Origin of the sequence: Flavobacterium sp. Root901 (assembly GCF_001429765.1) — a bacterium.
Taxonomy (GTDB): Bacteria; Bacteroidota; Bacteroidia; order Flavobacteriales; family Flavobacteriaceae; genus Flavobacterium.
The window spans coordinates 346030-403700 of sequence record NZ_LMJB01000007.1; the positions used below are offsets into that span (position 1 = coordinate 346030).

Below are 57671 nucleotides of genomic sequence, written 5' to 3' on the forward strand. Positions count from 1 at the left end.
AAGGAATTGGATTGTTCTGCAAGACTAACATTGATTGTTGTTTTTCCGGCAACACTGACTTCTTGTGTTTGAAAACCTAGATAACTGATAATTAAAACCGCTTTATTATTGGTAACGTTTATTTTAAAGCTGCCTTCAAAATCTGTTGAAGTTCCGTTTTTGGTTCCTTTTTCCTGAATATTAACACCTGGCAGTGATAATCCTGACGCATCGGTAATTTTTCCCTCTACTACAGAAGACTGCGCATATATTGTATTGCTCAGCAGGAAATTCAGGAAAAATAAAAATACAAGATTGTATTTTATTTTTTTCTTTAATGATTGTTTAATTTTCATAAGTGGTTTAGTGGTTTGGTTAAATGATAGTTACTACTTTTATTTATTCTGTTTTTTTTCCATTGATATAAGTATTTATAAAATTGATATTTTTCACATTTTTTAATAAATAGACCGAGTCTACTTTTTGAATTTTGACATTTTTAAGTGTAATGTTTTCTACCGGCGATTCTTCGTAACCTTCTGCCCAGACACTGTACTTTCCACCATTTTTTACATTGACATTTTCCAGGCTGATGTTTCTGACAGTTGGTATAAAGTTTCCTGTCTGCGAACCGTAAACGTTGTAAAACATTGTTACAAGCAAAACACATTCTTTTACAGTTCCCACTTCAAGATTTCTTACATAGACATTTTCGATAACTCCCCCGCGTTTTGAATTGGTTTTTATTCGAATGGCACGATCCAGATTGGGACTGTCCATGACACAGTTTTCTACAAAAACATTATTTACCCCGGCAGAAATCTCGCTCCCAATTACAACGCCGCCGTGGCCGTCAATCATTTTACAGTTTTGAACCACAATATTTTTACTCGGAACTGCCACTCTTCTTCCATCGGCATCACGGCCGGATTTAATTGCAATACAGTCATCTCCGGTATTAAAAGTGCAGTTTTTAATTATTACATTTTGCGAATATTCAGGGTCGCAGCCGTCATTATTGGGACCGTGGCTGTTTACCGTTACACCGTCAATAATAATATTGTTTGTTTTTATGGGGTGAAGAATCCAAAAAGGAGAATTAATCACTTTTATATCTTTGACCAAAACGGTATTGCATTCAAAAAATTCAATAAAATTCGGTCTCAGGTATCTTCCATCTCCAAAAATTCTTTCTGCAATCGGAATTCTTTTTTCAGCCATATCCACCAATACCTCACGATTTGTTGGATCGTTTTGAGACGGAATTCCCTTTTTCCATCCATACCCTTTTCCACCGGACCAAATCCACCAATTAGTGTTGTCTGCCTGACCGTTTAAAGTTCCTTTTCCGGTAACGGCAACATTAGTTTTATTTTTTGCATAGATTAGAGGGGAATAATTCATGAGTTCTGTCCCTTCCCAGGAAGTATGAACTATTGGATAATCTTTTGGGTTAAGACTAAAAAGAATTTCTGCCTTATCTTCTAAATGCAGATTTATATTGCTTTCTAGGTGAATTGCTCCGGTAAGATATATTCCATTCGGAACTAAAACTTTTCCGCCCCCATTTTCTGAACAGGCTTTAATTGCTTTTGCAAACGCTGCTGTATTCAAAGTTTTACCATCAGCAACAGCTCCAAAATCATTTATATTATAGGTTTTATCCTGAAATTTGGTTTGAGGAAGACTTTTAATAGTTGATTCCATAATTTTCCAAGGATCAGATTCAGAAACAGCTGTAACTTTTTTAGAGCATGATATGGTCAAACCAACCATTATGGTAAAAAAAACAGTTCTGTATGCCCTAACCTTGTCTGCAGCCATGTGTATGGAATTTATAGTTAAACAAACGAAAAACGCTAATAATCATGTAATCGATTACACGAAATTAGAAAATATGTTCCATCCAGCCAAATTTATTTAGAAATAAATTGTATTTTTAATTTTTATTAAGAATTATAATTACATTTAATGCAAAAAATATTATAATTTATTATCATTGTAGAATATAAAACGTTGTAGTAAGCTGCTATGGTAATCGATAACATTAAGTATCAGATTATATAAAAAAAATGTATTTTTGTCAAAGAATTTAACTTGTAAAACCCTTTTTAATGAGCGAAAAAGTAACCATTTATGATATTGCTGAGAAATTGAATATCACTGCAGCTACTGTTTCCAGAGCGTTGAACAACAACCCGAAGATTAAAGAAAGTACTCGTGAGTTGGTTATCAAAACTGCTGCCTCAATGAACTACAAGCAAAACAAGCTTGCTTTAGCATTAAAAAGCGGCCGTAGTAATAATATTGGTGTAATTGTACCCCGTATAGACAGTAATTTTTTTGCCTCTGTAATCAGAGGAATTGAAGAGGAACTGCATCCGCATGGTTATCAGGTTATTATTTGCCAGACGCATGAAAGCAAAAAAAGAGAAAACGAAAATTTATATACTTTAATAGATGCCCAGGTTGACGGAATTTTAATGTCTGTAACTGATGTAACTGATGAAAATGACGGTGCATTTCAGTATGTACTGCAAAAGAACGTCCCGCTGATTTTTTTCGACAGAAGCAAACATATTGAAGGTGTAAGTTCTGTAACGATAAACGATTTCAGAGGCGGCTATTTAACTACCAAACATTTAATAAACGAAGGATGTAGAAAAATTGCACATTTCTCCGGAGATCAGTCCTTAGAGATTTTCAAAAACAGGTTTTTAGGCTACAAACAGGCTTTATTAGATCACGGAATAGATTTTAAAGAAGAATATGTTATTTATACAAAAAGTGCCGTAGAAGCCGGAAAAGAAGCAGTTGATAAACTGTTACAGTTAGAAACTCCTCCTGACGCTATCTTTTCTGCGAGTGATTTTGCTGCATTGGGTGCCATTCAGGAATTAAAAGAAAGAAATATCAGTATCCCGAAAGAATTTTGTGTAGCCGGTTTTAGTAACGAACCTTTTACTAAGTTTATGGAGCTGTCGATTACTTCTGTAGATCAGTCACCGCTTGAAATGGGTAAAATGTCAGCCCGTGTTTTCCTGGAGCAGGTTGACAAAACAGATACTATAAAAATCGAAAAAAAGGTAGTTCTTGCCCCTGAACTGCATATTCGCAAATCTTCTTCCCGAACTAACTTTTAAACATTAAAAGATTAATACCTTAATGACAAAAAAAAGACGCACTGCTGTGCGTCTCTACATTATATTTTAAATTCTTTTTATAAAGAAACTCCTCTTTTCCAAGGAATAAAATCGTTTTGATTTAAAAGTGCTGCTTTGGTTTTAATTGTTCCGCTGGCAACATCAATAATAAATTCTAACATTTCATCTGCCATTTCATCAATTGATTTTTCTCCGGTGATAATTCCACCTGTATCAATATCAATGATATCAGACATTTTGTTGGCTAATTGTGTGTTGGAGGAAATTTTTACAACCGGTGCGATCGGGTTTCCTGTCGGAGTTCCTAAACCTGTTGTAAACAATACCATATTCGCTCCTGAACCCACCATTGCCGTTGTACACTCAACATCATTTCCTGGTGTACAAAGTAAAGTTAAACCTGGTTTTGTAATGTATTCACCGTAGTCAAAAACTCCTGTAATTGGCGAAGTTCCTCCTTTTTTAGCAGCACCTGCAGATTTCATTGCATCTGTAATCAAACCATCTTTGATGTTTCCCGGAGAAGGATTCATATCAAATCCTGAACCTGCATCAACAACTGTTTTTTCATACCACTGCATTAAATCAAGGAAACGTTTTCCGCTTTCATCTTCAACGCATCTGTTTACCAATTCCTGTTCAACACCACATAATTCCGGAAATTCAGAAAGAATTGTTGTGCCGCCTAAAGCCGCTAATAAATCTGAAGTCACACCTAAAGTCGGGTTTGCAGAAATTCCTGAAAAACCGTCAGATCCACCGCACTCTAAACCAATTCTTAGTTTTGATAATGGAGCAGGTTCTCTTTTTATTTCGTTTGCTTTTTTAATGGCTTCAAAAGTATCTTTTACAACACTGCTTAACATTGTTTCAATTGTTCCGATAGATTGCTGGTCGTAAATTAAAACCGGCTTTTTACTATTTGGATTAATGGCATCTAAAGCATCTTTGAAGATCTGGATCTGAAGATTTTGACATCCTAAACTTAAAACTGTTGCCCCGGCAACATTGGGATTATTTACATATCCGGCCAATAATTTAGCCAGACTATGAGAATCCTGACGGATTCCGCCGCAGCCGCCTTGGTGCGTAATAAATTTAACTTCAATATTATTGAACAAATTAGCGTCGTTTGAAGCTTCCTGATTTCCTGCTCCTCCCGTTTCTGATTTTACTAAAGAACGAAGCAATAATTGATAATCGTTTTCTTTTGGTTTCATTAATTCCTTTTCAAAAATATCTTTTAAAATTTCAATATTTCTGTTTTCACAAAAAACCAAAGGAAAAAACAACCATACATTCTCAGTTCCAACCTGTCCGTCTTCTCTGTGATAGCCCTGCCATGTTCTGTCTTTCCATTTGTCAATATTGGGAGCAGTCCAGCCAATCGTTTCTGTTTTACCGGTGACTTTATCACTTTCGTGTTTTACATTTGCAGTAGAAAGCAATCCACCTCTTTCGATTCTGGCACTTGCCTTCCCTACCAAAACTCCGTACATAATGATTCTGTCTCCTACATTAAAAGGAACCATTGCAATCTTATGTTTCATTTTTACATCTGTCTCAACCGTAACTGATTCTCCCTCGAAATCAATTACTTCGCCAGCTGTAAGGTTCACCAGTGCAACCGCAACATTGTCGGTTGGATGAACTTTTATTAATTTTTTCTGCGTTGCCATAACCCTCGATCTTTGTTCTTTTTGTTTTCTTTTTATTTTATTCTTTCCTGGAATTTAGCAAAACCAGCTTCAATACCGTTTGCATCAATTTCTTCCAAAGCAATTGTTATTGCATTTGTTAATGACGGAATCTCCGTTAAATCTTCATCCCAGAAACTTTTGTTCTGCAAAGTAAGCCTTGCAATTTTTTCATAATCGTCTGATGTCCATAAGCCATCAAAAAATGCAACTATATCCTCACTGTCATTTACAGGTAAACTCTGACCGTTCCACGTTCCTTTATAGAAACGAATTAAAGCGGCAAATGCATAAGTTAAATGAACCGGAAGTTTTTTGTGGATTTTTACATATTCTGTTAAACTTGGTAAAACGCGAACCTTAAATTTAGAAATAGAATTTAAAGCAATGGATGACAATAAATGTTTAATAAACGGATTTCTGAAACGGTCTAAGATTTCTTCAGAGAAACTTGCCAGTTCTTGCTTATCCATGTTTAAGGTTTCGTTGATTTCCTCAAAAACAGCTTTATTTATAAATTCTCCTGTAAAAGGATTATCAACGGTTTCTTTTACGGTTTCGTTGCCATAAAGTAATGAAAACGGCACCATAGCGGTATGCGCTCCATTTAAAATCCTTACCTTACGTGTTCTGTAAGGCTGCATGTCTTCTACAATTTTTACGTCAAGATCTGTTTTTTCAAACGGAAGTTTTGCTTTCAATTCGTCATCGCCTTCGATAACCCATAAAAAGAAAGTTTCGGCACTAACAATCAAATCATCTTTGTAATCTAACTGGCTGTTATATTCTTCAATTTGATCTTTAGGATATCCCGGAACAATTCTGTCTACTAATGTATTGTGGAAAGAACAGCTGTTTAAAATCCAGGAAACAAATTCCTGGCCTAATTTCCAATCTGTACAATATTTTAAAATAACTTCTTTTAAAGTATCTGAATTATAATTGATTAACTCACAAGGAATAATTGTTAATCCTTTATTATCAGCACCATTAAAATGTTTAAATCTTTCATACAAAAGTACGGTTAACTTTGCAGGGAAAGATACTGGAGGCTGCATAGAAGGCAGGTCTGAAGCAATATACTCGATTCCGGCTTCTGTTGTATTTGATATAATAAAAGCCAGTTCTTCTTCTTTGGCTAAAGCCAGATATTCCTGAAAAGAAGCATAAGGATCTACTGCTTTTACAATATTGGTAATCAATTCTTTTTCCTGAATTTCCTCACCTTTTTTTACACCTTTCATAAACAAAGTGTACAATCCGTCCTGTTCATTGATCATATTCACCAATCCTTTATCAATAGGCTGAACCACAGCAATTCCCGCATTAAAATCAGCTTCCTGATTTAATTTCTGAATTGCATATTCTACAAAAGCCCTCAAGAAATTACCTTCTCCAAACTGAACTATTTTAATTGGCAGTCTATTTGATAATTCTGAATTTGATCTGTTTATTTTTTCCATTTTAATTTTTACTTTAAAGTGTTATAAATAACCACTTAATACCTTATTGATCAATTTTATTACATTGTAAATGAAACATTACACTCGTAATAAATAAATCCTGCTGTGAGGAGTCACAAGATTTATCTGCAAGCGTAATGCTCAATTACAATCTCTAAAATCTAAAAAAACGCATCTAAATAAGGATTGGCATGATTACTCCTTATTTATTTTCTTATATTTTTTATGATGTCCAGAACCTGTTTTACCCTGGCGGTTAAACCATCGAAATCTTTATTGTCTAATATATCTTTTGAAATCAGCTGTGAACCTAAACCAACACAAGTTGCTCCGGCTTTTAACCATGAACTAAGACTTTCTTCTGTTGGATAAACACCTCCTGTAGGCATAATGCTTGTCCACGGACAAGGTCCTTTTATTGCTTTTATAAATTCAGGTCCGTAAGTATCTGCAGGAAATAATTTTACAATTTCACATCCTAATTCTTCTGCTCTGGCAATTTCTGAAAGCGTACCGCAGCCCGGCGACCATAATACTTTTCTTCGATTGCAGGCAATTGCAATATCTTCTCTAAAAACCGGTGTTACAATAAAATTGGCTCCCAAACTCATGTACAATGAAGTCGAAGCTGCATCTGTAACAGAACCAACTCCTAAAATCATTCCCGGAAGTTCTGCTAAAGCATATTTATTTAAAGCTCCAAAAACTTCATGGGCAAAATCACCACGACTCGTAAATTCCATTAATCTGGAACCGCCATCGTAACACGCTTTTAAAACTTGTTTACTTAATTCAATATCAGAATGAAAAAACAACGGTACCATTCCATTATCTTTCATTGTCTGCGCAACCTCTATTCTTGAATATTTTGCCATATTTCTATTATTATCTTGATACTAATGCAGAACCATCACCATCAATCATATTTTCAACTTCTTTTAATGTAACCAGATTGTAATCGCCTGCAATTGTATGTTTTAAACAACAGGCCGCCACTGCAAAATCTAATGCTCTCTGGTTGTTATTTTGATACTCTAATAATCCGTAAATCAATCCGCCCATAAAAGCATCGCCGCTCCCAACTCTGTCTACAACCGGTGTTACCTCTTTTACGGCAGCCTGATACAATGCTTTTCCGTCAAACAAAATACCTCCAATTCTTTGGTGTGAAGCACTTACTGAATAACGAAGTGTTGTCGCCGCCACTTTTAAATTAGGAATTAATTCAAACAGCTTTTCATATAAAACCGGAAGCGATTTCTCATCCTGATAATTAGGGTTTACTTTTGGAATTCCCAGCATGAAATAAGCGGTGTCGATATCTCCTAAAATTACATTGCTGTATTGGAGCATTTCAGGCATTACATTACTTGGCGTTTTACCATACTGCCAAAGTTTTGATCTGTAATTTAAGTCGCATGAAATTTTAATTCCTTTTTTATGGGCTGCTTTTATAGCTTCTAAACAAGCTTCTGCAGCGGTTTGAGAAATAGCCGGAGTAATACCGCTCCAGTGAAACCATTCGGCTCCTTCCAGAACTTTGTCCCAGTCTATTTGTCCTTTTTCAATAGTTGCCATCGCGCTGTGTGCACGATCGTACACAACATTGCTCCCTCGTGTCCCGGCTCCGGTTTCCAGAAAATAGATTCCTAAACGATCTCCTCCATACACTATATTTTGGGTTCCGACATTCATTTTTCGCATTTCCTTTAATGCAGATAAACCAATCTCGTTTTGAGGCAGTCTGGTAACAAATTCAGCATTTACACCATAATTTGCCAACGAAACACACACATTAAATTCACCGCCTCCGTATGTAGCACCAAATGCCGCAGACTGCGAAAAACGCAAATGTCTTTCTGTTGATAAACGCAGCATGATTTCTCCAAATGCAACTACTCTACTCATTTTTATATTTTTTTATTTTTACCATTAAGGCATTTTTGTTTTTAACATTAAGAGATTGAGAAAATTAAGCTTTACGTATTGTTTTCTTTGCTATTAAGTTTATTAAGCTCTTTTTCTTAATCTTCTTTTCAACATTAAGATCGGATTTCAAAAAAAACTTAATTTTCTTAATACCTTAATGGTTCAAAAAATTAAAATTTGAAATACTCTTTTGCGTTATTGTATGAGATGTCTGAAACTAATTTTCCAATCCATTCCATATCGTTTGGCAGTTCTCCTCTTTTGATTTCGTCTCCCAGAAGATTACACAAAATACGTCTGAAATATTCGTGTCTTGGAAATGATAAAAAGCTTCTTGAATCGGTAAGCATCCCAACGAAACAGCTGATTAATCCCATGTTTGAGAGGGCATTTAACTGCTTTGTCATTCCGTCTTTTTGGTCTAAAAACCACCATCCGGAACCAAATTGTACTTTTCCGCGAACGCTTCCGTCATTGAAATTTCCAATCATCGTGGCCATAACTTCATTATCGGCCGGATTTAAGTTATAAATGATTGTTTTAGTTAATTTATCTTTGCTGTCCAAAGCATTTAAAAAAGCGGATAATTTTTGTGCCTGCGGATAATCCCCGATAGAATCCCAGCCGGTATCCGGACCTAAGATTCTGTGCATACGTGCATTATTATTTCGCAATGCGCCTAAATGAAACTGCTGTACCCATCCAAATTCATGATACGTTTCGGATAAGAATAATAAAATTGCACTTTGGAATTTTAAAGCTTCTTCAGGAGACAACTCACCATTTTCTCTTTTCTTTTTAAATATTGCGTTAACTTCACTTTCTGTAAAGTTTTCAAAATCAATTTGATTTAAACCGTGATCACTTAATTTACAGCCATTTGCATTAAAGAATTCAATTCTTTTTCTTAAAGCAGATTGCAAATCGGCATATGTATTAATTGCATTTCCGGACACATCCCCTAATGTGTCCAGATATGCATTATAACCATCATTATTGATTAAGATGGCTTTATCAGGTCTGAAAGCCGTACTCATTTTAATACCAGTCGAATTGTTGGCGAATTTTTGGTGAAATTCTAAAGTATCGATCGGATCTTCTGTAGTACAAACTAATTCAGCTTTTACTTTTTTAAGAAGGTTTTGTGTGCTGTACGCCTGGGAATTAATTTTTTCCGTTGTTTCTATGTAAATTTTCTCAGCAGATTTTTCATTCAGCAGGTCGTAAATATCAAAATAACGCGCTAATTCTAAATGTGTCCAGTGATACAAAGGATTACGCATTGTATACGGAACTGTTTTTGCCCAGTTTAAGAACTTATCTTTATCTGAACCATTTCCCGTTACAAACTGTTCGTTGATTCCTAATGTACGCATTGCACGCCATTTGTAATGATCTCCGTTAATCCATACATTAGTGATATTATCAAAAATCTTATCCTCTGCAATAAACTGTGGATTTAAGTGATTGTGATAATCAATAATCGGCTGGTTTTTTGAGTAATTGTGATATAACTCTTCAGCATATTTATTTTCTAATAGAAAATTATCGTGTATGAATGTCTGATTCGCGCTCATGTTATTTTAATATATTTTTAGAATTATTCTTCGTTAGAAGGTTTTCCAATTGTTGCAAGGATTCCGCCGTCAACATATAAAATGTGTCCGTTTACAAAATCGCTTGCTTTGGATGATAAAAATATGGCAGCTCCGGCTAAATCTCCCGGATCACCCCATTTTGCAGCCGGTGTCCTGCTGATAATAAAATCGTTAAACGGATGTCCGTCAACTCTAATTGGTTTAGTTTGTTCTGTAGCAAAATATCCCGGGCCGATTCCGTTAATCTGAACATTGTATTTTGCCCATTCTGTTGCCATGTTTTTAGTCAGCATTTTTAAGCCTCCTTTTGCAGCTGCATAAGCAGAAACGGTGTTTCTTCCTAATTCGCTCATCATAGAACAAATGTTGATTATTTTTCCTTGTCTTCTTTCAATCATTCCTTTGGCAACATGCTTAGAAACGATAAACGGACTTACTAAATCAATATCAACCACTTCTCTGAAATCTGAAACTTCCATTTCCAAGAGTGGAATTCTTTTGATAATTCCAGCATTATTGATTAAAATATCGATTGGTCCTACTTCCTTTTGAATTTTCTGAACTGCTTCTGCAACTTCTTTCTCTTTTGTTACATTAAATCTGTAACCCACAGCCTTAATACCTTCGCTTTTTAATTCTGCCACGGCATCATCAATCTTTTGCTGAGAGGAATTACCGTTTACTACAATTGTTGCCCCGGCCTGACCTAATCCTTTTGCCATTGCCATTCCTAAGCCGTGGGTACTTCCTGTAATAAGGGCAACTTTTCCTTGTATGTCAAATAAATTTGTCATTTTCTTATCTTAAATGAGTGATTTTACAAACATCCATATCTCCGTAATCTAAATTTTCACCCGCCATTCCCCATATAAAAGTATAATTGCTGGTTCCTGAACCGGAGTGAATTGACCATGGCGGAGAAATAACCGCCTGATGATTATTCATCCAGATATGTCTTGTTTCCTGCGGCTGTCCCATAAAGTGGCAAACTGCCTGATCTTGTGGAATATCCAAATAAAAGTAAACTTCCATTCTACGATCGTGAACGTGAGCCGGCATGGTGTTCCAAACGCTTCCCGGTTTCAATTCCGTCATTCCCATTTGCAATTGGCAGGTGGTCACCACGCTACCAATAATCATTTGGTTTACGGTACGGTGATTTGCCGTTTCCATTGTTCCCAATTGTAATTTATTTGCTTCTGCTAAACTTACTTTTTTAGTTGGATAACTCGTGTGTGCCGGAGCAGAGTTTAAATAGAATTTAGCAGGATTGTTTTTGTCGTCACTTTTAAAAACTACATCTTTATTTCCAGCTCCGATATACAAAGCATCTTTAAAACCTAATTCATAATTTGTTCCTTCTACCACAACAGAACCGCTTCCACCAACATTTATAATTCCCAGTTCTCTTCTTTCTAAAAAATAAGGCGCCTTTAAAGGATCGATTTTTTCTAAAACCAAATCACCTTTTACCGGAACTGCAGAACCTGCAATATATCTGTCGTAATGAGAATAAACCAGTACGATTTCATCTTCCTGCATTAAATCATCAATTAAGAATTCTTCTCTCAATTGCTGAGTATCATACTTTTTCACTGCTTCAGGGCTTGACGCGTATCTTGAACTATATTTTGTCATAATTTTTATTTAATGTAATCGATTGCACAAAATTAATTTTTTATATTGAAAAAGCATAATTCAAATCAAAATTTATTTCAATTCTACGTTTGAATTAGTGAAATATACTAAAGATCCGTAATAGGCTGATATTTTGGAACTAAAGTTTTCATTACCACCCATCCAATTAAATAACAAACCGCACAGATTGAAAAAATAATCATATATCCTGAGTTAATACCGTTTACTACCGTATCTCCTGATTTGGAAACTAATTTTAAAAATTCCTCCAGATTTGCCACTCCTTTTTGAGCAAGAAAAGCTTTTTCTGCATCTGGATTTAGAAATTGCGGATATTTTTCTAAAAGAGGCTGGCCATTTACTAAACTCCAGTTTCTCTGTGTAAAATCAAATAAAACTCCTGAGCCTTTGTTAATTAAAGTAGAACCTAAACCTCCGGCTAAACCGCCAATTCCTGTAATTGTTGCAATTGCTTTTTTAGGAAACATATCTCCTACAGTGGTAAAAATATTTGCAGACCAGGATTGATGTGCCGCTCCTGCAATACCTATAATAATAACCGGAACCCAGTAACTTATATACCCTAATGGCTGTGCAATTAATGCTAATAGCGGAAAAAAAGCAAAAATAAGCATAGCTCTCATCCTGCCTTCATACGGATTCATTCCTTTTCTTTCAACAAAATACGTTGGAAGCCAGCCGCCAATAATGGACAATAAGGTAATCATATATAAAACAAATAATGGCAGCGCTGCTTCTGTTGAATCCATTTCATATACAGAGCTTAAGTATGCTGGTGTCCAGAATAAGAAAAACCACCAAACGCCGTCTGTCATAAATTTACCAAATGCAAAAGCCCATGTTTGTTTGTATTTAAAACAATCTGCAAGAGATACTTTTGTTTTGGTTTCCGGAACAAAACCTGCCAATTTGCTGTCGGCAATGTCGTCTTGTTGAATATATTCCAGTTCTGCTGCGTTTACTTTAGCATGTTTTTCCGGCTTATCGTACATAAACATCCAGAATCCCATCCATACAAAACCTAGCGCACCGATAATAATAAATGACATTTCCCAGCCGAAAGATTCGGCAATAAAAGGAATAGAGATTGGTGCGGCTAAAGCGCCAACCGTTGCCCCTGCATTAAAAATACTGGTTGCAAGAGCCCTGTCTTTTTTAGGAAAATATTCGGCTGTAGTTTTAATCGCTGCCGGAAAATTTCCTGCCTCACCTATTGCCAGTACAAGACGGGCAAAAATGAACAATGCTACACTTACATTAATTACTTTTGAAGTATTGCTTACCGCACTGATAATTTGTTTAGAACCTTCAAAACCAACAAACCATTCTCCTGTAATAATTCCTGAAGTTGCTATTCCGCAAAATGCATGAAGACATGCACCTACAGACCAAATTCCGATTGCCCACAGAAATCCTTTTTTGGTATCTAACCAGTCTACAAAACGTCCTGCAAACAATAATGAAACAGCATAAAAAATAGAAAAAAGCGCCGTAATATCTCCATAATCACTGTTTGTCCAATGAAATTCAGGAGCAATAAAATCTTTCCAGGTTAAAGAAAGCACCTGTCTGTCGAGATAATTAATTGTTGTGGCAAAAAATAGTAAAGCACATATACTCCAACGATATTTCCCTGCAGATTTAATGGTTTGATTTACTGTAACAGCGTCGGTTTGATTCATAAGTGTGGTTATTATAGTTAGAAATTTTTCTTTTAAAATCTGTACATAAAAGCATAATTTAAACTCATTAGAATCAACTGATTAAAATTATAAAACTGCAATAATGTAATCGATTGCACAAATATAGTTTTTAATCTTTATATTCCAAATAAATTGTATATAAAATTATTTTGTATGTCAAATTTAATGCATTACTTAAAAAAAAGAACTCAAAATTACACATTAAACAATATATTTGTTAAAAGGGAAGATACTAAAATTATCCTTTATTGGGGGTAAAATTGTCCCGAAACCATATCCTTTTAAAAATTGTTTTCAGCTGGAAATGTTATTTAGCGGAAGTTATTTTTGAAATCGATTAATAATATGTAAATAATTACTAACCAACTAATTAAAATTAAAAAATTGAAAAATATAAAAAACAAATTTGGTAGAAAAACTGCTTTTAGTATTATACTATTTTCAAGTATTTTATTTCATTGTACTGCTCAAAATCAGGTAATTCAGCTTTGGAATAAAATTCCGGATGAAATAAAAGCCGGAGATTACAAAGAAAAGGAAGTCACAAACGACGGGAAGGTTCAAAGTACTAGTTTAGTTACAATTCCCACTTTGACTGCTTTTTTTCCCAGTATAACAAAACCTAATCAAACAGCAGTAATTATTCTTCCTGGCGGCGGATATCAGCATTTAGCCATTGATAAAGAAGGGACAAAAGTTGCGCAATGGTTTAATACTTTAGGAATTCCCGCCTTTGTATTAAAATATCGCCTTCCTAGTGATTTAATTATGAAAAATAAAAATATCGGCCCGTTACAAGATGCACAGGAAGCTATTCGCTATGTGAGACAAAATGCCGCAAAATGGAATATCGATCCTAATAAAATTGGAATTTTGGGATTTTCTGCCGGAGGACATTTAGCTTCAACTGCATCAACGCATTATGATGATAAAGTATATGAATCTGCCTATAAGGTAAGTGCGCGTCCGGATTTTTCTCTTTTAATTTATCCGGTTATTTCTATGGAAAACCAAATTACACACAAAGGTTCGCAGATCAATTTGTTAGGCAATAACCCTTCCCAAAATTTAATCGATTCGTTTTCAAACGAAAAAATGGTTACTGCCCAGACACCTCCGGCATTTTTAATTCACGCAACTGATGATACTGTAGTGATTCCGGAAAACAGTATCAATTACTATTTGGCTCTTAAAAAAAATGGCGTTGCAGCAGAATTACATTTATATGAAAAAGGCGGACACGGTTTTGGTTTAGGGGTTAACCATACCAGTAAAAACTGGACCAGAGATTGTGAAGAATGGCTTAAAGCTAATGGATATTAATTTAGAAGATTAGAGTCCTGAATTCTGATTAAGAATGAGTTGAATTGAAATGAAAATTTTAAGTAATTGAGATTAATCTCATTGATGCAGCATTCTATATTGTTTTTCATCTGCTGTAAAATAACCCGCTTCTATCCTGCCCGTTTTATGCTTACATAACCGCTTGTGTTATGAGCATAAAAAAAGGCTCTTAGATAAAGTCAAATAATTAACCAAATCTAAAAACCTATAAAAAATTAGACAATTGCTGTATTGTTTGCAAATTTATACAAGCTATCCACTTTAAAATGAATATGTCAATTTTTAAAAATTAAAAAAATTGTTTCTCCAAAAACAGTTTAACATCAAGATCTGGTTAGGTATAATTTAAAAGGCAATAAATTATTTCAGAATCTCAACAAGACAAATCTAATTGAGGTTTTTTAAATCCTGTTACGGGTTTTCCGTAATTCTTTTAAGTCTAATAAACTTCAGACATCTTTCTTAATCAAGATTAAGTTACGGCCGTGATGAAACCAATAAATTTGCATAGTAAATTAAACGTTCTGTCAAAACTGGAATCAAAAAGAAAAGAAAAACTTAGAATCTCAGATCTTAGAACCTTAGCATCTTTCTTGTTCTACATTAAGTTACAGCCATGACAAAAGCAGTAAATTTGTAAAGTAAATTAAACGTTCTGTCAAAAACTGTAATTAAAGAGAAAAGAAAAAAACTTAGAATCTCAGCATCTTAGAACCTTAGCATCTTTCTTATTCGTTCTGTCAAAAACTGGAATCAAAAAGAAAAGAAAAAACTTAGAATCTCAGCATCTTAGAACCTTAGTATCTTTCTTATTCGTTCTGTCAAAAACTGGAATCAAAAAGAAAAGAAAAACTTAGAATCTCAACATCTTAGAACCTTAGCATCTTTCTTATTCTAGATTAAGTTACAGCCATGATAAAAGCAATAAATTTGTAAAGTAAATTAGAAGTTCTGTCAAACTAATTTTCAAAGTAAAAACTTTGTATCTCAGTATTTCAGACTTCAGAAACTTAAAAAAAATGAAAACACTTGAATTCTTATTACTCGGAAAAAACGAAGCGATCCTGGCCATTTTACTTCGCCTTGTAAACGCATATGAAGATTGGAACGCAGTTTCTTTCAACAATGAAAAAGAAGCTCAGGAATATTTTCAGAATCACAAAATCGATGTTGTCCTTTTGAGTTCCGGAATCGAAGATCATCTCGAAAAAGAATTTACTTCATTTTGTTTAAAACAACAGCCGGATGTAGAAGTAATTGAACATTTTGGCGGAGGGAGCGGGTTATTAAAATCAGAAATCCTTCACCGATTACATCTAAAAGGAAAAATTTAGGTACCAGCATTTTTCTCTTTTAAATTTCATTAAAAGCTTAACGACAATTCATTAACGAATATCCAATTTTTATTGACGATATATCGCTAGGATCACTATTGCCTTTTCTGAAAAACCTTTTAAAATCAATACATTATAAACAAGGCATTTAATTTGAATGCAAAACACTGAAAATCAAATACAAAATATTTTAAAAACCTTTTATTAACAACAAAATCAAATTATCATGAAAAAATTAATCCTAACAGCAGTTTTATTATTAGTAACTTTTATCGGTTTCGCTCAAAAACCAAGTCCGTCTTTACTGGATCCAACAAATCACACTTTGGTCTTAATTGATTATGAAAGCCAGATGGCATTTGCAGTAAGCAATATTCCAATCGATCAGCTTAGAAACAATACCGCTTTGGTAGCCGGAGCATCTAAAATATTCAAAGTTCCAACTATTGTCACAACGGTAGCAGAAAAATCATTCAGCGGACCTGTTTTTAGAGAAATTGAAGAATTCTATCCACAAAAAACATCTAACTATATCGATCGTACTACAATGAATACCTGGGAAGATGCACCTGCACGCAAAGCTATTATTGCAACTGGCAAAAAGAAAATTGTTTTTGGCGGTTTATGGACAAGCGTTTGTATTGTTGGACCGGTTTTATCTGCCATCAACGAAGGTTATGACGTTTATGTAATTACGGATGCAAGCGGAGACGTATCTAAAGAAGCGCACGAAATGGCTGTAACCCGTATGGTTCAGGCTGGTGCTCATCCTGTAACTTCATTACAATATTTATTAGAATTACAACGTGACTGGGCTCGTCAGGAAACTTATGTACCTGTAACAGATTTAGTTAAAAAATACGGTGGTGCTTATGGTGTAGGTGTACAATATGCACACGAAATGCTAAAACACTAATTAATAATTGCTTACTGATTAGTCATAAAAAGACTGTGTTAAGTCACAGTCTTTTTTTTACCCAAAACCAAACAAAAACCACTTATTATGAAACTGAATATCAAACTACTGGCATTTTTATTTCTTATTTCCTTTCCTATTTTCGCCCAAGGCAAAAAAGCTTCACTTATTGTTCATCACGCAGTAATTCATACTTTGGATGATAAAAATACAATTGTCGAAGCAATGGCTGTCGCCGATGGAAAAATTATCAAAACTGGAAAAAACAGTGAAATCTTAAAACTAAAAGACAAAAAAACAACCCTAATCGATGCCAAAGGAAAAGTAATTATTCCCGGAATATTTGATTCTCATATGCACATTATTCGCGGCGGAAGGTTCTTTAATACTGAATTACGCTGGGACGGTGTCCGATCATTAAAAAGGGCTTTGGCAATGCTGAAAGAGCAGGCCCAAAGAACTCCAAAAGGACAATGGGTTCGCGTTGTCGGCGGTTGGAATGCGTATCAGTTTGAAGAAAAAAGACTCCCAACTTTAGCAGAAATCAATGAGGCAACCGGAAATGTTCCCGCTTTTGTTCTTCACCTATATGGGCACGCTTATTTGAACAAAGCAGGTTTAGAAGCTTTAAAAATTGATGCCAATACACCAAATCCGAATTCAGGATTGATTGAAAAAGATCCTGACGGAAATCCAACCGGATTGTTAGTTGCCGAGCCCAATGCTTTCATTTTATACTCTACTCTTTCTAAACTTCCGGAGTTAAACGCAGATGAAAAAATTAACTCAACCAAACAATTTATGACAGAAATGAATCGTCTTGGCGTAACTGCCATTATGGATGCAGGAGGCGGATTTCAAAACTTTCCGGACGATTACGGCGTAACAAATGGTTTGTGTAAAGACAGCGATCTAACAATCAGAATGCCTTATTATTTGTTCGCACAAAAAGCAGGAAGTGAACTAAACGATTATACTAAATGGATTAATACTGTTGAAATTGGTGAAGGCTGTGATGATGACCATCATTCAGATAAAGTAGAATACCACGTGCAGGGTGCCGGAGAAAATCTGGTAATGAGTGCCGGAGATTTTGAAAACTTCGATAAACCAAGACCAGAATTAAGTCCGGCGATGGAAGGACAATTAAAAGAGGTTTTGTCTTTATTAATCAAAAACAGATGGCCGTTTAGAATTCATGCAACTTATAATGAAAGCATTACACGTTTTTTAAATGTAATTGAAGACATCAATAAAGAAACACCTTTAAACGGACTTTTATGGTTCTTTGACCACGGAGAAACGGTTTCTTTCGAAAATTTAAAACGCATAAAAGCTTTAAACGGCGGATTGGCAATTCAGCACAGAATGGCATACCAAGGAGAGAGTTTCATTAAAAGATACGGAAAAACAGCTGCGGCAAATACAGTTCCGCTAAAGAAAATTTTAGAAATGGGAATCAAAGTAGGAATGGGAACTGACGGAACCAGAGTCGCGAGTTACAATCCGTGGGTAGGTTTGTATTGGCTGACAACAGGAAAAACTTTAGGCGGATTAAAATATATGAACGACGAAAATATTCTGGACAGAACAACCGCTTTAAAATTATTCACTTACGGAAGTGCACAGCTTATCAATATCGAAAAGGACAGAGGAATGCTAACAGAAGATAAACTTGCCGATTTTGCAATCCTTTCTGATGATTATTTTTCTGTTCCGGAAGAAAAAATATTAAACATAGAATCCAAATTGACTGTTGTAAACGGAAAAGTAGTTTACGCAGACAACGACTTTAGAACATTTGCAAACCCAACACCAAAAGCAATTCCGGACTGGAGTCCCGTAAATTACTTTGGAGGTTATCAAAAAAATTAATGATGAAAAACATATTTGCATTATTGCTGCTTTTGGGAATCTTTTCTGCAAATGCACAGCAAAAACCAGTTTTCCAAAAGCTGCGATATGACGATGATTTCACCTATCTGAAAGCAGACTCAGCGAAAAACTTATATGAGAAAATAAAATATATTCCGCTTGCGAAAAATGAAAAATTCTACGCTTCAATTGGCGGTGAAATCAGGGAACAATACTTTTATACGGTTAATGATAAATGGGGCGATGAAACAAATGGCGGAGATGGATATTTACTTTCCCGCTATTTGCTGAACGCTGATGTTCACTTCGGAAGATTCAGAACTTTTGTCGAATTGCAAAGCAGTCTTGCCAGCAGCAAAATTGATCCGAGTCCGGTTGACAAAAATGAACTGGATTTTCATCAGGCTTTTTTAGATATTGATTTCATTCAGAATAAGGATCAGCAGTTAACTTTTAGAGTGGGAAGACAGGAAATTGCATATGGTTCCCAGCGTTTGGTAAGTGTTCGTGAACGCCCGAATAACAGAATTTCTTTTGACGGTATGAAGCTTTTCTTCAAGAATAAAAACTGGCAGACCGATGCTTTTTACACCCATCCTATTGCAAATGTTCCGGGCATTTTTAATGATGATTTTAATGAAAATGCCAAACTTTGGGGAAGCTATACTGTGATTCATAAAGTGCCGTTTCTTCAGAATATTGATTTATATTATTTAGGATTATGGAAAAAACGTGCTGTTTTTGATAATGCGGTTGGCGAAGAAACCAGACATTCTGCCGGAACAAGAATCTGGAAAACAAAAGGCAGCTGGAAATACGATTTTGAAGCTTTGTATCAATTTGGAAAAATCAATTCGCAAAATATTTCAGCGTGGACACTTTCTTCGAACACTTCTTATACTTTTGAAACCGTAAAATTTAATCCTGAAATAGGTTTAAAAACCGAATTCATTTCCGGAGATAAAAACAACAACGACAACAAGCTGCAAACTTTTAATCCTTTGTATCCAAAAGGCGCCTATTTTGGTTTAGTCGGTTTGATTGGTCCATCGAATTTAATTGATATTCATCCGTCGCTTGCTTTAGATTTAACTGAAAAACTAGGTTTTGGGATCGATTATGATATTTTCTGGAGAAGCTCCATTCATGACGGATTATATGCGCCAAACATGCAGCTTTTATATTCCGGAGATAATATAATCGAACGGTTTATAGGAACACAATTAATCGCAAATTTTGATTATAATGTCAATTCCTTCTTAACTCTTTCTGCAGAAGGTGCCTGGTTTAATGCAGGCGCTTTTTTAAAAGAAGCCGGATCAGGAAAAGATTATTTTTATTCTGCTTTGACAGCACAATTTAAGTTTTAAATTTGTGTAATTCAAAGCTTCTAAAATGGAAAAAACATACTCGGTTGTATTTTATTCTAAAACATTGGTTGAGCCAGTTAAAAAAATGAAAGATTTTTTAAGAAGCAAAATCAATTGGTATAACAGCTGCAATTCTGAAGCGCATATTACAATTTGCGAATTTACAATTGAGGAATCTCAATTCAGCTCGATTAAACAAAAACTTTCTAAAATTTCAGATGGTTTTGTGCCTTTCCAGGTGTCTTTAAATCATTTTGATTCTTTTCCAAATAGTGGTGCTTTTTTTATTGGTGTAACCGAAGATTCAGAAAAAAATCTTGTCCCAATAATGAAAAAGATTCATGAAACTTTGAAGTTTTTAAAACTCAAAAAAAGTGACAATCCGCACCTGTCAATCGGGCGAAGGTTAACTCCTGAAAATCTTAAAATTGCTTCTGAACTTTTTACCACAATCGATCTAAATTTTCTATGCAATGAAATTGTTTTAAGAGAATTTGATCCCATTGTAAAACAGTTTTTTGTAATTGATTCTTTTCCTTTTGGAAATAATCCTGAACCTGAATTTGTACAGGGAAGTCTTTTTTAACCGCAAAGAACACTAAGGTTTATGCAAAGTTCGCAAAGAAATAAAATAGTGTGCTTCGTGTAAATCTTAGTGTTCTTTGTGATTAAACTTACGAAGTATATTTTTTCGTATATTTGAATTTTACAATTCGAAACAATATGAAATCCCTAGATTCATTTTACCAGGATATTACACAAGGTTCAACCGTAGAACCTACTTCATTATTACCAAACGACATTCAAAAAGAAATCGGTCATTTTAATGTTTTTGATATTAAGGAGCTTTTAGAACGCATGAAAGGAAAACCCGGAATGCCTTATGACAGAAGAGCTTACTATAAAATAAGCTTAATAAGAGGACACAATAGAGCAGAATACGCCAATAAAATAATTGAAATCGAAAAACAGGGATTGTTATTCGCAACACCAAAGATTCCGTATAATTATGTTCCGCAGGATACTAATCAGGGTGGACAGTTTTGCGTATTTACAAGTGAATTTTTATCCAAAAACAAAAGCGGGATTGATCTGGATGAACTTCCGATTTTTGCATCAGACGGTTATCCAATTTTTCAGTTATCAGATGAAGAAGTTGAAGAAGTTGCTTTGATTTTCAACAAAATACAAAAAGAAATTAATTCTGATTATATCTATAAATATGATTTAATCCGAAATTATGTTGCAGAACTAATTCATTTTGGACAAAAATTACAGCCTATAACAGCACTGTATTCTAAACATAATTCGGCAGCACGGGTTTCTTCTTTATTTGCTGAATTGCTGGAAAGACAGTTTCCAATTGAATCTCCGCGTCAGCGTTTAGAACTAAGGACTGCTAAAGATTTTGCGGCCAGATTATCCGTACATGTCAATCATTTAAATAAGGTTTTAAAGGAAAATACCGGAAAAACCACCACAGAATTAATCAGCAACAGATTAACTAACGAAGCGAAAATCCTTTTAAAACAAACGGATTGGAATATCTCAGAAATTGCTTATTCCTTAGGTTTTGAAGAATTAGCGCATTTTTCTAACTTCTTTAAAAAGCAGACTTCTTTGACGCCGATTGCTTTTAGGAGTTAGGTTTGGTTTCGGGTTTCAAGTTTCAGGGTTTTCTAAGCTTGAACATAACGTTTGTCCTCCTAAGCGAAGTCGAAGGGTCGCATTCTAAATCCATGCAGTACGTTCTACGATGCGTGTCCTTCTACTTTGCTCAGGATGACATAAAATGAGAATTAGAATTTTTAATTATCAATTTTTAATTATCAATTTTTAATTATCAATTTTTAATTTTTAATTTTTAATTCCAATATCTGATTTGAATTTTGCAAACATCGGTTTGATATTTACAATTCCCCACATCTGCTTTGCTCCTACCTTTGTCTTATCAATTTAAAAGATAGAAAAGATGAATTTATCAAACAACAAAATTTTAATAACAGGAGGTGCAACCGGAATTGGATTTGGACTTACTGAAAGATTTATTCAGGAAAACAATACCGTAATCATTTGCGGCAGAAGAGAATCTGTACTAAACGAAGTAAAAGCAAAATTTCCTTCGGTTATTACAAAAGTCTGTGACATATCTGTAGAAAAAGAAAGAATCGCACTTTACGAATGGATTTCTGAAAATCATCCGGATTTAAATGTTTTAATCAACAATGCCGGAATTCAAAATTGGATTTCAGTAACAGATCCCGGTTTTTACGAAAGTATGAAAGCGGAAATTACGACAAACATTGAGGCGCCGTTACATTTAACTTCATTATTTATTAAGTTAAAATCCTTAACAACAGTAATGAATGTAACCTCTGGACTGGCATTTTCACCATTTGCCAAAGTTCCGGTTTATTCTGCTACAAAAGCATTTTTCAGATCGTTTACGATTTCCCTTCGTCATTTATTAAAATCAAATAATATCGAAGTAATCGAGATTATTCCACCGGCGCTAAACACAGATCTTGGCGGAATTGGTTTGCACGATGCGCACCCAAGCGTAAGCAGTTTTATAGAATCAATTTTTGAACAACTGAAAGAAGGAAGATCTGAACTTACTTTTGGAACCAGCGAAACCAGATTAAATGCAAGTGCTGAGGATCTTCGAAATCACTTTAATGCAATGCATAATTAAAATAAATTAACAATTCATAATTAAAAAGATGGCAGTAAATACAAAAATAGCTCTGGTTACAGGAGGAAGCAGAGGTTTGGGAAAAAATATGGCAATTGCAATTGCTAAAAAAGGACTTGACGTTATTATTACTTACAACAGCAAAAAAGAAGAAGCTGATTTAGTGGTAAAAGAAATTGAAAATTTGGGGCAGAAAGCAGCCGCACTTCAATTAAATGTTGCCGATTCAGGAAGTTTTAATTCTTTTTTTGAAGAAGTAAAATTAGTTTTAAAAAATACTTTTAAAACGGATACATTTGATTATCTGGTAAATAATGCCGGAATTGGAATTCATAATTCTTTCATTGGAACCACCGAAGCAGAATTTGATCAATTGACTAACATTCAGTTTAAAGGTCCTTTTTTCTTAACCCAAAAAGCTTTAAACCTTATGAATGACGGCGGCGGAATTGTAAACATTTCCACTGGTCTGGCAAGATTCTCTTTCCCTGGTTATGCGGCTTATGCTTCTATGAAAGGTGCAATTGAAACCTTAACAAAATATCAGGCAAAAGAATTAGGCGAAAGAAAAATCAGAGCAAATGTTGTTGCTCCCGGTGCTATTGAAACTGATTTTGGCGGCGGCGTTGTTCGTGATAATGAACAAATGAACAAACAAATAGCTTCTGTAACTGCTCTAGGAAGAGTTGGTTTACCTGATGATATTGGCAGTGTAGTAGCATTTTTATGTACTGAAGATGCGCGCTGGGTAAATGCTCAAAGAATCGAAGTTTCCGGAGGAATGATGTTGTAATAAACATAAAATTTAAAAACCCCGACAGTTGTTAAAGCTTTGGGTTGTTATTTAACAGAATATTTTTCAAAAAACAAAACCCGGTAAGTATAGAACTCACCGGGTTTGTCGTTTTAAATATAATTGAATTAGTAAGTATTCTAATCTTTTTGGATTATGACATCAAATCCGCCGTTTTTATCAAAAATAACATCATAAAATTTTGAGTCCTTCTCTACTCCAACTTCGTAAGTGGTTTTGTTTTTATCATCTACCACTACAGCAATTTCCTTAACTGCCTTTGCTGCGTAATTTTTCTTTAAATAAGACTGAGCTTTTGCCGGCAGCTGACTTAACGGAATCTGCAATTCGTATGCTTTTAAAACTCCTGAATTATCATAAACGGCAAGAGCCTTAGTATTTTGATCTGTGTTAAATTTTGCCAGATATCTTATTTCGTCATTATCGTCGCCTGTATATTCAACAGACCAGACCGGAATTTTATTTGGGTATTCTTTTTCAAAAGTAAAACTCACTTTTTCCGGCGGTTTTACAACTTCATTTTGAGCACTCAAAAAACTAATCCAGAGTAAAACTACTGCTAATAATACGTTTTTCATGATCTGACTATTAAATTAAACATCAAAAACAACGTAATAAATTTATTACTTTTTAAATAAATTGCAACTATTTTTTAATAAAAAGAATATTACTTTTTCAATCGATCCGTCAATTCCCTTTTGTAGGTTATTCCAATAGGTATTTTTTCATTTTTAATACTGACAAAATCTTTTTCTGTGACCTCAATTTTGTCCAAAGCAACAATATAAGACTTATGAATACGGATAAAATTCTTTTCCGGAAGGCATTTCTCAAACTCCGTTGTTGTAATCGAAGCCAGATAAGTTCGTTTTGTAGTATGCAGTTTCACATAATTTCCAAAACTCTGCGCATACAAAAGCTGATCCAGTTCAATATCGATAAAATATCCGTCGACTTTTACGCTGACTTTATTTACGGTTATTTCATCTTCTTTTGTTTTTAAATTTTCCGTAGAGAAAAAGCGGTCAACAGCTTTTAAAAATCTCGGAAAATAAATAGGTTTCAGCAGATAATCAATAACACCGTAATCATAGCTTTCAAGCGCAAATTCAGAGTACGCAGTCGTTAATATTGTTTTGGGATGATTGGGAATAATCTTCAACAATTCCATTCCCGAAATCTCCGGCATATTGATATCCAGAAACATCAGATCGACTTTGTTTTCCCTGAGATAATCCATTGCTTCAATGCCGTTATATCCCTGAAAAACCAATTCTAACTGCGGATTTTGTTTTATATAATTGGCTAAAACATAATGCGCCGCCGGTTCGTCATCAACAATAATGCATTTTTTTGGATCTTTCATTACGCAAATCTTTTCAACTGCAGTTTTAAATCGACTATATAAGTGTTTTTATTTTCCTGAATATCGAGTGTATAGTTTTTTCCGAAAATTAAATTCAGTCTTTCAATTGTATTTTTCAAACCAATTTTAGTCGAAACCACATCTGTCTGCTTTGTTGGAATTGAATTTACGACATGAAGGTGCAGTTGTCCTTCTTCAACAGTAATAAAAATTTGAACAAAACATTTTTCAATCGCACAGGTTCCGTGTTTAAAAGCGTTTTCAATAAAGGCAATTAAAAGCATCGGCGAAATTTTATAGGCATTTTCGTTGTCAACTTTAGAATCAAACGTAATATCACAGCGATAGCCAACACGTTCTTTTTCAAGCTGAACATAACTGTTTATAAACTCTAATTCGTCTTCTAAAGATACGCATTGTTTACTGTTACTCTCTAATTGATAACGCATTAACTGTGAAACTTTCATAATTAAATCCGGCGTTCTGTCCGGAAATTCCAAACTTATTCCGTACAGCGTATTAAAAGTATTAAATAAAAAATGCGGATTTAATTGTCCTTTTAAGGAATTCAGCTGCATTTGATTGAACAAAAGCGCTTCTTCGGTACGTTTTCTATGAATTCTGTAGAATTTAAAAACAATAATCGGACTCAGGATACAAACCAAAGTTCCTAAAACGCTGGCCAGCTGGTACAAATAACTTCTTTGATGCGAATTTTGATAAAAATAAAGATTTCTAAACATATCCAGCATTGTAATCTCATACAAAACAATCGAGAAAACAATTACCCCAAAAAGCGTTAAAAGCAGGTACGTAAAAGGGCGTCGGGTTTTAAATAATATGGGAAAAAGAAAAAAACGATTGAACTGGGCGTGCATATAAAGAATGCAGTAAAAGAAAATCCCCATTAAAACGGATGTTAAGGAACTAAATAACATCCAGTCGTTTTTTAAGGTATATATGGTAAAGGAAAATCCGACGACGGCAATTTCCTGCCACCACTTATTATCCAGTATGTTATCAAATTTGAGATTCATTTTTTAAACTTAAATAGTTCACAAAGTACGGACAAATATTTAATTAATATTTCCAAAAAATGACAAATTGAATTGGTCATTTATTATTGCAGTACATCACTTAACATGACCTTTATCAGTATAAGAGAAATAAATTTGTCCTATAATTTCACACTTGAGTTTATGTATTTCAAAAAAATTACCTTATTATTTTTCTTGATTTTTGCCTCGATTGGTTACTCACAAACCTTGTCTTTAAAAGAAGCAATAAAAACAGGGCTTGAAAACTACGGTTCAATCAAAGCAAAAAACAATTACACCAATGCTTCAAAAGAGCTTTTAAAACAGACTCGCCGTGATTATCTGCCTAATCTTAATTTATCTGCACAACAGGATTACGGAACAATCAACGGGCAAAATGGCGCCTTGTACGGCTTTAATGGTTTAGGAACAGCTTCTTCCGGACCAGCCCTGGCAGAACAAAACTGGAATTCGGCATTTGGCGCGCTTTACCTTGTCAACATGAACTGGGATTTTTTCACTTTTGGAAAAACGAAGGAAAAAATTAATTTATCTAAAATTGATGTTCAGGCTAAAGAAAATGACTTAAAACAGGAAAAATTCCAGCAGCAAATCAAAATTTCTGCTGCATATTTAAATTTGCTGGCGAGCCAGAGGTTACTGATTTCACAGCAAAAAAATCTGGATCGTGCAGAGGTTTTCAAAAAGACAGCCGCTGCAAGAGTTAAAAACGGATTATTGGCCGGAGTAGACTCGACATTGGCAACGGCAGAAGTATCTAAGGCTAAAATTGCCCTGAATCTTGCGAAAAACTTCGTTAAGGAACAAAACAACAAACTCGTTGATTTAATGGGCGTTGCTCCGCAGGATTTTATTGCTGATACCCTTTTTGTAACTCAGATCCCGAAAGAACTTATTAAAGAAAATGCCGCATCAGACAGTCTGCATCCTTTACTGCAATTTTATAAAACAAGAATTGATTACAGCAATCAACAGGTTAGATTGTACAAACGTTTTTATTACCCAACCATGAGTGCTTTTGGAGTTTTACAAACCAGAGCCTCCGGTTTTGAAAACACGTATGGTACAGACCAGACTGCTTTTAGCAGAAATTACTGGGATGGTGTAAATCCGGACCGTACCAATTATCTGGTTGGAGTTGGTATTACATGGAATCTGGCCGCTCCCTTTCGATCAAGCAAACAGGTGAGCGCCCAGAAATTTGTATCTCAGGCTTTGCAGGAAGAATACAATCAGGCGGACAGAGAATTGAAATCGCAGTTGACTTTTGCCGAAGATAAAATCAAAATTACACTTGACAATTATGCCGAAGCACCCATTCAGGTCGATGCGGCAAAAAGAGCTTATATACAAAAATCGACTTTGTACAAAAACGGTTTAACCGATTTAACCGACTTAACACAAACAATTTACACTTTAAACCGTGCTGAAATTGATCGTGATATTGTCAACAATAATGTATGGCAGTCGTTTTTGCTGAAAGTTGCTGCAACGGGCAATTTTGACTTATTTATGAATGAATTTTAATTATAAAGTCTAATGAATTTAATACGTTTTGCACTCCGCAAACCCATTTCCATTTTAGTATTGGTTGCGGGTCTATTTTTCTTCGGAATTGGTGCCATAAAAGACATTAAGGTAGATATCCTGCCCAAAATGAATTTGCCGGTTATTTATATTGCGCATCCTTTTGGAGGTTACACACCAGACCAGATGGAAGCTTATTTTGCCAAAAACTACGTAAACGTTTTACCTTTTTCTAATGGTATAAAATCGGTAGAAACCAAAAATATTCAGGGGTTAATGATTATGAAATTAACCTATTATGAAGGAACAAATATGGCTCAGGCTGCTGCCGAGTTAAGTGCGCTTTCCAACAGAATTCAGGCGGCTTTTCCTCCGGGAACACAGCCTCCGTTTATCATTCGTTTTGATGCTTCTTCTCTGCCGATTGGTCAATTGGTTTTGAGTTCTAAAATCAGATCAAACAATGAATTACAGGATTTAGCCAACGTTTATGTTCGTGCCTCGTTTACTTCAATTCCGGGTTTATTGTCTCCGGCGCCCTTTGGCGGAAGCCCAAGAACTATTGAGGTTAACGTAGATCCTGATTTATTGCGTTCTCATAATATGACACCTGATCAAATCGTAGAAGCGATTCGTTTAAACAACCAGACGGCTCCATCAGGAAACGTGCGTATGGGAGACAAAAACTATATTACGCCAACCAATAATACGATTAAAGAAGTTAAAGATTTTGAGCAGATTCCGTTATTCAAAGGCGGCGTTCAAAACTTAAAATTAGGCGATGTTGCCACTGTAAAAGACGGTGCCGATATTACGGCAGGTTATGCTTTGGTAAACGGAAAACGTTCTGTTTATATTAGTATTGCAAAAGCCGGAGATGCTTCGACCTGGGATGTGGTTCAGAAATTAAAATCGGAACTTCCTAAAATTCAAAGTACACTTCCTGAAGACGTAAAATTATCTTATGAATTTGACCAGTCGGTTTATGTAATCAACTCGGTTAAAAGTTTAATTACAGAAGGAATTATTGGTGCGGTTTTGACCGGATTAATGGTATTGCTTTTCCTTGGCGACCGTCGTGCCGCTTTGATTGTAATTATGACGATTCCGATTTCGGTTATTTCAGGAGTTTTATTTTTGAAATTATTCGGACAGACAATTAACTTAATGTCTTTAAGCGGACTGGCGCTGGCCATTGGTATTTTGGTAGACGAAAGTACAGTAACAATCGAAAATATTCACCAGCATCTTGATATGGGAAAACCAAAAGCACTCGCCATTTGGGACGCCTGTCAGGAAATTGCTCTGCCAAAATTATTGATCCTGCTTTGTATCCTTGCGGTTTTTGCTCCGGCATTTACCATGGTTGGCATTCCGGGAGCGTTGTTTCTGCCTTTGGCTTTAGCTATTGGATTTTCAATGGTAATTTCATTTTTATTATCCCAGACATTTGTTCCTGTTATGGCAAACTGGTTAATGAAAGGACATGAAAAACACGAACATACACCGGAAATTACAGATGATGAAGCCGAATTTAACGCCTGCGGGTTAACGCCGGATTCTGAAAAAGATTTAATCACTCAGAAAAAAGGTTATGTTGAAAGATTAGATACAGATAATAATGGAAAAATAAGTCTTTTTGAAAGATTCAGGGTTCGTTTTATGAGAACTTTAGATCGTTTATTTCCATACAAAAAAGCTACAAGTTTAATTTATCTTGTTTCTGCTACAGTACTGGCAGTTGTATTTATCAGTTTTATTGGAAAAGATGTATTTCCAAAAACCAATTCAAGTCAGTTTCAATTGAGAATGCGCGCTGTTGACGGAACCCGTTTAGAAAGAACCGAAGAACAGGCCAGAGTAGTTTTAAAAGAACTCGAAAAAATGGTGGGCAAAGAACATATCGGAATCACTTCTGTTTACGTCGGCCAGCACCCGTCTTTATTCTCAATCAATCCAATTTACCTTTTTATGGCGGGTTCGCATGAAGCTGTTTTTCAGGTAAGTTTAAAAGAATATCATGTTGATATGGATGAGTTTAAAGATGACTTTAGAGCAAGACTTAAAAAACTTCTGCCAAATACAAAAGTCTCTTTTGAACCAATCGAATTAACGGATAAAGTTTTAAGCCAGGGTTCTCCTACTCCAATTGAAGTTCGAATTGCCGGAAAAGATAAAAAACGTAATGAATTATACGCGAATCAAATTGTCGATAAAATGAAAGCAATTTCGTATTTCAGAGATGTGCAGATTGGTCAGCCAATTCATTATCCTGCCATGAATATTGATATTGACAGAACGCGTGCTGCCGAATTAGGAGTTGATATGAATGATATTTCACGTTCGCTTGTAGCATCAACCTCATCATCAAGATATACCGAAAAAAATACCTGGGTCGATGAAAAAGCCGGATTATCGTACAACGTTCAGGTTCAGGTTCCTTTGAACAAAATGAAAAGCAAAACCGATATTGGGGAAATTCCGGTATTAAGAAATTCGATTCGTCCCGTTTTAAGCGACGTTGCCAAAATTACACCCACTTATGTAAGCGGTGAAAATGACAATTTAGGGGCCATGCCGTATATTACCGTTACTGCAAACATCAACCAGACAGACTTAGGGACTGCTGCAAATGACGTTAGCAGAACAATTAGTTCTTTAGGCGAATTACCACGTGGTTTGTTTATTACGCCAATTGGATTAAGTACTGTACTGAGCGAAACATTAAGCAGTTTACAAACAGGATTATTGGTTGCCGTTTTTGTAATCTTCCTAATGTTGGCCGCTAATTTTCAGTCGTTCAAAGTTTCTTTGGTTATTTTAACGACAGTTCCGGCGGTGGTTTTAGGAGCTTTATTAATGCTTACCATTACAGGTTCTACGCTAAATTTACAATCATATATGGGAATCATTATGTCGGTTGGGGTTTCGATTGCCAATGCCGTTTTACTGGTCACCAATGCCGAACAGCTCCGCAAACGAAACGGAAATGCGCTCGAATCTGCCCGTGAAGCTGCTGCGCTGCGTCTTCGTCCTATTATCATGACCTCAGTTGCGATGATTGCGGGAATGCTGCCAATGGCAATTGGTCACGGCGAAGGAGGCGATCAGGTTTCTCCTTTAGGAAGAGCGGTTATCGGCGGATTATTATTTTCTACTTTTGCCGTATTATTAATCCTTCCTCAGATCTTTGCCTGGGCACAGGAAAAAACATCGACACAATCGGTTTCATTAGATCCTGAAGACGAAGAAAGCATCCATTATATCTCATCAATAAGTAAGTCGAAAGTTGGAAAATCGTAAAGTCATAAAGTCGGAAAGTCGATCCTCGGGTAATTAAAAAATAAACACATAGAAACATAGTCCCGAAACTTCAGGATTATGTCAAAAAAGAGAGAAAAAGAAACAAGTTTCCACACATAGCTAACTATGTGCATTTAAAATAGTGAAACGCCTTTTTTAAAGCTTCAAAAACTATGTCTCTATGTGTTAATCAACGAATTAAAGCATATTCATTATATAAAACCAAAAAATGAAAAGTAACATTATAAAATCAACCGCATTATTATTTACAGCTTTAGTTGTATTAAGTGGCTGCGAAAAGAAAAAAGAAGAAACTGCACCGGAAGCAATTGAACCTAAAGTAGAAACTTTTCTTTTAGAGAAAGAAAAACTAAGCACAGAATTGCGTTTGCCTGCAGAATTAACAGGTTTCCAGCAAGTAGATTTATATGCAAAAGTGAGCAGTTTTGTAAAAACATTAAAAGTTGATATTGGTTCTAAAGTAAAAAAAGGACAGCTTTTAGTTGTTTTAGAAGCGCCGGAAATCAGCTCGCAACTGGCTGCAGCCGAATCAAGATTAAAATCGATGGAAGCGATTTATGCCACCAGCAAAAGCACGTACAACCGTTTGTACGAAACCAGTAAGGTTGAAGGAACCATTTCTAAAAACGATCTGGAAATGGCAAGCGGAAAAAAGAATTCTGATTACGCACAATATCAGGCAGCTGTGGCGGCGCACAAAGAAATCTCGATTATGAGAGGATATCTCGAAATCCGTGCTCCTTTTGACGGCGTTGTGGCTGCCAGAAATGTCAATTTAGGAACGTTTGTTGGTCCGGCAGGAAAAGGTTCAGATTTACCTTTGTTGACGATTCAGGAACAAAGTAAATTACGTTTGGCGGTTTCTGTTCCGGAATTGTACACGGGATATTTACATACTGGTGACGAAATGAGTTTTAATGTAAAATCACTGCCGGATACTTTTAAAGCAACAATTACGAGAATGTCTGGTGCATTAGATTTAAAACTGCGTTCTGAAAGAGTTGAAATGGATGTTCACAATACAAAAGGAAATTTATTACCGGGAATGGTTGCCGAAGTTTTATTACCGCTGAACTCAAAAGACAGCGCATTTGTAGTTCCGAAATCGGCAGTAGTAAATTCTGCAGAAGGTATTTTTGTGATTAAAGTAGTAAATCACAAAGCAACACGAGTTGACATTAAAAAAGGAAGAGAAATCGAAGATAAAATCGAAATATTCGGCGATTTGAATCCGAAAGATAAACTGGTAAAAATTGCCAGCGAAGAAACTAAAGAAGGCGATACAATAAACGAATAACCTGCGTTTAGCCTTCGATTTAGTGATTACCAATTACTGTACGCATTCTTAGGAATGCAAATTTGAAAATTTGCTTAAGGACAGTTCCTCTTTTTTGGAGGGACTGTTTTTTTATTATCGCATATTTTTTCTATTATAAAAAAAACATAAGAAATTACGGATTTCCATAATTATATTCATTAAACATTTTATAATTTTAGCAAACCAAAAACAATAACTAATATTAAAATTACTAAGCAATATTTCAAAAAAATTGTTTAGTAATTAAATAACCAAAAAAATTATGGCAGACATTAATTTAGAATTATCTATTTATACTTTTACATTAAATGAAAAATTCAAACGTGAAGATTATTTTGATTTCAATGAATTCTACAGAAAAAATTTTTCTAAAAACGGAGAAAATCCACATACTATAAAACCTGAGGAACTTTATAACAGATTTGTCGGAATGATATTAGACGAATTTCACAATAAATTTTGGCTTAACAAAGACGAGAACAAAGGAATTAGTACAAAAAATATTAAATATAGACATGGAAGAAATATAATTGAAGGGATTATCAATGGAGGAAATACAGGCTATGGTCATCAAATCTACGATATCTTAGATAATGAAAATACTGTTGGGGAAATTTCGGAGAAACAATTAGCTTCTTTACCTTATTATTTTAAAATGTGGACACCACCTGATAGTCAAGTTGGAGTTTTAATGATACAGAGTTACAGCATTGGAAGTATTGGCTCAATTTTAATTGAATTTTTGACTAAAATTTTTGCTAAATATGGTACCTCATTTAGAAGGATTGTTCATGTTCCAAATGAACTGAGAGAAAACTATTTAAAAAGAAGTTCTGTACAAAAAGTAACATTTACTAGTACAATTGAAAATAGAAATTCCAGAAAAAAATTTAATAGAGCTTTTGAGGATTCGGAAGGTTTAAAAGTAACAATTACTGTAGAAGGTTTGAAAAAGAAAAACATTTTCAACTTTTTCAAAGATTTTAATTCAAAAAAACCTATTGGATTAGATTTAGCTGAATTAGGTATGGAAAATGCAGAAGATTATCAAACTAAAATATATTATAAAGATGAACATGGAAGAAAAGCCCATGCAACTATAAGAGATAAATTTAAGATACAACCAACGATAGTTTTGCCTTTAGAAATTTCAAATACTAATAAAACACCAAATCTTGAAAAGATTAGTGAATTTACCGACGGATTACTTGAAAAAGTTAAACAAGAGATAAACTATTAATGAAAATTTTAAAACTTAAAGATATAAGATCTGAGGCAATTCATTCTCTTTATTATGATAACAGAGAAAAATTAATTTCATCTAAATTGAAACTTAATTTTTTTTATTACGGTATTCCTTTTATCCTTTCAACTCTATTAATTTCTTTAAATCAATTTTTGACTGAAGACTCAATAACATATTTCATAACTGGTATTTCAATTTTTGCTGGTTTATTTTTTAACCTTTTAATAGTTGTTTCAGATAAAATGGAGAAAAGAAAAAAACTACTCCTTTCAAATTATGAACCTACTCACAAATATGCAAAAGATTATAAAATCTTTTCAGAAAGATTAATTGCCTCAATAAGTTATGCAATTATGTTATCAATAGTTATAATCGGATTAATGTTCTTTACTCAATTAAATTATCAGTGTTTAGAAAAGTATTTTATAAAAGAATATGTTGAATATTTAAAGAAGGCTTCCGATTGCATTTTTAATTTTGGTTCTTATTTTATTGGATTCCAATTCATAATAATCTTATTACATATTCTAACTGATATTTACGATATGCTTATACATGATATGAACACTAATGAATATCAAAATGAGGAATGAAATTATCTAAAAAACTAATTGAATTATGAGCGGAAAAAAAATTACAATCATCCTATTTTCATTAGGATTTATTTTATGCTTTCTTACAGTTATATTCTATTTTTTAAAATTTGGCAAATTAAATTTTTCAGATAAAACATCGGATTGGGTAGATTTTGCAAATTATTTTAGTGGAATTTTAAACCCAATATTGGCTTTGTTAAATCTAATTTTTTTTGCTTATTTAAGTTTTAAGATCGTAAAAATTGAAGATTATAGAAACAGTTGGACTTTGCAAGAACTTGCTAGACCATGTGGTGATTTACTAACCGAAAGTTCAGTTGAAAGCATTGAAATATCATTACATAATGTAGGACTTGGTCCACTTATTTTAGCTGATTCCAAAATTTATAAAGATAAAGATATTGATAGTGTATATACAGATTTCTATCATTTAATAAATGATATTGCTGATCAAGAAGAAGTTGGTCAGGAAATTCAATTTAAAATTGATTCTTTAGACCTAAGTACTAATTATGGTGCCATTGCAAGGGATAAGTCAATATGTATATTTAAAATCTATTTTAAAAACAACGATACAGAAAAAAATAAAGAATTTATTAAATTGCTAAGAACTAAACTTAACAATTACTTTATATCCATAACTTATGAAGATATGTACGGAAGAGAGATTGGATGCATAAATGAAAAACTACAGTTTAATGATTGGCGTTATTCCTAAGAAATAAAATATATTCAGTCAAAATGCAGTTTATTCAAAGTTGTAGTTTAATAACTTAAAATATAAGAAAAAAATTACCCGATCTCGCAGATATATCACCAGCTGGCGCGAGCGTCCCGCTCGTGCAAATCATTTTAGGTTAGGTAAAAAAAATTGTTCACTGATGAAATTCTCGCAAAAACAGCAAAATAAAAAAGCTTAAGAGATTTATGAATGAAAGCATCAGTACTTGGAAAGAAAAACAAAAAAATTATTTAGCAGTATCTATAGCTAGCTTACTTATTGGAACTTACTTTTTTATGAACGTTATCAATGGGAGTTATATCATAAAGCAATCAGATCTTCAGGTTTATGAAAATCTAATAATTTCAACTACTCCAAAATTTAAAGAAAGAAAAGGAAAACATCGTAGAAAATGGATAGAGTTTAAGTGCATAAATAATCGAAGTACTTTTGAAATTGCAAGTTATGACTACAATTGTGTTAAGGATGATGAAGTTATAAATGAAATAAAAGAAGGAGATACAATCTCAGTTGCTATTTTAAAAAGTGAAATAGGTGATTTTGACACAGAAAGTTCTTGTGAAATTCATTCATTAGTAAAAAATAACAAAGAATATTTAAATCTTGACTGTAGAAATGAAGTAGATAACAATGGTGGAAAAAGAGGTTTTTTGTTACTTTTTACAATATCTACCTTAACCGCAATAGTATATTCTTTGTCTAAAAAGCCAAAAATTTTTGATGAAGTCAATCCAGAATTTTTAATTACTGTGATTATAATAATACTTTTTTTTATTCTTGCCTCAATTCTATAATTATTATCTAAACAGAACAATAATTTAAAAATAAAAAAAACTCGATTCCTAAAAAAATCGAGGTTTTTCCATTTTATAAACCTTACTCCTCACTCAAATAAGGATTCAAAATCTCCGCCAATTCATTGAGCCAATAATAATTGTCTTCAAAATTTGCTAGTCCGATTTGGAGGGTTTCGTGTTGTCGCATTACTGCGAGAGTTACTAGGAAAATGGTAAACTTTTTATAAATTTGATTTTACAAATAACATTCAGTCTATTAAAATCAATAATATATGCCTTCTGAAAGTCAATTAGAATATAAATATGGAAAGCTTTGGGTCAGAGATGGCTTTTTGATGGTATTTTATATTTTCCTCTTTTATGAACTTAAAAATGATAATAAAGATTTTATTGAACTAAAAAAAGAACTCGCTCAAAACATCGATAATATATCGATAGATATGTTTGGCTTTCTTAACTTTAATGAGTTTATAATTTCAGATGAAATAAAAAATATTTTAATAAATCACATCGAAAACATAATTTTGAAAATGGAAGAAGAAAGTAATTATTTTTCACTACAAAATTTAGACGAAATATTATCTCACATCAAAATTTATCATTTAGAAAATTTGGATTATGAACCTTCAGAAGAAACGATAAGAGGGCTATATTCAAAGGATATTAATGAAGTAAAGAATAATTACATAAACGAGTTCACTGATATAAAATCATTACTTGAAAAAGATTATCGTATATAACTAAACCAAAAGCCTCGATCCTTCAAAAATCGAGGTTTTTCCATTTTATAAACCTTACTCCTCACTCAAATAAGGATTCAAAATCTCCGCCAATTCATTAAGCCAATAATAATTGTCTTCAAAATTTGCTAGTCCGAGTTGGAGCTTTTTTTCTCTCAATATTGTCATTTCGACGAAGGAGAAATCTCCGCAAGAAACTCCACAAAGTGAAATAAAAATCTACACAATTTCAAGAAAATAAATAATTCAAAAAATCCAAATCGGGATTAATGGTTTTAATCATCTCAATTTTCTTTTCCCTACGCCAGTCTTTTATTTCTTTCTCCCGAACAATTGCTTCATGAATCCAAGTAAACTTTTCATAATACAGAAGAAACTCAACATTATATCTGGATGTAAAAGTTTTGCTTTGACTTGTAATATTATCTTTATGCTGGCTTAATCGGAGACGCAAATTGTTTGTTACTCCTGTGTAGAAAACCGTTTTCTTCTTATTTGTTAGAATGTAAATGTAATAAGTATGATATCCTTGTTGTAATTTCATAAAACTAAATTAATAGTTTTGCTTGGTTTTTTGGTTTAAAAAGAAAGAATAATCTTTCTTTTTTTTGTTTTTTCTAAATCATGCTTTGCGGAGCTACTTGCGGAGATTTCTCCTTCGTCGAAATGACAAGATTGAGAAGATATAGATAGCGCGGAAATTATACTTTGTGGAGTTACTTGCGGAGATTTCTCCTTCGTCGAAATGACAAGATTGAGAAGATCTGGATAGCGCAGAAATAATACTTTGTGAGCTACTTGTTGAGATCTTCTTCGTCGAAATGACAATACTGAGAAGACCTGGATAGCACGGAAACAATGCTTTGTGGAGTTACTTGCGGAGATTTCTCCTTCGTCGAAATGACAAGATTGAGAAGATCTGGATAGCGCGGAAATTATACTTTGTGGAGTTACTTGCGGAGATTTCTCCTTCGTCGAAATGACAAATTGTACCTACGGAACTAATATTTAATTCGGAAATTTTTAATCAACGGATTGAAATCCGTTGCTACAATATAGGTCATTCCTAACGGAATCCTGAAAGAGCCATTGGCTCGAAAAATATTGTAGCCCGGGATTTCAATCCCGGGTTAATGAATCCCAAATTACAAAAGATCCCCGGGATCGATCATTTTCGAATAATTATTTAATTTATAAATAATCAAGATGTCCATTACAAAAAAAATGCAAGACCAAAATTGATCCTGCATTTTTATAGTTTGATAAAATGTCAATAAAAATATCTTTTTTTACACCGTCTGACGCTCGTGTTTACCTTCTTTAATTTCTTCCACCATTTTTTTATTAAACGCTGGCAGATCATTAGGGTTTCTGCTGGTCACTAATCCATTGTCTACGACCACTTCTGAGTCTTCCCATTGTGCTCCGGCATTTTTCAAATCATTTTTAACAGAGAAGAACGAAGTTACTTTTCGACCTTCTAAAACATCTGCATCTACCAGAATCTGAGGCCCATGACAAATAGCTGCTACTGGTTTTTTACTTTCAAAAAACGAACGTACAAAATTTACTGCGGCCTCTTCTCTTCTCAATAAATCAGGGTTTATAACTCCTCCCGGAAGGACAAGAGCATCGTAATCGGCTTCATTTGCCTGATCTAATACAACATCAACATTATATTCCTGACCCCAATTTCCGTCTTTCCATGATCTGATAGTTCCAGATTGCAGACTGATGATATCTGCATTCCAGCCCTGCTCTTCCAGGTAAGCTTTAGGAGATGCTAATTCTGATTCTTCAAAACCGTTTGTTGCTAATATGGCTATATTCTTTTTCATAATTTTTAATATTTAAATGTTATTAATTTTGATTTACCTAAAATTAGTTATTTCAGAAAGCCAGCGAAAGCAGACAATGTTAAACCTTTCTTTAATAAAAGTTAATTAATTGAATTACAGTTTTTTATTAAAAATTAAATTGAAATTATATAAAATTCATATCACTATAGTTTATTATTTTATACCGAAAAGCTAAAGCAGTAAAGTAGAAATAAAAGAAATATCAGGAAAAGAAAAAAAGAATATTTTAAATACAATATTTAGATAACACAAAATAAAACAGTTGTACTTTATCTGATTTTAACTTAATATTACACCCGCTAAAAAGACTAAAATAACTCATGAAAAAAATTATTTCTTTACTATTTATTCTAACGCTTTTTTCTTGCAGTCAAAATACGCAGAATGAAAAATTAGAAAAGAAAACTGTCGATAATAAATATTCATTGTACGTTCCGGAAAGCCTTAGCGCAACAACAGAACTAAATGATGTTGCCTCACTGCAGCTGCAAAATCAGTTTGAAAATTTCTATGTTATTGTTATTGATGAATCAAAAAAAGATTTTCTGCAGGCTGTCGGAAATAATGTTTTAAATGTAACTCCAGACCTTGACGGTTATTACAATGTAATTACAAATCACTTTAAACAGGCTGTCAAAGACTATAAACTCTACGATATTAAGAAAAAGAAAATTAACGGTGCAAATGCCATTGTATTTTCAATGAGTGGTGTCAATGATAATACAACTATTTTCTACAGATATGCTATTATTAAGGGCAGCGAGCGATACTATCAGGTGATGATCTGGACCACTGGCAGTAAGGAAAAAGAATATGCGGAGAGAATGAATAAAATTATTGATTCTTTTAATATTGAAGAAGCCGGTTATCAAAAAGGAAAAAGTCATTTGGCCAAAGACAGAACGAAAAAGTAATGCTTATATACAATCGTTGGTTTTTCCCTGCGTATGATTATAACAAAAACTATCTCAGATCCTTCTTAATTACCAAATATTTCAAATCTGTATTTCCGGCATTACTAATTCCGTGTTCGGCATTTGGCGGGCAGTATAAACTGGTATTTGGGCCAGCCACAACTGTTTTTCCGTCCAGGAAAAAAGAAGCGGAACCTTCCAGAATATAGAAAAATTCTTCTTCGGGATGATGATGCGGCGCATGTGTCGATTTTCCGGGTTCTACGATACTCATTTTAAGCGTATTTTCGTGAGTAAAGTTTTTGTCGCCAAACCAATATTGATAACCAACTTTGGTTTTTGTGGCTTTCTCTAACTCAAAATGGTTGACACAGTTTTCGATTGTGTATGGTGTTGCTGTGATTTCTTTTTTAGTTTCCTGCGAAAAAGCTATTTGTTGGAAAAGCAAAAGAGCGATTGTGGTTTTTAGGGTCGTTAGTGCGTTCATTTTTTTATTGTAATGTTACGAAAAATTGACATTCCTAAATAACTGGAGAAAATAAAATAGGATCATTAACATGAAAATTAGAGTTTTGTCATAACTTTGTTTATTAACTTTAGTAAACTTTAGAAATCATGCAGGCAATTAATATCACAGCATATACAGAAGATGACTCTCAGATTGAAGCTGTAAAAGCTTTTATGAAAGCATTGAAGATAAAATTTGAAATTGCAAATATAAAACCTTATGAACTATCTTCTGAACAGCAGGAGATTTTAAATAGCCAGATTAATTTAGACAGAAGTCATTACAAAGATGCTGAATCAATTTACACTGATTTAAAAAAGAAGTATGAATTATAAGATTATCGTTTCTCCAATTGCATTAAAAAATATTGAGGAAGCTATTGAATATTATATAAAAATCAGCAAGAAAGTAGCCTTAGACTTTTTTAATGATTATAAAAAAACTTATAAAGCTCTACAGATAAATCCATTTTATCAATTTCACGATAACAACTACCGTTCCTTTTAAAAAATTTCCATATGTGGCATTTTTCATTGTGGATGAATTCTCGAAAACTGTCTTTTTAAATGCTGTTTTTCATACTTCACAGAATCCCGAAAAATATCCTGCGAGATAATAATAAAATTGTTCGGCTTAAACTTTGACATAGTTCTTATGAAGAATACAACTTCTCGCCTAGCTCTCCCTACAGCTATCGGGAAAATGTGGGGTTCGCCATAAAAGATATAGTGTAGAGCGGGACAAATGTTCTTGAAAACAAAAAATGTTCTGCTCCAGAAAAATATTTTAAAATTATTCTCCAAAAAAACTTTTATTACGGGAAAATTTGAACCCGACTTTGCAGAATATCAGAAATAAAAACTACATTTAAAAACGCTTTAAAAGCAACTTTTAATCTTTCTATTATGAACTCATTACAACTTAAAATAAAATTACACCTTTTATTTGTTATCACTTTTACTTTTACAAATTTTATATACCCTCAGAAATCAAAAGAAAAAAATCATGCCTTAATAGCAAAGGGCGCAGTTCTCACAAAACTATCAGATCAATTTAGTTTTACAGAAGGACCTGCTGCAGATAAGAAAGGAAATATTTATTTTACGGATCAGCCTAATAATAGAATCATGAAATGGTCGGTTAATGGCGAAATTTCTGTTTTTATGGAAAATGCAGGAAGAGCTAACGGTCTGTATTTTGATCACTCTGGCAGCCTACTGGCTTGCGCCGATGAAAAAAATGAAATTTGGAAAATAGACAAAAACAAAAATTATACTATATTAATAAACAACTTCGAAGGAAAAAGACTGAATGGCCCCAATGATCTTTGGGTTGATCCTAAAGGCGGTATCTATTTTACAGACCCTTTTTATAAAAGGGATTACTGGATACACACTTCAAAAGAAATAGACAAAGAATGTGTTTACTATTTATCTCCGGATAAATCCAAAATTATCAACGTTGAGAATGATCTTGTAAAACCTAATGGCATTATTGGAACTACGGATGGAAAAATAGTATACGTAGCCGATATAGGAGCAAATAAAACGTATTCTTATACAATTGAAAGTAATGGCTCTTTAGGCAAAAAAAGTCTTTTTACTGAATCAGGTTCAGATGGAATGACAATAGACGAGTCCGGAAACATTTATTTAACCGGAAAAGGAGTTACTATATTCAATCCACGAGGAGAAAAAATTGCCCATATTGATGTTCCTGAACCATGGACTGCTAATATTTGTTTTGGAGGAAAAAAATTCAAAACATTATTTATTACAGCCGGTAAAAGTGTTTATACATTAGAGATGAATGTTCGGGGAATGAAATAATCAATAAATTATCGCCTTCAATACTCTTATTATTTTTAGAAAATGCTAAAATTTTAATTGGAATTTTATTCGTCAGTGAGAAATTAGACTTTTTTCAGAATTAAAAAACTTCAAAATCATCATAATTTGATTCGAATTTGAGTTGAATTTTACTTAAAATGAAATTTTACAAAAACACAAAACCTTTCTGAATACCTAATTTTATTGATCTTTCAGTCCTCTCTATGGTGGAATAAGAAAATATTATGACAAAAATATTTCATAATTAGAAAAACCGCCATACATTTGCCTAACAGTGTTAAACAATTTAATACTCGAATATAATGGCTAGCAAAGATCGAATTTTAAGACAAAAAGAAGAGACAAGAAATAATATTCTTGGCGCTGCTTATGATATCGTAAAAGATGAAGGCTGGAATGGTTTGAGTATGCGTAAAATTGCCGACAGAATCGAATATACTGCTCCTATTATTTATGAATACTTTTCGAATAAAGAAGCAATATTAGAAGAACTGACCGGTAAAGGTTTTATGAAACTGGCAAAAGAGCTGCAAACTGCTAAAGCTAAATTTTCAAAACCCGAAGATCAGTTGGAAGCCATGTGGATGACTTATTGGGATTTCGCTTTTACAAATACTGAAATGTATCAGTTAATGTTTGGTGTACAAATGACATGCTGCGCACAGCGATGTTCGGCTCAGGAAGCACCTTACAAATTGTTCACCGGAGTGATTGCCGAAATAATGAAAGACACCAATCCGAGTGAAGATATCATCAAACAAAAATATTTTACTTTCTTTTCTGTTATTCATGGTTTAATCGCCATCAATATCATTAACAAAAGTGAGATTTTAGAAACAATAAATGCACAGATTTTAAAAGATGCCATTGGTGGTATCATCAAATCTATACAATAAAAAAATTTTCAATTTTGCTTAACAGTGTAAAATAATTTAATTGGATAATATAAAATCCTTTTTTTTATAACGATAACTTAACACTGTTAGAAAATTTAATAAAGGTAATAAACGAGTTTTTTTACTCATTTACTTAACAGTGATAAATAATTTAATACCAATTTAAAATAGATTGGAAAAGGGCTTGCTGTATAGAAATTTGTGCACTTTTACTTAACAACGTTAGATAATTTAATTTAATTAAATATGTATCCCGAGAATGCCAAAATACCCAATGAATTAATCCGAGAAAATGTTCAACCAATTAAAACCATTAAGAAAATGAAAAATTTAATCATAACCAGTTTTATTCTGGCCTTAGTATTAAGCAGCTGTGCCGATAAAAATCAGGCACCTACTGCTCCACCTCCACCGGTTTTACCTGTACTGGCCATTACAAGTGCAAACACAACCACTGACGCTGAATATCCTGCCGCTATACAAGGTACAGTTGATGTGGAAATTCGTCCTCAGGTAAGCGGAAACCTTGACAGAATTTTTGTTGACGAAGGTGCTTACGTAAGCAAAGGACAAACGTTATTTAAAATAAACGAACGTCCGTTTCGCGAGCAGTTAAACAATGCTTTGGCAAGTCTTCATGCTGCAGAAGCTGCTTTAATCAACGCTAATTTAGAAGTAGATAAATTAACTCCTTTAGTACAAAACAAAGTAGTTTCTGATTATCAGTTGAAAACAGCTAAAGCTTCACAAAAAATTGCTGCTGCAAATATCGAACAGGCAAAAGCAATGGTAGGTTCTGCTAAAATTAATTTAGGGTATACAAATGTTACTGCTCCTGTAAGCGGATATATTGGAAGATTACCTAAAAAACAAGGAAGTTTAGTTTCTGCTGCAGATGTTGAGCCTTTAACTACTTTATCAGATGTTCATGAAGTATTTGCTTACTTCTCTTTGGGCGAAACTGATTTTATCAACTTTAAAGAGCAATATAAAGGAAATTCTCTTGGAGATAAAATTAAAAAATTACCTCCGGTTACTTTGATTCTGGCAGATAATAACGCTTATCCTCAAACCGGAAAAATAGATATGGTTGACGGTCAGTTTGATAAGACTACAGGAGCAATCACGATTAGAGCAACTTTCCCAAATGCAAACGGAACTTTACGTTCCGGAAACACCGGAAAAATCCGTTTAGGGTTACAGCATGACAATGCGATTTTGGTTCCGCAGTCGGCTACAATTGAAATGCAGGATAAAGTATTTGTTTTCACTGTAGGCAAAGACAACAAAGTAACCAAAATGCCTATTACGGTTGTAGGTAAAAGCGGTACCAATTATTTAATTAAAGAAGGTGTAAAAACGGGTGACCAAATCGTGTTAAGCGGTATTGACAAACTTCAGGACGGACAAGCGATCCAGCCAGAAAAATCAACAAAAGTTGCCGAAGTAACTAATAAAAAATAATTCTAAAACACAATGTTCAAAATATTTATACAAAGACCTGTACTGGCAACCGTAATTTCCATTTTACTGGTAATTCTGGGAGTATTGGGTTTAACTAAACTGCCTTTACAACAGTTTCCTGATATTGCACCGCCATCGGTTTTGGTAACAGCAGTATATCCGGGAGCAAACGCAGAAACGGTTTTACGTTCTGTGGCACCTTCTCTGGAAGAATCTATAAATGGTGTAGAAAACATGACTTACATGAGTTCTACAGCCAGTAATGACGGTACTTTGGCCATTACTGTTTTCTTTAAACTGGGTACAGATGCTGACCAGGCTGCAGTAAACGTACAAAACAGAGTTGCTCAGGCAACCAGCCAGCTTCCTGCAGAGGTTGTACAGCAAGGTATTATTACGGCTAAACAACAAAACAGTTTTATCATGGCAATTGGTATGTATACCGATGATGAAGCAAAATACGATCAGACTTTTGTTGCCAACTACGCTCAGATTAATATTATTCCGGAGTTGAAACGTATTCCGGGTGTAGGTTCTGCCGCTATTTTTGGCGGTGTAAAAGATTACTCTATGCGTGTATGGTTAAATCCAACACAAATGTCAGCTTATAAAGTAACTCCAAATGAAGTGATGGCAGCGATTCAGGACAAAAGTCTTGAGGCCGCTCCGGGAAAATTTGGGGAACGAAGCAAAGAAGTTTTTGAATACGTTATTAAATATAAAGGGAAATTAACTAAACCTGAAGATTATGAAAATATTGCTATACGTTCTAATGCAGATGGTTCAGTACTTCGCTTAAAAGATGTTGCGAGAGTTGAACTTGGTGCTTACTCTTATAACAGTTTAACACGTTTAAATGGTAAAAAGGGAATTGTAATTGGAGTTATTCAGTTAGCGGGTTCTAACTCGAATGATATTCAGATTGCAATCAATAAAATGATGGAAAAGGCTTCTAAAGATTTTCCAAAGGGCATAAAACACAATATTTTCTATAGTACAAAAGTATCTCTTGACCAGTCTATCGAACAGGTAGAACATACTTTAATAGAAGCTTTTATACTTGTATTTATTGTGGTATTTATCTTTTTACAAGATTTTAGATCAACATTAATTCCGGCTATTGCTGTACCTGTAGCAATTTTAGGAACGTTCTTCTTCATGCAGTTATTCGGATTTTCGATCAACCTTTTAACGCTTTTCGCTTTAATTCTGGCGATTGGTATTGTGGTAGATGATGCTATTGTAGTTGTCGAAGCCGTGCATGCGAAAATGGAGCATAAACGTTTGTCTCCAAAAATCGCAACCCATGAAGCAATGCACGAAATAACGGGTGCTATTATCTCGATTACGCTGGTAATGGCTGCTGTTTTCCTGCCGGTTGGTTTTATGGAAGGTTCTACAGGAGTTTTCTATCGTCAGTTTGCTTTCACAATGGCGATTGCAATTGTAATTTCGGCTGTAAATGCTTTAACATTAAGTCCGGCGCTTGCGGCATTATTCTTAAAAGATAATCACGGATCTCACGATCACGACGCGCCTTATATGAAAAAAGGATTTAAAGAAAAATTCTTTAGTGCTTTTAACAGCAGTTTTGAATCGATGACAAACCGTTACGTAGGCGGACTTAAATTCTTAATCAGAAGAAAATGGTTAAGTTTAGGCGGACTGGCTTTAATTACTCTGGCCACTGTTGTAATGGTAAAAACAACTCCTGCAGGATTTATTCCAACAGAAGATCAGGGATTTATTGCCATTGCAGTAAATACACCATCAGGGACATCATTAGACGGAACTCAAAAAGTAATGACCGAAGCTGAGAATACTTTAAAAGCATTAGACGCTTCCCGATTTGTAACCGCGATTTCAGGTTTCAACTTATTGACAAACTCTACAAGTCCATCTTCTGCAGTAGTTTTCGTATTGCTTAAACCAAACGAAGAACGCGGCGAAGTAAAAAATATTGACGAAATCATGAATCAGGTTCGAGGCAAACTGGGCGCTATTTCCGGAGGAAGTTTCTTCGTATTCAGCTTCCCAACCGTTCCGGGATTTAGTAACGTTGAGGCTTTAGATTTAGTTCTTCAGGATAAAACAGGAGGAAAACTGGATAAATTCAGCGGAATTTCTCAGGAATTTATCGGAGCGTTGATGAAACGTCCGGAGATTGCAGTTGCTTTTACAAGTTTTAAGGCAGATTATCCTCAATTACAATTGGAAATCAATGATGAAAAAGCAAACCAGTTAGGTGTTAATGTAAAAGACATTTTACAAACCATGCAGGCTTACTTTGGTAGCGCTCAGGCCTCAGATTTCAACAGATTTGGTAAATATTACCGTGTTGTAGTTCAGGCCGATATTGAAGACAGAGCTGATCCGACAGCCATTGACAGAGTTTTTGTAAAAAACAAAACCGGAGAAATGGTTCCAATAAATACTTTAGTAAAACTAACCCGTATTTATGGTTCAGAAACGGCTTCAAGATACAATTTATTTAACTCAATTTCGATTAATGCCATTCCGAAACCTGGATTTAGTTCCGGAGATGCCATTAAAGCAATTGAAGAAGTAGCAGCACAACAATTACCTGCAGGTTACGGGTTTGAATTCTCGGGCCAGACTCGTGAGGAGATTTCGTCCGGAGGGCAATCGGCAACAATATTCTTACTGTGTTTGATATTCGTTTATTTCCTACTTGCTGCACAGTATGAAAGTTACATTTTGCCTTTGGCAGTAATCTTATCAATCCCTGCAGGTATTTTTGGAGTATTCGCCGCTATTGGTTTAACTGGAATTGAAAACAATATTTACGTACAGGTTGCCCTTGTCATGCTGATTGGACTTCTGGCCAAAAATGCCATTTTGATTGTCGAATTTGCGGCACAAAGACGAAGATCAGGACAAGGATTAATAGCCGCTTCTATTCAGGCAGCAAAATTACGTCTGCGACCAATTATCATGACGTCTCTTGCTTTCGTAGTAGGTTTAATACCAATGATGAGTGCCAAAGGTCCATCTGCACAAGGTAACCACTCGATTAGTATCGGAGCAGCCGGCGGTATGCTTTCAGGAGTAATTCTGGGTCTTTTTATAATTCCTGTTTTATTCATCATATTCCAGCATTTACAAGAAAAGGTTTCTGGAAAACCAGTTGCCGTAATCCATAACGAAGAAATATAATAAATGGAAAACTATATAACAACAATTCTCGTTGCCATCATATTTGGCATCGGCTATATATCGTACAGAATCTCAAGAGACCTGGAAACCAGAAAAGATACTTGTACAGAAGTCTAACTCTTTGAGTGAAATTCAAAAAACAAACTTTAACACATAGAAACATAGATTTCTATATTCAAAAAGACAATAAAGAGACGAGTTTCCATACATAGCAGCAATGTTAATTAGTGAAACGCTTTTCTAAATCTTTAAAAACCTATGTTTCTATGTGTTTAAATAATTACACTCGACAGATAAAGAAATTTAATAAAAAAACAATGAAAAATCATATAACCAAAATCGTGACCTTCGCCATTCTGATCACGACCTTAATATCCTGTAAAGTTTCTAAGGATATTGAAACTCCAAAAGATGCATTTCCTGAGAATTTCAGGAATGCATCAGTTTCGGGTGATACAACAAGTATTGCCGATTTGGAGTGGAAAAACTTCTTTACTGAACAAGATATTATCAAATTGATTGACAGTGCTGTTGCCAGAAACAACGATTTGCAGATTGCTCAAAAAAACATCGAAATTGCACAATACAGATTTACACAATCGAAATGGGGAAATGTACCTCAGGTAAATTTATTTGTAAATGCAAGTACAAGCAATCCTTCTGATAACAGTTTTACAGGTTTAAACTTAAATCAGGCAATTGGAGCCAAACATATTGACGATTATTCTGCCGGAGCTTCACTTTCATGGGAGGCTGATATCTGGGGGAAAATCAGAAACCAGAAGAAAGGTGCTTACGCAGGATATCTTCAGTCTGAAGAAGTTAAAAAAGCGCTGCAAACCAATATCGTTGCCAATGTTTCAAAAGGATATTACAATCTTTTAATGCTGGACGCTCAATTGGATATTGCCAGACAAAATTTAAAATTAAATGATAGTACAACTAATATTATCAAATTAAAATACGATGCAGGTCAGGTTACAACATTAGCAATCCAGCAATCTGAAGCACAGAAATTAAACTCGGCACAATTGATTCCGTTATTGGAACAAAACATTGCGATTCAGGAAAATGCATTAAGTGTTTTAACCGGTTCTTTTCCAAACTCAAAAGAAAGAACAATTCGTTTAAGCGCTATTGAAGTGAAACAAAATACAGCAATCGGAATTCCGTCTTCGTTAGTAAGCAGAAGACCAGATGTAAAAAGTGCTGAACTGGCGCTTAAAACTGCAAACGCAAACGTAGGAATCACAAAAGCAGACTTATACCCAGCTTTAAGAATTACGGCTCAGGGAGGTGTAAACTCATTTGAAACAAGCAATTGGTTCAATATTCCGGCTTCTTTATTTGGTACTGTTGCAGGAGGTTTAACGCAGCCGCTTTTAAATAATAAAAGAGTAAGAACACAATATAATATCGCTGTCGCGGAAAGAGAAAAAGCGGTTTTGGGTTTTAGACAACAGGTTTTAGTGGCTGTCAGCGAAGTTTCTGATGCTTTGGTTAAAGTAGAGAAATTACAGCAGCAGGAAACTTTCCTGAAAGAAAAAGTAAAAACATTACAGCAGGCTATTAAAAATGCCAACTTATTATTCAAAAATGGTATGGCAGAATATCTTGAAGTTTTAACTGCTCAGGCTAATTTATTACAAAGCGAATTGGAACTGGCAGATATTAAAAGACAACAATTAACAGCTAATACTGAATTGTACCGCGCCCTTGGCGGAGGCTGGAAATAATACCCAATACCCGTTAATTATTTATTTTTTGAGATGAAAACGCTGTGAGACTTTTTGGGTTTCATGGCGTTTTTGGTTTTGTTTTTCCACAGATTAATAAGATTAGAAAGGATTTTTTTGCCGCGAATTGCACTAATTTTCGCTGATTTATTTATTTTTATTTTGTCATTTCTCCTTCTTTGAAATGACAACTTTTGGTTTATTTTTTTACTTTTGAAAAAGAAAACTTTGAATCTTTCTCTTCTTATACCTTTGCACCTAAACAAAAAAAATGTCTTTCAATAAAGAAACTTACCTCAGCAATCTAAGACAAACTATTGAAAGTTATGCCCCTGTTTCTGAAAATTCATGGAAATCGATTGAAAGCATAACCCAGTTTCAGACACTCAAAAAAGGAGAAACATTATTGCAAAACGGTGAAATCGCCAAAAATCTTCATTTTATTGCAAAAGGAATTTTAAGAACTTTTATCACAGATGAACAGGGAAATTTTTATAACAAAAATCTTTTTCTTGAAAATACTTTAGCCGGCTCCAAAGTTTCATTAATGATGCAGACGCCTTCGCATTTTTCCATTGAAGCTTTAGAAGACTGCATTTTAATCAATATTGATTACAAAGAATACATGAAACTCATTAACGAAAACATTGATCTTAAAAACTTTTATATCGCCCATTTAGAAAAAAACTGGATCATCGAAAAAGAACAAAGAGAAATCGCTTTGGTAATGCAAAATGCAACTGAAAGATATCTAAGTCTCTTAAAAAAGAATCCTGATATTGCAGAGCGAATTCCGTTACTTCATATTGCATCGCATTTAGGCATTACGCCAACGCAGTTAAGCCGAATTCGAAAAAGTCTGGAAAAAGAGTTGTAAATCAACATATGTAAAGGCTTTCCGGGAAAACTCAATTTATCTTTGTGAATAAATAAACTTGTTCCTAAAATGAAAAATATAAACCTAATCGAAGATAATATTGATAACCTGACAACACTTTGGAGAACGGCTGGAACTTCTCTCCTTTCCTATCATAAAAATGATCCTTTTGAATACAGTCAGATTCCAAATGCAGGCTGGCCAAACCGACTGTGGTTTCAAAAAGATATTACACAGGAAAATCTTCCGCAGATTCTTGAAATCATACAAAACAATCCGGGATTAGTAATTCCGTATTGGGATATTTTTGAAAGTAATTCAAATGAAATTTTGGAGCAGAACAAATTCCAAATACGAAACCAGCTTGTGGCAATGGCTTTAAAGCTGGATAAAAAATTTCCGCTTCAAAACAACCTCACTTTCAAAAGGGTTTTAAACGAAGAAGACGCTAAAACCTGGTCCGATATTTATCCTTTATCTTTTAATTACGTGATCAGTAAAGAAACACTGATTCATAATTACGAAAATGCCAGCTATTTTCTGGTTCACTTGAATGAAAAAGCAATAGGAACCCTTACTCTTTTTCAGACCGGAAAAATTATGGGAATTCATGGTGTAGGCGTAATTCCTGAAATGCGAAAAAAAGGTTTTGCAGAAGAAATCATGAAATTTGCAATTAACAAAGCGATAGATTCTAATGCTGAATACGCGCAGTTACAAGCTTCTGCTTTAGGAAAAAACATATACCGCAGATTAGGTTTTGAAGATTTATTTTTGATTACGAATTACTTTTTGGATTCAAATTCCAAATAAAATTTCTAAAATCTGTATTCCAAAATCTCAAATTGTCCCAAATGCCCCTAAAATAGTCGTAAATATGTATTTCATGAGAAAATAAGAATAGTACATTTGTAACACATTAACTAATAACTATTTAAAAATATACCACATGAAAAAAGCAAAAATTATTTTTTGGATTGCAACCACTATTATCTTCCTATTCGAAGGTGTTATGCCCGCATTGACTTCACAGACAGAAATGGCTAAAGAAGGAATCAGACATTTAGGTTATCCTGAATATTTTGGAAATGCTCTGGTTATCTTCAAAATTCTGGGTGTTTTAATTTTAGTGATTCCGCAAGTTCCAAAAAATGTAAAAGAATGGGCTTACGCCGGATTTGGTTTCGATTTTATTTTTGCTTCTATCAGTCATTTTGCGGTTGACGGAATCAATTTTCAAAGTTTCTTTCCGTTGATCTTTTTAGTCATCCTGGCTATTTCCTATATCTACTATCATAAAATAGAGCGACTTAAAAATATCGCCCTGTAAACTTATAAAATCAGGAAACGATGATAGAAGTTTTCAAAACAAATGTTCAGGAAGTTGAACAATCGATACTGATTGTGGGGAAACTTCTTGAACATTTTCCAAACAGTGCTATCAATTTTGATCTCGAAGACTGCGATAAAATATTACGTATTAATGCTTCTGCAATATCAAATCATAAAGTAATAGAACTTTTAAATTTGCATGGTTTTGATTGTGAAGCGCTTCCATAAAACCATAATTTATTGATTTACAAAATATTGCAATAAAAAATTGTATTTTTGAGATACTAACTTCTTAATCACTCAAAAATGAATTTACCAGCAGAACATCAAACTATAATGCCGTACCTTATTTTAAAAGGTGCATCGCAATTTATTGATTTTACAAAAAATGTTTTTGGAGCTTCGGAAACGCATTCAAAAGCACTCCGCGAAGACGGAACCATAATGCATGCTGAAATTACCTTAAACGGAAGCACAATTATGGTTACCGATGAAACCAAAGACTGGTCTGTACAAAATGCCAACTTATTTGTATATGTTTTAAATGCCGATAAAACCTATTTAAAAGCGTTAGAAAACGGTGCCGTTTCTTTAATGGGTTTAAGCGATCAGGATTATGGCAGAACCTGCGGTGTTACAGATCCGTTTGGGAATGTCTGGTGGATTACTTCTGTAAATTAACTCTTTAAAATCAATAATATGAATTCAGATGTACAAAAAGATATTGTTGAAACATTCAAAAAATTAAATGAAGTTTTTTCGAAATTTTCTGAAAATGAAATAAATCAGATTCCTTTTCAGAGAAGCTGGACGTCCGGTCAGGTGGTGCAGCATATTATTCTTGCCTGTTCCGGATTTCCTCAGTTATTCTCTGGAAACACAGAAAAAACAACCCGAAAACCAGATGAAAAAATTAAGGACATTGAGGGTTTGTTTTTAAACTTCAGTATTAAAATGGATTCTCCTATATTTCTTATCCCGGCCAAAAAAGAATACAGCAAGAATGAACTTAGTCTCGAACTGCTGAAAATAGAATCTGAATTATTAGATTGTGCCGAAAAATATGATTTAACCTTAACCTGTTTAGATTTTGAGGTTCCGGGTTTTGAAAAGTTTACTATGTACGAGTGGATTGATTTTGCATTGGTTCACACCCAAAGGCATACCCATCAGCTGAATACTATTTTTCAATATATAACTAAACTTTAAAAATGAGATCTCAATCTAAAACGATTTTATATTCTGGTCTGCTGGCAGGGACTTTAGATATTCTGGCCGCAATTTTAGTTTACTCCGTCATATTGCATAAAACAACCGCCGAAAAAATCCTGCAGTCTATTGCAAGTGGTGTTTTTAAAGAGCATGCTTACACAGGCGGTGCACAAATGGCATTTTATGGTTTACTTTTGCATTATTGTATTGCGTTGGCTTTTGCCTACTTTTATTCTCAAATATATCCTCATGTACCGCTTTTAAAAAAGAATATTTTACTCTCCGGATTTATTTACGGCATTTTTATATGGATCGTGATGAACCTTCTGGTACTTCCTCTCGTTTTTACAAAACTTCCTGCCAGAGAATTTGACCTTCCGTTCCTGATTTCAGTTTTAATCTTAGTATTGTGTGTTGGTCTGCCCATTGCTTTTGTAACTAAAAAGTTTTATCATAAGCCTTTATAGTTGTTAAATGTAAATCTGAAACAAAAAAAAAGCGAAATCAACAATTGTGCTGATTTCGCTTTTTTTGGAATAAACTAAAAATTTAAACTCTTGTTCTTCCGCTTATTAATGAGATAATAAATAAGACTAAGAATATAAAGAATAAAACTTTTGCGATACTGGCGGCTCCGGCAGCAATTCCTCCAAAACCAAATATTCCGGCTATTATAGCCAAAATAATAAATGTGACTGTCCAACGTAACATAACTATATAATTTAAGTTAGAAAATATGACTTTTTAAAAGTCTGATTTGTTTGTATCTCAAAGTTCCTGTTATCTTACAAAAAGCATTAACTCATATGGTGCATTTTTTTAGCACAATCGACTAAAAATCATAAATTTATCGAGTTGTTTTAGAATTTCAATTTCATCGTTATACAATTCCCACCTAAATGCTTTAGAGTTAATTTTTTGATCGATTGAGTTAATCGCCGCTCTGTTCCCAAGGTAATTTTAATCAAAATTAAAAGCACGTATGGAATTAACTGCACTTCAAAACATCACGGCAACAAAGCTTGGTGTAATTTTAGAAAAAACAGACAAGTCTTTCGAAGAATTAGGTGTTTTAAATCCGGCTGTATTTCAAGATGGCAATACGATTCATATGTTTTACAGGGCAGCAAAAAGGGGAAATTTTTCAACAATTGGCTATTGCCGTTTTGATGGTCCCACAACTTTGGCAGAACGTAAAAACGAACCTTTTTTTGTACCGGAATATATTTATGAGATTCATGGTGTCGAAGATCCGAGAATTACTAAAATCGACGACACCTATTATATGACTTACGTAACATACGACGGTTTAAATGCATGCGGCGCTGTGGCAACATCAAAAGATTTAATTTCATTTAAAAAGAAAGGAATTATTACACCAAAATTCATTTTGCATGAATTTACAAATTTGATCCGCAATCATTTACAAAATCCTAGTGTTGCCAAAATACTAGCTTTTAACACCGCGAGGAATTATCCTTTAAGCGAAACGATGAAGGAAAATTTATTTGTATGGGACAAAAACGTTGTTCTTTTTCCAAAAAAAATAAATGGAAAATTTGTGGCTTTACACCGGTTTTTTCCATCGATTCAAATAGTTTCGTTTGAAAAGAAAAAAGATTTAACGGTAGACTTTTGGAAAGATTATCTTAAAAATCTACCCGATCATATTATAATGGAGCCAAAATATGATCATGAAACAAGCCATATTGGCCCGGGCGCTCCGCCTATAGAAACAAAAGATGGATGGCTGCTGATTTATCATGCTGCCGAAAAACGTGAAAAAGGACTTGTATATCATGCGTGCGCTGCTTTACTGGACCTTAATGATCCGAGCAGAGTAATTGCACGATTGACAAAACCAATTATTACGCCATCTGAACATTATGAAAAACACGGTTATGTAAATTATGTGGTGTTCCCTACAGGGACAGCCATTTTTGATGACCAGTTATATATTTATTACGGTGCCGCTGATGACAAAATTGCGGTGGCCTATTTGAACCTAAACGACTTATTAACAGAGCTAAAACAGAATCCCAATGAAGACGATATCAAATAAATCAAAAATAGTTTTTCTATCTACATTTCCTCCAACACAATGCGGAATTGCAACTTATACTCAGGATACAATTAAAGGAATTACCGATGTTTTTGGTAAATCTATTACTTGTGAAATTTGTGAATTGGTAGACAAACCAACACCAAATTCAACACAGGCCTATACTTTAAATACAAAGGAAAAGGAAGAATACGCAAAAGTTGCCGAAGAAATCAATGAAGATAAAAATGTAAAATTAGTTCATATTCAACATGAATTTGGTTTATTTGGAGGTAATTATGGTGACCATTTACTGGATTTTTTAAATGCAATAAAAAAACCGGTTACTTATACTTTTCACAGTGTTATTCCAAATCCGAATAATGAATTAAAAACTTTTGTACAATTGCTTTTAAGCTACAGCAATTCTGTTTTTGTAATGACAAACCAGTCAAAAGAAATTTTGATTAGAGATTATGATGTTGAAGAAGAAATCATTACAACTGTACAACACGGAACACATATTGTAATTTATGAAGCTCCGGAACAGGCAAAAGCTAAATTTAATATTAAAAACAAAATCGTACTATCTACTTTCGGACTTTTAGGCGAAGGGAAAAATATTGAAACCGGATTACAGGCTTTGGCAAAAATCGTTGAAAAAGAACCGGACGTTTTATATTTAATTATTGGAAAAACACATCCAAATTTAATTAAAGACGGTGTTGATACTTACCGTGATAAACTTGAAGCGCTGGTAGACGAATTGAATTTACGAAATAATGTTCGTTTCATTAATCAATATTTAGATACAGACGAACTTTTAGAATACCTTAAAGCAACTGATATTTACTTATTTACATCAAAAGATCCAAACCAGGCAGTAAGCGGTACATTTGCTTATGCAATGAGCTGTGCTTGTCCAATGGTTGCTTCAAAAATCCCTCATACAAAAGAAGTTTTAACTGCAGATTGCGGTGTTTTGGTTGACATTGGGAATGTAGATCAATTTGCAGAAGAAACATTAAAACTAATTGCTGATGAAAATTTAAGAAACGAAATGGGAATCAATGCTTTTACTAAAATGAGAGCCTCTTCCTGGGAAAATGCAGCATTAGCACACATGGATACTTATAAAAAATTAATTGAAAATCCATCTGATATTAAATACAATTACCCAGACATTCAATTACGACATATTAAAAGATTAACTACCGATTTAGGAATTATTCAATTCAGTAAAATTTCAGTTCCGGATCTTGATTCAGGTTATACTTTAGATGATAATGCCCGTGCGCTGATTGCGTTCTGTATGCATTACAAATTAACAAGAGACAAAGACGATCTTCCATATATTTTAATTTATCTGGATTTCATCGAAAGATGCCAGAAACCAAAAGGAGATTTTATCAATTATGTCGATCAGGAAAACCGTGAACACATAGAGCAAAATGCCGAAGTTAATCTTGAAGATTCAAATGCAAGAGCACTTTGGGCACTGGGAACTGTAGTTTCAAATGCTGATATCCTTCCGGAAAATATATCTAAAAAAGCGGCAAAATGTTTCCTTAACTCACTTAAATGGGCAGAAAACATTCAGTCTCCACGTTCTATTGGTTTTGCTACAAAAGGCTTGTATTTATATCACAATGCAATTCCAAATTTATATGTGGCCGCTATCATCAATAAACTAAATGCTAAGTTACTGGCCAATTACGAAGATACAGCTACAGAAGACTGGCAGTGGTTTGAAAATTATTTAACTTACGGAAACGGAATTCTGCCAGAATCAATGTTATACGCGTATTTAATTACAAACAAACCGGTTTACAAAAAAGTAGCTTTAGATTCACTGGATTTCTTATTGTCTAAAACATTTGTTGATGGTAATTTCAAAGCAATTTCAAATCAAAGCTGGTATCACAAAGGTTCAGAGCCGCAGCAATACGGAGAGCAGCCAATTGATGTTACGTATACAATTCAGACTTTAAATGCGTTTTACACCGCGTTTAAAAATCCGGAATATAAACAAAAAATGAAAACTGCATTTAATTGGTTCTTAGGAAAAAACCACTTAAATCAAATCATGTACAATCCGGTAAGCGGAGGTGGTTATGACGGACTTGAAAAAGAAAATGTAAATTTAAATCAGGGTGCAGAGTCAACGGTTTGTTACTTAACTGCCAGATTATTAATGGAAAAATTTGCCCTTTCAGATACGAAAGTTATTCCTTTGATGAAGTCTAGAACCGGAGTAGCCATAAACTCATAGTATAAATTCATTTTTAAAAGCAATAGACTGACCAAAATTCTATTAAACCCAGAAAATCCCTTTCTTAATGAAAGGGATTTTTTGTTTTAAGACATTTGGTTATTCGTTAAATGAAAAATAGTTTGCTAAAAAAATATAAAAATAATTTGCCTATCTACTAATAGGTAGTATCTTTGCTAAAAAAAAATACTGCCATGACAACACGCGAAAATATTATAGAAAAAGCAGATCAGTATATTCGAAATAAAGGCTACAATGCTTTTAGTTTTAAAGATATTTCAAATGATATTGGCATTAAAACCGCGTCAATACATTACCATTTTCCCACAAAATCAGAACTAGGAGTTGCCACAATCAAAGAACATATTGCCAGATATGAAGCCTTGAAAGAAAAAGTTGCCAACAAGTCTCCCCTAATAAAACTGGAAGCTTTTGTCGCTGTTCAGGCACAAATTAAAATGGACAATAAAGTATGCATTGTTGGATCATTGGCTACAGATTTAAATACACTGGACGAATCTATAAAAGACGAGCTAAAAATATTTGCCAAATTGGTACTGGAATGGCTTACAGAAGTATTGACAGAAGGAAAAAACCAAAACATATTTGAATTTGATATGCTGCCAAGAACAAAAGCAATCATGATTATTACCAATCTAATTGCTATTGTACAACTGTCGCGCCTTACGAAAGACGATGATTTTGAATTGGTAAGAGAAACAATATTAACAGAATTAAGACCCAAAAAATAATGAAAAGAGTTGTAATTACAGGTTTAGGAGCAGTAACTCCTATTGGAAATAGTGTTGCAGAATACTGGAATTCTTTAATCAGCGGAATCAGCGGGGCTGGACCAATAACGAGATTTGATACCTCAGAATTCAAAACCAAATTTGCCTGTGAAGTTAAAAATTTCGATGCCGGATTTCTTTTTGAGAAAAATGAAATCAGAAAATATGATCTCTTTACGCAATATGCGGTGCATGCAGCTGACGAAGCGGTAAAAAATGCCAATATTGATTTTGATACTTTAAACAAAAACCGAATTGGAGTTATTTGGGGATGCGGTGACGGCGGTATTTCAACTTTTGAAGAGCAAATTGGAGAATACAAAGCAGGAAATGGGACACCAAGATTTAGTCCGTTTTTTATTCCGAAGAGAATTGTAAATATAGCTTCGGGTGTTATTTCAATCAGATATGGACTCCGCGGAATAAATTATACTACTGCTGCGGCCTGTTCTGCCAGTAATACAGCTATAATTGATGCTTTTAATTAC

54 protein-coding genes (2 of these 54 only partly in view) are annotated in these 57671 nt (G+C 34.1%); 37 read left to right on the top strand and 17 right to left on the bottom strand.

The genetic code is table 11. From position 1 onward, the window contains the following. On the bottom strand, positions 1-335 hold the 5' end (the start) of the coding sequence (locus ASE21_RS14725; protein WP_057123447.1) for a SusC/RagA family TonB-linked outer membrane protein. It extends 2770 nt beyond the left edge of the window; 335 of the gene's 3105 nt are visible here — the first part of the coding sequence; its start codon is at positions 333-335; the stop codon falls past the left edge of the window. Positions 336-378: 43 nt separating this feature from the next. Then, entirely contained in the window at positions 379-1803 is a 1425-nt protein-coding gene (locus tag ASE21_RS14730) for a glycoside hydrolase family 28 protein (protein WP_057123448.1), read from the bottom strand. 290 nt (positions 1804-2093) lie between these two features. Between ASE21_RS14730 and ASE21_RS14735 the strand changes: the two genes are divergently transcribed. Continuing rightward, positions 2094-3122: a LacI family DNA-binding transcriptional regulator gene (locus tag ASE21_RS14735; protein ID WP_057123449.1), complete on the top strand. Its 1029-nt coding sequence runs from the start codon at positions 2094-2096 to the stop codon at positions 3120-3122. A 77-nt stretch (positions 3123-3199) separates the two neighbouring features. On the opposite strand, the gene ASE21_RS14740 is transcribed toward ASE21_RS14735, so the two are convergent. From ASE21_RS14740 to ASE21_RS14775, 8 genes are all read right to left on the bottom strand, one after another. Then, positions 3200-4822 carry a UxaA family hydrolase gene (locus tag ASE21_RS14740; RefSeq protein ID WP_057123450.1) on the bottom strand — a complete coding sequence of 541 codons (1623 nt, stop codon included), beginning with the start codon at positions 4820-4822 and terminating at the stop codon, positions 3200-3202. A gap of 32 nt (positions 4823-4854) precedes the next feature. Beyond that, positions 4855-6303 (bottom strand): tagaturonate reductase, encoded by a 1449-nt coding sequence (locus tag ASE21_RS14745; protein WP_057123451.1) that lies wholly within the window; start codon positions 6301-6303, stop codon positions 4855-4857. A gap of 206 nt (positions 6304-6509) precedes the next feature. Beyond that, positions 6510-7178 carry a bifunctional 4-hydroxy-2-oxoglutarate aldolase/2-dehydro-3-deoxy-phosphogluconate aldolase gene (locus ASE21_RS14750; RefSeq protein ID WP_057123452.1) on the bottom strand — a complete coding sequence of 223 codons (669 nt, stop codon included), beginning with the start codon at positions 7176-7178 and terminating at the stop codon, positions 6510-6512. A 10-nt stretch (positions 7179-7188) separates the two neighbouring features. Next, on the bottom strand, positions 7189-8211 hold the full coding sequence (locus ASE21_RS14755; RefSeq protein ID WP_057123453.1) for a sugar kinase: 1023 nt from the start codon (positions 8209-8211) through the stop codon (positions 7189-7191). Between the two features lie 191 nt (positions 8212-8402). Continuing rightward, entirely contained in the window at positions 8403-9809 is a 1407-nt protein-coding gene (gene uxaC, locus ASE21_RS14760; protein ID WP_057123454.1) for a glucuronate isomerase, read from the bottom strand. Between the two features lie 23 nt (positions 9810-9832). Beyond that, positions 9833-10624 carry a gluconate 5-dehydrogenase gene (locus tag ASE21_RS14765; RefSeq protein ID WP_057123455.1) on the bottom strand — a complete coding sequence of 264 codons (792 nt, stop codon included), beginning with the start codon at positions 10622-10624 and terminating at the stop codon, positions 9833-9835. 4 nt (positions 10625-10628) lie between these two features. Then, the gene (kduI, locus tag ASE21_RS14770) at positions 10629-11468 is read right to left on the bottom strand and encodes a 5-dehydro-4-deoxy-D-glucuronate isomerase (RefSeq protein ID WP_082603484.1); all 840 of its coding nucleotides are present in this window, start codon (positions 11466-11468) and stop codon (positions 10629-10631) included. 107 nt (positions 11469-11575) lie between these two features. After that, the gene (locus tag ASE21_RS14775) at positions 11576-13171 is read right to left on the bottom strand and encodes an MFS transporter (RefSeq protein WP_057123457.1); all 1596 of its coding nucleotides are present in this window, start codon (positions 13169-13171) and stop codon (positions 11576-11578) included. Positions 13172-13576: 405 nt separating this feature from the next. Here ASE21_RS14775 and ASE21_RS14780 point away from each other — a divergent pair, with 405 nt between their 5' ends. The 9 genes from ASE21_RS14780 to ASE21_RS14820 all read left to right on the top strand — a co-directional run bounded on the left by ASE21_RS14780 (position 13577) and on the right by ASE21_RS14820 (position 23519). Further along, positions 13577-14515, top strand: coding sequence for an alpha/beta hydrolase (locus tag ASE21_RS14780; RefSeq protein ID WP_057123458.1), 939 nt, complete (start codon positions 13577-13579; stop codon positions 14513-14515). 1040 nt (positions 14516-15555) lie between these two features. Then, positions 15556-15870, top strand: a complete 315-nt coding sequence (locus ASE21_RS14785; RefSeq protein WP_057123459.1) for a hypothetical protein — start codon at positions 15556-15558, stop codon at positions 15868-15870. A 226-nt stretch (positions 15871-16096) separates the two neighbouring features. Beyond that, the gene (locus tag ASE21_RS14790; RefSeq protein WP_057123460.1) at positions 16097-16786 is read left to right on the top strand and encodes a hydrolase; all 690 of its coding nucleotides are present in this window, start codon (positions 16097-16099) and stop codon (positions 16784-16786) included. 87 nt (positions 16787-16873) lie between these two features. Continuing rightward, positions 16874-18661 (top strand): amidohydrolase, encoded by a 1788-nt coding sequence (locus tag ASE21_RS14795; protein ID WP_057123461.1) that lies wholly within the window; start codon positions 16874-16876, stop codon positions 18659-18661. A 2-nt stretch (positions 18662-18663) separates the two neighbouring features. Beyond that, a complete protein-coding gene (locus ASE21_RS14800) occupies positions 18664-20031 on the top strand; it encodes an alginate export family protein (protein WP_057123595.1) in 1368 nt (455 codons plus the stop codon). A 25-nt stretch (positions 20032-20056) separates the two neighbouring features. Beyond that, entirely contained in the window at positions 20057-20617 is a 561-nt protein-coding gene (locus ASE21_RS14805) for a 2'-5' RNA ligase family protein (RefSeq protein ID WP_057123462.1), read from the top strand. 137 nt (positions 20618-20754) lie between these two features. Next, a complete protein-coding gene (locus tag ASE21_RS14810; RefSeq protein ID WP_057123463.1) occupies positions 20755-21678 on the top strand; it encodes a helix-turn-helix domain-containing protein in 924 nt (307 codons plus the stop codon). A gap of 325 nt (positions 21679-22003) precedes the next feature. Continuing rightward, complete coding sequence (locus ASE21_RS14815; protein WP_057123464.1) at positions 22004-22726, top strand: SDR family oxidoreductase; 723 nt, start codon at positions 22004-22006, stop codon at positions 22724-22726. Positions 22727-22754: 28 nt separating this feature from the next. Beyond that, positions 22755-23519, top strand: a complete 765-nt coding sequence (locus tag ASE21_RS14820; protein WP_057123465.1) for an SDR family NAD(P)-dependent oxidoreductase — start codon at positions 22755-22757, stop codon at positions 23517-23519. Between the two features lie 140 nt (positions 23520-23659). Here ASE21_RS14820 and ASE21_RS14825 read toward each other — a convergent pair whose 3' ends face one another. The 3 genes from ASE21_RS14825 to ASE21_RS14835 all read right to left on the bottom strand — a co-directional run bounded on the left by ASE21_RS14825 (position 23660) and on the right by ASE21_RS14835 (position 25943). Continuing rightward, positions 23660-24118 (bottom strand): hypothetical protein, encoded by a 459-nt coding sequence (locus ASE21_RS14825; protein WP_057123466.1) that lies wholly within the window; start codon positions 24116-24118, stop codon positions 23660-23662. An 89-nt stretch (positions 24119-24207) separates the two neighbouring features. After that, positions 24208-24906, bottom strand: a complete 699-nt coding sequence (locus ASE21_RS14830; protein ID WP_057123467.1) for a LytR/AlgR family response regulator transcription factor — start codon at positions 24904-24906, stop codon at positions 24208-24210. Next, positions 24906-25943 carry a sensor histidine kinase gene (locus ASE21_RS14835; protein WP_057123468.1) on the bottom strand — a complete coding sequence of 346 codons (1038 nt, stop codon included), beginning with the start codon at positions 25941-25943 and terminating at the stop codon, positions 24906-24908. The genes ASE21_RS14830 and ASE21_RS14835 overlap by 1 nt, the downstream gene beginning before the upstream one ends. Before the next feature lie 162 nt (positions 25944-26105). Here ASE21_RS14835 and ASE21_RS14840 point away from each other — a divergent pair, with 162 nt between their 5' ends. The 8 genes from ASE21_RS14840 (at position 26106) to ASE21_RS14875 (ending at position 36254) form a co-directional block, all read left to right on the top strand. Beyond that, positions 26106-27491, top strand: a complete 1386-nt coding sequence (locus ASE21_RS14840) for a TolC family protein (RefSeq protein WP_057123469.1) — start codon at positions 26106-26108, stop codon at positions 27489-27491. 12 nt (positions 27492-27503) lie between these two features. Beyond that, on the top strand, positions 27504-30794 hold the full coding sequence (locus ASE21_RS14845) for an efflux RND transporter permease subunit (protein WP_057123470.1): 3291 nt from the start codon (positions 27504-27506) through the stop codon (positions 30792-30794). Between the two features lie 229 nt (positions 30795-31023). Continuing rightward, the gene (locus tag ASE21_RS14850; RefSeq protein ID WP_057123471.1) at positions 31024-32112 is read left to right on the top strand and encodes an efflux RND transporter periplasmic adaptor subunit; all 1089 of its coding nucleotides are present in this window, start codon (positions 31024-31026) and stop codon (positions 32110-32112) included. Positions 32113-32395: 283 nt separating this feature from the next. Continuing rightward, positions 32396-33373 carry a hypothetical protein gene (locus ASE21_RS14855; protein WP_057123472.1) on the top strand — a complete coding sequence of 326 codons (978 nt, stop codon included), beginning with the start codon at positions 32396-32398 and terminating at the stop codon, positions 33371-33373. Then, positions 33373-33972, top strand: coding sequence for a hypothetical protein (locus ASE21_RS14860; protein ID WP_057123473.1), 600 nt, complete (start codon positions 33373-33375; stop codon positions 33970-33972). The genes ASE21_RS14855 and ASE21_RS14860 overlap by 1 nt, the downstream gene beginning before the upstream one ends. Positions 33973-33997: 25 nt before the next feature. Continuing rightward, on the top strand, positions 33998-34693 hold the full coding sequence (locus tag ASE21_RS14865) for a hypothetical protein (RefSeq protein WP_057123474.1): 696 nt from the start codon (positions 33998-34000) through the stop codon (positions 34691-34693). Positions 34694-34902: 209 nt separating this feature from the next. Then, entirely contained in the window at positions 34903-35511 is a 609-nt protein-coding gene (locus ASE21_RS14870; RefSeq protein WP_057123475.1) for a hypothetical protein, read from the top strand. A 275-nt stretch (positions 35512-35786) separates the two neighbouring features. Beyond that, positions 35787-36254, top strand: a complete 468-nt coding sequence (locus tag ASE21_RS14875; protein ID WP_057123476.1) for a hypothetical protein — start codon at positions 35787-35789, stop codon at positions 36252-36254. 229 nt (positions 36255-36483) lie between these two features. Here ASE21_RS14875 and ASE21_RS14880 read toward each other — a convergent pair whose 3' ends face one another. Both ASE21_RS14880 and ASE21_RS14885 read right to left on the bottom strand, forming a co-directional pair. Beyond that, positions 36484-36798 (bottom strand): GIY-YIG nuclease family protein, encoded by a 315-nt coding sequence (locus ASE21_RS14880; protein WP_057123477.1) that lies wholly within the window; start codon positions 36796-36798, stop codon positions 36484-36486. A 745-nt stretch (positions 36799-37543) separates the two neighbouring features. Continuing rightward, positions 37544-38092 (bottom strand): type 1 glutamine amidotransferase domain-containing protein, encoded by a 549-nt coding sequence (locus ASE21_RS14885; RefSeq protein WP_057123478.1) that lies wholly within the window; start codon positions 38090-38092, stop codon positions 37544-37546. A gap of 341 nt (positions 38093-38433) precedes the next feature. Between ASE21_RS14885 and ASE21_RS14890 the strand changes: the two genes are divergently transcribed. Further along, on the top strand, positions 38434-39027 hold the full coding sequence (locus ASE21_RS14890; protein WP_057123479.1) for a hypothetical protein: 594 nt from the start codon (positions 38434-38436) through the stop codon (positions 39025-39027). A gap of 49 nt (positions 39028-39076) precedes the next feature. Here ASE21_RS14890 and ASE21_RS14895 read toward each other — a convergent pair whose 3' ends face one another. Next, the gene (locus ASE21_RS14895; RefSeq protein WP_057123480.1) at positions 39077-39514 is read right to left on the bottom strand and encodes a cupin domain-containing protein; all 438 of its coding nucleotides are present in this window, start codon (positions 39512-39514) and stop codon (positions 39077-39079) included. Positions 39515-39642: 128 nt separating this feature from the next. Here ASE21_RS14895 and ASE21_RS14900 point away from each other — a divergent pair, with 128 nt between their 5' ends. The 14 genes from ASE21_RS14900 (at position 39643) to ASE21_RS14965 (ending at position 52546) form a co-directional block, all read left to right on the top strand. Continuing rightward, on the top strand, positions 39643-39870 hold the full coding sequence (locus tag ASE21_RS14900) for a DUF2683 family protein (protein ID WP_057123481.1): 228 nt from the start codon (positions 39643-39645) through the stop codon (positions 39868-39870). Beyond that, on the top strand, positions 39860-40042 hold the full coding sequence (locus ASE21_RS22330) for a hypothetical protein (protein WP_242410283.1): 183 nt from the start codon (positions 39860-39862) through the stop codon (positions 40040-40042). The genes ASE21_RS14900 and ASE21_RS22330 overlap by 11 nt, the downstream gene beginning before the upstream one ends. A 398-nt stretch (positions 40043-40440) precedes the next feature. Further along, positions 40441-41364 carry an SMP-30/gluconolactonase/LRE family protein gene (locus tag ASE21_RS14910; RefSeq protein ID WP_057123482.1) on the top strand — a complete coding sequence of 308 codons (924 nt, stop codon included), beginning with the start codon at positions 40441-40443 and terminating at the stop codon, positions 41362-41364. A 323-nt stretch (positions 41365-41687) separates the two neighbouring features. Further along, complete coding sequence (locus ASE21_RS14915; protein WP_057123483.1) at positions 41688-42281, top strand: TetR/AcrR family transcriptional regulator; 594 nt, start codon at positions 41688-41690, stop codon at positions 42279-42281. A 246-nt stretch (positions 42282-42527) separates the two neighbouring features. Next, positions 42528-43745: an efflux RND transporter periplasmic adaptor subunit gene (locus ASE21_RS14920; protein ID WP_057123484.1), complete on the top strand. Its 1218-nt coding sequence runs from the start codon at positions 42528-42530 to the stop codon at positions 43743-43745. A 12-nt stretch (positions 43746-43757) separates the two neighbouring features. Beyond that, positions 43758-46922 (top strand): efflux RND transporter permease subunit, encoded by a 3165-nt coding sequence (locus tag ASE21_RS14925; protein WP_057123485.1) that lies wholly within the window; start codon positions 43758-43760, stop codon positions 46920-46922. A gap of 317 nt (positions 46923-47239) precedes the next feature. Then, positions 47240-48658: a TolC family protein gene (locus tag ASE21_RS14930; RefSeq protein WP_057123596.1), complete on the top strand. Its 1419-nt coding sequence runs from the start codon at positions 47240-47242 to the stop codon at positions 48656-48658. A 271-nt stretch (positions 48659-48929) separates the two neighbouring features. Further along, the gene (locus ASE21_RS14935) at positions 48930-49535 is read left to right on the top strand and encodes a Crp/Fnr family transcriptional regulator (protein WP_057123486.1); all 606 of its coding nucleotides are present in this window, start codon (positions 48930-48932) and stop codon (positions 49533-49535) included. 69 nt (positions 49536-49604) lie between these two features. After that, entirely contained in the window at positions 49605-50348 is a 744-nt protein-coding gene (locus ASE21_RS14940; RefSeq protein ID WP_057123487.1) for a GNAT family N-acetyltransferase, read from the top strand. Between the two features lie 136 nt (positions 50349-50484). Then, entirely contained in the window at positions 50485-50865 is a 381-nt protein-coding gene (locus tag ASE21_RS14945) for a DoxX family protein (protein WP_057123488.1), read from the top strand. 20 nt (positions 50866-50885) lie between these two features. Then, positions 50886-51095, top strand: coding sequence for a hypothetical protein (locus ASE21_RS14950; protein ID WP_057123489.1), 210 nt, complete (start codon positions 50886-50888; stop codon positions 51093-51095). 78 nt (positions 51096-51173) lie between these two features. Then, complete coding sequence (locus ASE21_RS14955) at positions 51174-51548, top strand: VOC family protein (protein WP_057123490.1); 375 nt, start codon at positions 51174-51176, stop codon at positions 51546-51548. 18 nt (positions 51549-51566) lie between these two features. Then, positions 51567-52076, top strand: a complete 510-nt coding sequence (locus ASE21_RS14960) for a DinB family protein (protein WP_057123491.1) — start codon at positions 51567-51569, stop codon at positions 52074-52076. A 2-nt stretch (positions 52077-52078) separates the two neighbouring features. Beyond that, positions 52079-52546, top strand: a complete 468-nt coding sequence (locus ASE21_RS14965) for a hypothetical protein (RefSeq protein ID WP_057123492.1) — start codon at positions 52079-52081, stop codon at positions 52544-52546. A gap of 82 nt (positions 52547-52628) precedes the next feature. Here the strand turns inward: ASE21_RS14965 and ASE21_RS21610 are convergent, their stop codons facing one another. Then, complete coding sequence (locus tag ASE21_RS21610; RefSeq protein WP_082603485.1) at positions 52629-52790, bottom strand: DUF1328 family protein; 162 nt, start codon at positions 52788-52790, stop codon at positions 52629-52631. Between the two features lie 271 nt (positions 52791-53061). Between ASE21_RS21610 and ASE21_RS14970 the strand changes: the two genes are divergently transcribed. The 4 genes from ASE21_RS14970 to fabF all read left to right on the top strand — a co-directional run. Then, a complete protein-coding gene (locus tag ASE21_RS14970) occupies positions 53062-54141 on the top strand; it encodes a pesticidal protein Cry7Aa (RefSeq protein ID WP_057123493.1) in 1080 nt (359 codons plus the stop codon). After that, the gene (locus ASE21_RS14975) at positions 54122-56392 is read left to right on the top strand and encodes a glycosyltransferase (protein WP_057123494.1); all 2271 of its coding nucleotides are present in this window, start codon (positions 54122-54124) and stop codon (positions 56390-56392) included. Before ASE21_RS14970 ends, ASE21_RS14975 begins: the two co-directional genes overlap by 20 nt. A gap of 194 nt (positions 56393-56586) precedes the next feature. Then, positions 56587-57144 carry a TetR/AcrR family transcriptional regulator gene (locus ASE21_RS14980; RefSeq protein ID WP_057123495.1) on the top strand — a complete coding sequence of 186 codons (558 nt, stop codon included), beginning with the start codon at positions 56587-56589 and terminating at the stop codon, positions 57142-57144. Beyond that, positions 57144-57671: the beginning of a beta-ketoacyl-ACP synthase II gene (gene fabF / locus ASE21_RS14985; protein ID WP_057123496.1), read on the top strand. 717 nt of this gene lie beyond the right edge of the window; only the first 528 of its 1245 coding nucleotides appear in the window; its start codon is at positions 57144-57146; the stop codon falls past the right edge of the window. The genes ASE21_RS14980 and fabF overlap by 1 nt, the downstream gene beginning before the upstream one ends.

Coding starts and splice junctions, on each gene's coding strand:
- ASE21_RS21610 (WP_082603485.1), bottom strand. CDS start 52,790: ATGTTACGTTGGACAGTCACATTTATTATTTTGGCTATAATAGCCGGA.
- ASE21_RS14900 (WP_057123481.1), top strand. CDS start 39,643: ATGCAGGCAATTAATATCACAGCATATACAGAAGATGACTCTCAGATT.
- ASE21_RS14830 (WP_057123467.1), bottom strand. CDS start 24,906: ATGAAAGATCCAAAAAAATGCATTATTGTTGATGACGAACCGGCGGCG.
- ASE21_RS14965 (WP_057123492.1), top strand. CDS start 52,079: ATGAGATCTCAATCTAAAACGATTTTATATTCTGGTCTGCTGGCAGGG.
- ASE21_RS14790 (WP_057123460.1), top strand. CDS start 16,097: ATGAAAAAATTAATCCTAACAGCAGTTTTATTATTAGTAACTTTTATC.
- ASE21_RS14825 (WP_057123466.1), bottom strand. CDS start 24,118: ATGAAAAACGTATTATTAGCAGTAGTTTTACTCTGGATTAGTTTTTTG.
- ASE21_RS14820 (WP_057123465.1), top strand. CDS start 22,755: ATGGCAGTAAATACAAAAATAGCTCTGGTTACAGGAGGAAGCAGAGGT.
- ASE21_RS14920 (WP_057123484.1), top strand. CDS start 42,528: ATGTATCCCGAGAATGCCAAAATACCCAATGAATTAATCCGAGAAAAT.
- ASE21_RS14910 (WP_057123482.1), top strand. CDS start 40,441: ATGAACTCATTACAACTTAAAATAAAATTACACCTTTTATTTGTTATC.
- ASE21_RS14925 (WP_057123485.1), top strand. CDS start 43,758: ATGTTCAAAATATTTATACAAAGACCTGTACTGGCAACCGTAATTTCC.
- ASE21_RS14750 (WP_057123452.1), bottom strand. CDS start 7,178: ATGGCAAAATATTCAAGAATAGAGGTTGCGCAGACAATGAAAGATAAT.
- ASE21_RS14940 (WP_057123487.1), top strand. CDS start 49,605: ATGAAAAATATAAACCTAATCGAAGATAATATTGATAACCTGACAACA.
- uxaC (WP_057123454.1), bottom strand. CDS start 9,809: ATGAGCGCGAATCAGACATTCATACACGATAATTTTCTATTAGAAAAT.
- ASE21_RS14730 (WP_057123448.1), bottom strand. CDS start 1,803: ATGGCTGCAGACAAGGTTAGGGCATACAGAACTGTTTTTTTTACCATA.
- ASE21_RS14845 (WP_057123470.1), top strand. CDS start 27,504: ATGAATTTAATACGTTTTGCACTCCGCAAACCCATTTCCATTTTAGTA.
- ASE21_RS14800 (WP_057123595.1), top strand. CDS start 18,664: ATGAAAAACATATTTGCATTATTGCTGCTTTTGGGAATCTTTTCTGCA.
- ASE21_RS22330 (WP_242410283.1), top strand. CDS start 39,860: ATGAATTATAAGATTATCGTTTCTCCAATTGCATTAAAAAATATTGAG.
- ASE21_RS14810 (WP_057123463.1), top strand. CDS start 20,755: ATGAAATCCCTAGATTCATTTTACCAGGATATTACACAAGGTTCAACC.
- kduI (WP_082603484.1), bottom strand. CDS start 11,468: ATGACAAAATATAGTTCAAGATACGCGTCAAGCCCTGAAGCAGTGAAA.
- ASE21_RS14745 (WP_057123451.1), bottom strand. CDS start 6,303: ATGGAAAAAATAAACAGATCAAATTCAGAATTATCAAATAGACTGCCA.
- ASE21_RS14930 (WP_057123596.1), top strand. CDS start 47,240: ATGAAAAATCATATAACCAAAATCGTGACCTTCGCCATTCTGATCACG.
- ASE21_RS14805 (WP_057123462.1), top strand. CDS start 20,057: ATGGAAAAAACATACTCGGTTGTATTTTATTCTAAAACATTGGTTGAG.
- ASE21_RS14980 (WP_057123495.1), top strand. CDS start 56,587: ATGACAACACGCGAAAATATTATAGAAAAAGCAGATCAGTATATTCGA.
- ASE21_RS14850 (WP_057123471.1), top strand. CDS start 31,024: ATGAAAAGTAACATTATAAAATCAACCGCATTATTATTTACAGCTTTA.
- ASE21_RS14890 (WP_057123479.1), top strand. CDS start 38,434: ATGAAAAAAATTATTTCTTTACTATTTATTCTAACGCTTTTTTCTTGC.
- ASE21_RS14955 (WP_057123490.1), top strand. CDS start 51,174: ATGAATTTACCAGCAGAACATCAAACTATAATGCCGTACCTTATTTTA.
- ASE21_RS14960 (WP_057123491.1), top strand. CDS start 51,567: ATGAATTCAGATGTACAAAAAGATATTGTTGAAACATTCAAAAAATTA.
- ASE21_RS14870 (WP_057123475.1), top strand. CDS start 34,903: ATGAATGAAAGCATCAGTACTTGGAAAGAAAAACAAAAAAATTATTTA.
- ASE21_RS14815 (WP_057123464.1), top strand. CDS start 22,004: ATGAATTTATCAAACAACAAAATTTTAATAACAGGAGGTGCAACCGGA.
- ASE21_RS14945 (WP_057123488.1), top strand. CDS start 50,485: ATGAAAAAAGCAAAAATTATTTTTTGGATTGCAACCACTATTATCTTC.
- ASE21_RS14735 (WP_057123449.1), top strand. CDS start 2,094: ATGAGCGAAAAAGTAACCATTTATGATATTGCTGAGAAATTGAATATC.
- ASE21_RS14950 (WP_057123489.1), top strand. CDS start 50,886: ATGATAGAAGTTTTCAAAACAAATGTTCAGGAAGTTGAACAATCGATA.
- ASE21_RS14935 (WP_057123486.1), top strand. CDS start 48,930: ATGTCTTTCAATAAAGAAACTTACCTCAGCAATCTAAGACAAACTATT.
- ASE21_RS14785 (WP_057123459.1), top strand. CDS start 15,556: ATGAAAACACTTGAATTCTTATTACTCGGAAAAAACGAAGCGATCCTG.
- ASE21_RS14970 (WP_057123493.1), top strand. CDS start 53,062: ATGGAATTAACTGCACTTCAAAACATCACGGCAACAAAGCTTGGTGTA.
- ASE21_RS14865 (WP_057123474.1), top strand. CDS start 33,998: ATGAGCGGAAAAAAAATTACAATCATCCTATTTTCATTAGGATTTATT.
- ASE21_RS14855 (WP_057123472.1), top strand. CDS start 32,396: ATGGCAGACATTAATTTAGAATTATCTATTTATACTTTTACATTAAAT.
- ASE21_RS14975 (WP_057123494.1), top strand. CDS start 54,122: ATGAAGACGATATCAAATAAATCAAAAATAGTTTTTCTATCTACATTT.
- ASE21_RS14875 (WP_057123476.1), top strand. CDS start 35,787: ATGCCTTCTGAAAGTCAATTAGAATATAAATATGGAAAGCTTTGGGTC.
- ASE21_RS14835 (WP_057123468.1), bottom strand. CDS start 25,943: ATGAATCTCAAATTTGATAACATACTGGATAATAAGTGGTGGCAGGAA.
- ASE21_RS14880 (WP_057123477.1), bottom strand. CDS start 36,798: ATGAAATTACAACAAGGATATCATACTTATTACATTTACATTCTAACA.
- ASE21_RS14840 (WP_057123469.1), top strand. CDS start 26,106: ATGTATTTCAAAAAAATTACCTTATTATTTTTCTTGATTTTTGCCTCG.
- ASE21_RS14885 (WP_057123478.1), bottom strand. CDS start 38,092: ATGAAAAAGAATATAGCCATATTAGCAACAAACGGTTTTGAAGAATCA.
- ASE21_RS14775 (WP_057123457.1), bottom strand. CDS start 13,171: ATGAATCAAACCGACGCTGTTACAGTAAATCAAACCATTAAATCTGCA.
- ASE21_RS14915 (WP_057123483.1), top strand. CDS start 41,688: ATGGCTAGCAAAGATCGAATTTTAAGACAAAAAGAAGAGACAAGAAAT.
- ASE21_RS14740 (WP_057123450.1), bottom strand. CDS start 4,822: ATGGCAACGCAGAAAAAATTAATAAAAGTTCATCCAACCGACAATGTT.
- ASE21_RS14755 (WP_057123453.1), bottom strand. CDS start 8,211: ATGAGTAGAGTAGTTGCATTTGGAGAAATCATGCTGCGTTTATCAACA.
- ASE21_RS14860 (WP_057123473.1), top strand. CDS start 33,373: ATGAAAATTTTAAAACTTAAAGATATAAGATCTGAGGCAATTCATTCT.
- ASE21_RS14765 (WP_057123455.1), bottom strand. CDS start 10,624: ATGACAAATTTATTTGACATACAAGGAAAAGTTGCCCTTATTACAGGA.
- ASE21_RS14895 (WP_057123480.1), bottom strand. CDS start 39,514: ATGAACGCACTAACGACCCTAAAAACCACAATCGCTCTTTTGCTTTTC.
- ASE21_RS14795 (WP_057123461.1), top strand. CDS start 16,874: ATGAAACTGAATATCAAACTACTGGCATTTTTATTTCTTATTTCCTTT.